At 58.4% G+C, this 56,705-nt stretch carries 52 protein-coding genes (2 of these 52 running past the window's edge); 27 read left to right on the forward strand and 25 right to left on the reverse strand.

All coding sequences use genetic code 11. From position 1 onward, the window contains the following. The 5 genes from MEB48_RS07385 to MEB48_RS07405 form a co-directional block, all read right to left on the reverse strand. Positions 1-3,077 carry the 5' portion of an efflux RND transporter permease subunit gene (locus MEB48_RS07385; protein ID WP_237883246.1) on the reverse strand. It extends 19 nt beyond the left edge of the window, so 3,077 of the gene's 3,096 nt are visible here — the first part of the coding sequence; its start codon is at positions 3,075-3,077; its stop codon lies beyond the left edge, outside the window. Next, on the reverse strand, positions 3,074-4,186 hold the full coding sequence (locus MEB48_RS07390) for an efflux RND transporter periplasmic adaptor subunit (RefSeq protein WP_237883248.1): 1,113 nt from the start codon (positions 4,184-4,186) through the stop codon (positions 3,074-3,076). Before MEB48_RS07390 ends, MEB48_RS07385 begins: the two co-directional genes overlap by 4 nt. 29 nt (positions 4,187-4,215) lie before the next feature. Continuing rightward, on the reverse strand, positions 4,216-5,730 hold the full coding sequence (locus MEB48_RS07395; RefSeq protein ID WP_237883485.1) for an efflux transporter outer membrane subunit: 1,515 nt from the start codon (positions 5,728-5,730) through the stop codon (positions 4,216-4,218). Positions 5,731-5,848: 118 nt separating this feature from the next. After that, entirely contained in the window at positions 5,849-6,064 is a 216-nt protein-coding gene (locus tag MEB48_RS07400; RefSeq protein WP_237883250.1) for a hypothetical protein, read from the reverse strand. Positions 6,065-6,186: 122 nt separating this feature from the next. Continuing rightward, complete coding sequence (locus MEB48_RS07405) at positions 6,187-9,084, reverse strand: AAA family ATPase (protein ID WP_237883252.1); 2,898 nt, start codon at positions 9,082-9,084, stop codon at positions 6,187-6,189. A gap of 323 nt (positions 9,085-9,407) precedes the next feature. Here MEB48_RS07405 and mhpA point away from each other — a divergent pair, with 323 nt between their 5' ends. Further along, complete coding sequence (mhpA, locus tag MEB48_RS07410) at positions 9,408-11,066, forward strand: bifunctional 3-(3-hydroxy-phenyl)propionate/3-hydroxycinnamic acid hydroxylase MhpA (RefSeq protein ID WP_237883254.1); 1,659 nt, start codon at positions 9,408-9,410, stop codon at positions 11,064-11,066. Positions 11,067-11,068: 2 nt separating this feature from the next. Continuing rightward, positions 11,069-11,713, forward strand: coding sequence for a TetR/AcrR family transcriptional regulator (locus MEB48_RS07415; RefSeq protein ID WP_237883256.1), 645 nt, complete (start codon positions 11,069-11,071; stop codon positions 11,711-11,713). Between the two features lie 22 nt (positions 11,714-11,735). Here the strand turns inward: MEB48_RS07415 and MEB48_RS07420 are convergent, their stop codons facing one another. Beyond that, the gene (locus MEB48_RS07420; protein WP_237883258.1) at positions 11,736-12,971 is read right to left on the reverse strand and encodes an NADH:flavin oxidoreductase/NADH oxidase family protein; all 1,236 of its coding nucleotides are present in this window, start codon (positions 12,969-12,971) and stop codon (positions 11,736-11,738) included. Positions 12,972-13,326: 355 nt separating this feature from the next. Between MEB48_RS07420 and MEB48_RS07425 the strand changes: the two genes are divergently transcribed. From MEB48_RS07425 to MEB48_RS07445, 5 genes are all read left to right on the forward strand, one after another. Then, on the forward strand, positions 13,327-13,941 hold the full coding sequence (locus tag MEB48_RS07425) for a TetR/AcrR family transcriptional regulator (RefSeq protein WP_237883260.1): 615 nt from the start codon (positions 13,327-13,329) through the stop codon (positions 13,939-13,941). A gap of 84 nt (positions 13,942-14,025) precedes the next feature. After that, positions 14,026-15,117, forward strand: coding sequence for a VOC family protein (locus MEB48_RS07430; protein WP_237883262.1), 1,092 nt, complete (start codon positions 14,026-14,028; stop codon positions 15,115-15,117). A 175-nt stretch (positions 15,118-15,292) separates the two neighbouring features. Then, a complete protein-coding gene (locus tag MEB48_RS07435) occupies positions 15,293-16,249 on the forward strand; it encodes a fumarylacetoacetate hydrolase family protein (RefSeq protein ID WP_237883264.1) in 957 nt (318 codons plus the stop codon). After that, the gene (locus MEB48_RS07440) at positions 16,249-18,150 is read left to right on the forward strand and encodes an acyl-CoA synthetase (RefSeq protein ID WP_237883266.1); all 1,902 of its coding nucleotides are present in this window, start codon (positions 16,249-16,251) and stop codon (positions 18,148-18,150) included. Before MEB48_RS07435 ends, MEB48_RS07440 begins: the two co-directional genes overlap by 1 nt. 162 nt (positions 18,151-18,312) lie before the next feature. After that, complete coding sequence (locus tag MEB48_RS07445; RefSeq protein WP_237883268.1) at positions 18,313-19,632, forward strand: outer membrane protein transport protein; 1,320 nt, start codon at positions 18,313-18,315, stop codon at positions 19,630-19,632. A gap of 459 nt (positions 19,633-20,091) precedes the next feature. On the opposite strand, the gene MEB48_RS07450 is transcribed toward MEB48_RS07445, so the two are convergent. Continuing rightward, positions 20,092-21,438, reverse strand: coding sequence for a hypothetical protein (locus MEB48_RS07450; RefSeq protein ID WP_237883270.1), 1,347 nt, complete (start codon positions 21,436-21,438; stop codon positions 20,092-20,094). Positions 21,439-21,837: 399 nt separating this feature from the next. Here MEB48_RS07450 and MEB48_RS07455 point away from each other — a divergent pair, with 399 nt between their 5' ends. The 5 genes from MEB48_RS07455 to MEB48_RS07475 all read left to right on the forward strand — a co-directional run bounded on the left by MEB48_RS07455 (position 21,838) and on the right by MEB48_RS07475 (position 25,459). Continuing rightward, positions 21,838-22,413: a TetR/AcrR family transcriptional regulator gene (locus tag MEB48_RS07455; protein WP_237883272.1), complete on the forward strand. Its 576-nt coding sequence runs from the start codon at positions 21,838-21,840 to the stop codon at positions 22,411-22,413. A 399-nt stretch (positions 22,414-22,812) separates the two neighbouring features. Continuing rightward, positions 22,813-23,367 (forward strand): OsmC family protein, encoded by a 555-nt coding sequence (locus MEB48_RS07460; protein WP_237883274.1) that lies wholly within the window; start codon positions 22,813-22,815, stop codon positions 23,365-23,367. A 94-nt stretch (positions 23,368-23,461) separates the two neighbouring features. Further along, positions 23,462-24,235, forward strand: a complete 774-nt coding sequence (locus MEB48_RS07465) for an SDR family NAD(P)-dependent oxidoreductase (RefSeq protein WP_237883276.1) — start codon at positions 23,462-23,464, stop codon at positions 24,233-24,235. A 132-nt stretch (positions 24,236-24,367) separates the two neighbouring features. Then, positions 24,368-25,066: a DsbA family oxidoreductase gene (locus MEB48_RS07470; protein ID WP_237883278.1), complete on the forward strand. Its 699-nt coding sequence runs from the start codon at positions 24,368-24,370 to the stop codon at positions 25,064-25,066. A gap of 63 nt (positions 25,067-25,129) precedes the next feature. Further along, a complete protein-coding gene (locus MEB48_RS07475) occupies positions 25,130-25,459 on the forward strand; it encodes a thioredoxin family protein (protein ID WP_237883280.1) in 330 nt (109 codons plus the stop codon). A gap of 132 nt (positions 25,460-25,591) precedes the next feature. Here the strand turns inward: MEB48_RS07475 and MEB48_RS07480 are convergent, their stop codons facing one another. Then, entirely contained in the window at positions 25,592-26,704 is a 1,113-nt protein-coding gene (locus tag MEB48_RS07480; protein WP_237883282.1) for an alkene reductase, read from the reverse strand. Between the two features lie 44 nt (positions 26,705-26,748). After that, a complete protein-coding gene (locus MEB48_RS07485; protein WP_237883284.1) occupies positions 26,749-27,081 on the reverse strand; it encodes a carboxymuconolactone decarboxylase family protein in 333 nt (110 codons plus the stop codon). Between the two features lie 245 nt (positions 27,082-27,326). Between MEB48_RS07485 and arsN2 the strand changes: the two genes are divergently transcribed. Further along, a complete protein-coding gene (gene arsN2, locus MEB48_RS07490; RefSeq protein WP_237883286.1) occupies positions 27,327-27,776 on the forward strand; it encodes an arsenic resistance N-acetyltransferase ArsN2 in 450 nt (149 codons plus the stop codon). Between the two features lie 284 nt (positions 27,777-28,060). Here arsN2 and phnE (MEB48_RS07495) read toward each other — a convergent pair whose 3' ends face one another. The 4 genes from phnE (MEB48_RS07495) to MEB48_RS07510 are packed head-to-tail and all read right to left on the reverse strand — an operon-like array spanning position 28,061 to position 31,291. Then, on the reverse strand, positions 28,061-28,828 hold the full coding sequence (gene phnE / locus MEB48_RS07495) for a phosphonate ABC transporter, permease protein PhnE (protein ID WP_237883288.1): 768 nt from the start codon (positions 28,826-28,828) through the stop codon (positions 28,061-28,063). Then, a complete protein-coding gene (phnE, locus tag MEB48_RS07500; protein ID WP_237883290.1) occupies positions 28,825-29,652 on the reverse strand; it encodes a phosphonate ABC transporter, permease protein PhnE in 828 nt (275 codons plus the stop codon). The genes phnE (MEB48_RS07495) and phnE (MEB48_RS07500) overlap by 4 nt, the downstream gene beginning before the upstream one ends. After that, on the reverse strand, positions 29,646-30,443 hold the full coding sequence (locus MEB48_RS07505; RefSeq protein ID WP_237883292.1) for a phosphonate ABC transporter ATP-binding protein: 798 nt from the start codon (positions 30,441-30,443) through the stop codon (positions 29,646-29,648). Before MEB48_RS07505 ends, phnE (MEB48_RS07500) begins: the two co-directional genes overlap by 7 nt. After that, complete coding sequence (locus tag MEB48_RS07510) at positions 30,440-31,291, reverse strand: putative selenate ABC transporter substrate-binding protein (protein ID WP_237883294.1); 852 nt, start codon at positions 31,289-31,291, stop codon at positions 30,440-30,442. The genes MEB48_RS07505 and MEB48_RS07510 overlap by 4 nt, the downstream gene beginning before the upstream one ends. A 256-nt stretch (positions 31,292-31,547) precedes the next feature. On the opposite strand from MEB48_RS07510, the gene MEB48_RS07515 reads away from it, so the two are divergent. Next, positions 31,548-32,429, forward strand: coding sequence for a helix-turn-helix transcriptional regulator (locus MEB48_RS07515; protein ID WP_237883296.1), 882 nt, complete (start codon positions 31,548-31,550; stop codon positions 32,427-32,429). Between the two features lie 61 nt (positions 32,430-32,490). On the opposite strand, the gene MEB48_RS07520 is transcribed toward MEB48_RS07515, so the two are convergent. Next, positions 32,491-32,997 carry a YkgB family protein gene (locus MEB48_RS07520; protein ID WP_237883298.1) on the reverse strand — a complete coding sequence of 169 codons (507 nt, stop codon included), beginning with the start codon at positions 32,995-32,997 and terminating at the stop codon, positions 32,491-32,493. Positions 32,998-33,172: 175 nt separating this feature from the next. Between MEB48_RS07520 and MEB48_RS07525 the strand changes: the two genes are divergently transcribed. Further along, positions 33,173-33,907: a hypothetical protein gene (locus tag MEB48_RS07525; RefSeq protein WP_237883300.1), complete on the forward strand. Its 735-nt coding sequence runs from the start codon at positions 33,173-33,175 to the stop codon at positions 33,905-33,907. A 99-nt stretch (positions 33,908-34,006) separates the two neighbouring features. Here MEB48_RS07525 and MEB48_RS07530 read toward each other — a convergent pair whose 3' ends face one another. Beyond that, positions 34,007-34,222: a hypothetical protein gene (locus MEB48_RS07530; protein WP_237883302.1), complete on the reverse strand. Its 216-nt coding sequence runs from the start codon at positions 34,220-34,222 to the stop codon at positions 34,007-34,009. A 193-nt stretch (positions 34,223-34,415) separates the two neighbouring features. Here MEB48_RS07530 and MEB48_RS07535 point away from each other — a divergent pair, with 193 nt between their 5' ends. After that, positions 34,416-35,429, forward strand: a complete 1,014-nt coding sequence (locus MEB48_RS07535) for a GlxA family transcriptional regulator (RefSeq protein WP_237883303.1) — start codon at positions 34,416-34,418, stop codon at positions 35,427-35,429. Positions 35,430-35,540: 111 nt separating this feature from the next. Here MEB48_RS07535 and MEB48_RS07540 read toward each other — a convergent pair whose 3' ends face one another. Both MEB48_RS07540 and MEB48_RS07545 read right to left on the reverse strand, forming a co-directional pair. Next, complete coding sequence (locus tag MEB48_RS07540; RefSeq protein ID WP_237883305.1) at positions 35,541-35,921, reverse strand: RidA family protein; 381 nt, start codon at positions 35,919-35,921, stop codon at positions 35,541-35,543. Between the two features lie 157 nt (positions 35,922-36,078). Further along, on the reverse strand, positions 36,079-36,492 hold the full coding sequence (locus MEB48_RS07545; RefSeq protein WP_237883307.1) for a tautomerase family protein: 414 nt from the start codon (positions 36,490-36,492) through the stop codon (positions 36,079-36,081). Between the two features lie 152 nt (positions 36,493-36,644). Between MEB48_RS07545 and MEB48_RS07550 the strand changes: the two genes are divergently transcribed. Continuing rightward, positions 36,645-37,532, forward strand: coding sequence for a LysR substrate-binding domain-containing protein (locus MEB48_RS07550; protein ID WP_237883309.1), 888 nt, complete (start codon positions 36,645-36,647; stop codon positions 37,530-37,532). 150 nt (positions 37,533-37,682) lie between these two features. On the opposite strand, the gene MEB48_RS07555 is transcribed toward MEB48_RS07550, so the two are convergent. After that, the gene (locus tag MEB48_RS07555; protein ID WP_237883311.1) at positions 37,683-38,324 is read right to left on the reverse strand and encodes an FMN-dependent NADH-azoreductase; all 642 of its coding nucleotides are present in this window, start codon (positions 38,322-38,324) and stop codon (positions 37,683-37,685) included. A 95-nt stretch (positions 38,325-38,419) separates the two neighbouring features. On the opposite strand from MEB48_RS07555, the gene MEB48_RS07560 reads away from it, so the two are divergent. The 5 genes from MEB48_RS07560 to MEB48_RS07580 all read left to right on the forward strand — a co-directional run bounded on the left by MEB48_RS07560 (position 38,420) and on the right by MEB48_RS07580 (position 45,499). Next, the gene (locus MEB48_RS07560) at positions 38,420-39,274 is read left to right on the forward strand and encodes a LysR substrate-binding domain-containing protein (RefSeq protein ID WP_237883314.1); all 855 of its coding nucleotides are present in this window, start codon (positions 38,420-38,422) and stop codon (positions 39,272-39,274) included. Positions 39,275-39,381: 107 nt separating this feature from the next. Beyond that, positions 39,382-40,602, forward strand: a complete 1,221-nt coding sequence (locus MEB48_RS07565; protein ID WP_237883316.1) for a helix-turn-helix domain-containing protein — start codon at positions 39,382-39,384, stop codon at positions 40,600-40,602. 37 nt (positions 40,603-40,639) lie between these two features. After that, a complete protein-coding gene (locus MEB48_RS07570) occupies positions 40,640-41,269 on the forward strand; it encodes a Vgb family protein (protein WP_237883318.1) in 630 nt (209 codons plus the stop codon). A gap of 102 nt (positions 41,270-41,371) precedes the next feature. After that, on the forward strand, positions 41,372-42,094 hold the full coding sequence (locus tag MEB48_RS07575; RefSeq protein WP_237883320.1) for a DUF2238 domain-containing protein: 723 nt from the start codon (positions 41,372-41,374) through the stop codon (positions 42,092-42,094). Between the two features lie 204 nt (positions 42,095-42,298). Beyond that, positions 42,299-45,499: a glycogen debranching N-terminal domain-containing protein gene (locus tag MEB48_RS07580; protein WP_237883323.1), complete on the forward strand. Its 3,201-nt coding sequence runs from the start codon at positions 42,299-42,301 to the stop codon at positions 45,497-45,499. Positions 45,500-45,506: 7 nt separating this feature from the next. Here the strand turns inward: MEB48_RS07580 and MEB48_RS07585 are convergent, their stop codons facing one another. After that, the gene (locus MEB48_RS07585) at positions 45,507-45,767 is read right to left on the reverse strand and encodes a hypothetical protein (protein ID WP_237883325.1); all 261 of its coding nucleotides are present in this window, start codon (positions 45,765-45,767) and stop codon (positions 45,507-45,509) included. Between the two features lie 456 nt (positions 45,768-46,223). Here MEB48_RS07585 and MEB48_RS07590 point away from each other — a divergent pair, with 456 nt between their 5' ends. Both MEB48_RS07590 and MEB48_RS07595 read left to right on the forward strand, forming a co-directional pair. Continuing rightward, positions 46,224-47,297 carry a hypothetical protein gene (locus MEB48_RS07590; RefSeq protein ID WP_237883327.1) on the forward strand — a complete coding sequence of 358 codons (1,074 nt, stop codon included), beginning with the start codon at positions 46,224-46,226 and terminating at the stop codon, positions 47,295-47,297. A 16-nt stretch (positions 47,298-47,313) separates the two neighbouring features. After that, on the forward strand, positions 47,314-47,667 hold the full coding sequence (locus tag MEB48_RS07595) for a DUF1428 domain-containing protein (protein WP_237883329.1): 354 nt from the start codon (positions 47,314-47,316) through the stop codon (positions 47,665-47,667). A 14-nt stretch (positions 47,668-47,681) separates the two neighbouring features. Here the strand turns inward: MEB48_RS07595 and MEB48_RS07600 are convergent, their stop codons facing one another. After that, positions 47,682-47,876, reverse strand: coding sequence for a hypothetical protein (locus MEB48_RS07600; protein ID WP_237883331.1), 195 nt, complete (start codon positions 47,874-47,876; stop codon positions 47,682-47,684). Between the two features lie 126 nt (positions 47,877-48,002). Here MEB48_RS07600 and thpR point away from each other — a divergent pair, with 126 nt between their 5' ends. Beyond that, positions 48,003-48,542 (forward strand): RNA 2',3'-cyclic phosphodiesterase, encoded by a 540-nt coding sequence (gene thpR, locus MEB48_RS07605; RefSeq protein WP_237883333.1) that lies wholly within the window; start codon positions 48,003-48,005, stop codon positions 48,540-48,542. 245 nt (positions 48,543-48,787) lie between these two features. On the opposite strand, the gene MEB48_RS07610 is transcribed toward thpR, so the two are convergent. The 5 genes from MEB48_RS07610 to MEB48_RS07630 all read right to left on the reverse strand — a co-directional run bounded on the left by MEB48_RS07610 (position 48,788) and on the right by MEB48_RS07630 (position 54,069). Beyond that, complete coding sequence (locus tag MEB48_RS07610; RefSeq protein WP_237883334.1) at positions 48,788-49,885, reverse strand: polyamine ABC transporter substrate-binding protein; 1,098 nt, start codon at positions 49,883-49,885, stop codon at positions 48,788-48,790. A 140-nt stretch (positions 49,886-50,025) separates the two neighbouring features. Next, entirely contained in the window at positions 50,026-50,910 is an 885-nt protein-coding gene (locus MEB48_RS07615) for an ABC transporter permease subunit (protein WP_237883336.1), read from the reverse strand. Further along, positions 50,907-51,788: an ABC transporter permease subunit gene (locus MEB48_RS07620; RefSeq protein ID WP_237883486.1), complete on the reverse strand. Its 882-nt coding sequence runs from the start codon at positions 51,786-51,788 to the stop codon at positions 50,907-50,909. Before MEB48_RS07620 ends, MEB48_RS07615 begins: the two co-directional genes overlap by 4 nt. Positions 51,789-51,817: 29 nt before the next feature. Next, entirely contained in the window at positions 51,818-52,960 is a 1,143-nt protein-coding gene (gene potA, locus MEB48_RS07625) for a polyamine ABC transporter ATP-binding protein (RefSeq protein WP_008068177.1), read from the reverse strand. A 347-nt stretch (positions 52,961-53,307) separates the two neighbouring features. Continuing rightward, positions 53,308-54,069, reverse strand: coding sequence for a gamma-glutamyl-gamma-aminobutyrate hydrolase family protein (locus tag MEB48_RS07630; RefSeq protein ID WP_237883338.1), 762 nt, complete (start codon positions 54,067-54,069; stop codon positions 53,308-53,310). A gap of 280 nt (positions 54,070-54,349) precedes the next feature. Here MEB48_RS07630 and MEB48_RS07635 point away from each other — a divergent pair, with 280 nt between their 5' ends. Together MEB48_RS07635 and MEB48_RS07640 are read left to right on the forward strand one after the other, a co-directional pair. Continuing rightward, on the forward strand, positions 54,350-55,726 hold the full coding sequence (locus MEB48_RS07635; RefSeq protein WP_237883340.1) for a glutamine synthetase family protein: 1,377 nt from the start codon (positions 54,350-54,352) through the stop codon (positions 55,724-55,726). A 240-nt stretch (positions 55,727-55,966) separates the two neighbouring features. Then, on the forward strand, positions 55,967-56,705 hold the 5' end (the start) of the coding sequence (locus MEB48_RS07640; protein ID WP_237883341.1) for an aldehyde dehydrogenase. 752 nt of this gene lie beyond the right edge of the window; only the first 739 of its 1,491 coding nucleotides appear in the window; its start codon is at positions 55,967-55,969; its stop codon lies off the right edge, out of view.

The raw sequence follows: 56,705 nt of genomic DNA on the forward strand, positions 1-56,705 counted from the left end.
GCGTCCCTCATCACCTGTTGGGTGTCGGCGGCAGGCTGGCGACCCACCTTGAACCATGCGGCGTACAACGCCGGGACGAAGAAGATCGTCAGTAGCGTCGCCACCGTAAGGCCGCCCATGATCGCAATTGCCATCGGCCCCCAAAACACACTGCGCGTTAGCGGGATCATTGCGAGCACGGTGGCCAGCGCCGTCAGCATCACCGGTCGGGCCCGGTGAATGGCGGCATCCAGTACAGCATTCCATGGGTCGCGTCCTTCGGTGATCTCGATCTGCACTTGATCGATCAGGATCACTGCGTTGCGCATGATCATGCCACCCAGCGCGATAATGCCCAGGATTGCAACGAAGCCCAACGGTGACTGGAACACCAGCAGTGCCGGCACCACACCGATCAGACCCAGCGGTGCGGTCAGCACTACCATCCACATGCGGGAGAAATTCTGCAGTTGCAGCATGAGCAACAGCAGGATGCTGATCATCATCAGCGGGGCCACCGCCAGCAGCGCCTTGTTGGCCTTGTCGCTTTCCTCCACCGCACCGCCCACGTCGATGCGGTAGCCCGACGGCAGCTTCGCTTCGATATCCTTAAGCAACGGCCGGATCTCCTGCGTCACCGATACACCTTGCTCGCCATCCTTCACGTCGGCACGCACCGTGATCGCCATGTCGCGGTTGCGGCGCCACAGCACGGGTTCTTCCAGCTGAGAGTGCACCTGTGCGACTTGTGACAGTGGCACCACAGTGCCCTGGCGCGTGTAGAGGTTGATGCCTTTGAGTGTGTCGAGGCTCAAACGCTCCTCGGGCACGGCACGGGCCACGATGTCGATCAGGTCCTCGCGCTCACGCAGCTGCGACAGGGTTGCGCCATTCATCACGGTCTGGGTCGCCAGCGACACGTCGGCCGGCGTGAGGCCAAGCGCGCTCGCCTTGTCCTGATCCAGTTCGACCTTCAGCGTGCGCACCGGGTCGTTCCAGTCGAGCTGGAGGTCGCGCACCTTCGGGTTGGACGCAACCACCTTCTCCACGTCGCGGGCGATTTGGCGTACCACCTGGGTATCGGGACCGACGACACGGAACTGCACCGGGTAGCCGACAGGCGGCCCCAACTCGAGCCGGGTCACGCGCACCCACGCCTGCGGGAATTGTTGGTCGGCCGAGGTCACCAGTCGCTCACGTACCCGCTCGCGTGCATCCAGGTCCTTGGTCATCACAACGAACTGGGCGAATCCCGGATTCGGCAACTCGGGGTTGAGCGAGAGATAGAAGCGCGGTGCGCCGGCGCCGGTATAGGCGGTATAGAAACGCACGTCCTCGTCCTTCGCCAGGATCTCCTCCATATGCTTGACCTGCTCGGTCGTCGCGGCGAATGAGGAGCCTTCCTTGACGCGCAGGTCAATGACCAGTTCAGGGCGCGAACTGTTGGGGAAGAATTGCTGCGGCACTAGCTTGATACAGGCCAGGGCAAGCACCAGAGCGCCAAACGTCGCACCGATGACCACCCAGCGGCGCTCAATGGCGGCGTCGATCAGGCGGCGCAGGTTGCGGTAGAACTTCGTGTCGTACATATCACCGTGCTGGTGCTTGCCCAAATCGTTGGGCAGCATCTTGACAGCCAGGTACGGCGTGAAGATGCCGGAACAGATCCACGAGAACAACACTGCGGCGCCGACGATCCAGAAGATGCCACCCGCGTATTCGCCGGTGGTGGACTGCGAGAGGCCGATCGGCAGGAAGCCCACGACGGTGATAAGTGCGCCGGTCAGGCGCGGCATGGCGGTGGACTGATAGGAGAAGGCGGCCGCCTTCACGCGGTCCATGCCGGTTTCCATCTTCGCCACCATCATCTCGATGGCGATGATGGCGTCATCCACCAGCAGTCCCAACGCGATAATCAGCGAGCCGAGCGAAATACGCTCGAGGTTCCAGCCCATCGCCAGCATCACCAGCGCCACGCCGCCCAGCACTAGCGGCACTGTGGTCGCAACCACGAGGCCGGCGCGCCAGCCCAGGCTGGCCAGGCTCACCGCGATCACGATGATCAGCGCCTCGGCCAGCGCGCGCCCGAAGTCCAGGATTGCATCCTTCACCGTGGTTGGCTGGTCGGCCACGAGCTCAAGCTCCACGCCATGTGGAAGCTCCGACTGGATGTTGGCGACTGCCGTGTCCATCGCCTTGCCAAGGTCCACGATGTTGCCGTCGCTGGTCATCGTGATGCCGAGCATCAGCACTGGCTGGCCGTTGTGGCGTACCGTGTAGGTGGGTGGATCCTCGAAGCCACGTGTAACGGTCGCAATGTCACCGAGCTTGATCTGCCGGCCGCCTGCGGCGATGGGCACGTTGCGGATAGCCTCTTCGCTGGAGAATTGGCCGCTCACTCGCACCATGACGCGGTCGCCGCGGGTGTCGATCTGGCCTGCGGGCAACATGGCGTTCTGGCTCTTGAGGCTTTCGGCGATGGCTAACGGTGTGATGCCCAGCGCTGCCAGGCGCTCATGCGAGAGCTCGACGTAGACACGCTTGGCCTGCTTGCCGATGAGATCGATCTTCTTGACCATCGGCACCTTCAGCATCTGGCGCTTGATGTCCTCGGCCGCGTCCGACAGGTCGGCGTGGCCGACGCCGTCGCCCTTGACCGCGTACATCAGGCCATACACGTCGCCGTACTCGTCGTTCAGGATCGGGCCGATCACGCCGTCAGGCATCTCGAGGCTCAGGTCGTTGAGTTTCTTGCGCGCCTGGTACCAGGCCTCGCGCTGGTCAGCCTTGGAGGTGCCGCCGCGCACGGTGAGCGTCATGCCGGCGTAGCCTTGCCGCGCGTAGGTGACCACTTTCTCGAAGTTGTCGATCTGCTCGAATTTCTTCTCCATGCGGTTGAGGACCTGGTCCTGCAACTGCTGGGCGGTGGCGCCTGGCCAGATGACCATGGCGGTCATAGAGGGTACGGAAAAGTTCGGATCCTCGAGCTGACCGAGCCTGGTAAAGCTGAAGGTGCCGGCCACTGCGACAATGAGGAGCATGAACAGGACGATGGCGCGATGACGCAGCGCCCAGTCGGTGAGGTTGAAGTTGTTCATCGGGCGGCCTGCTGCGTGGTGTTCGCGTCAACAATCGCCGCGCCGGGAAGCGCGACCTTCAGTCCGGAGGCCATCTTCTGCACCCCGGCGGTAACGACCAATGCGCCGGCCTGCGGCCCGGAGACGAGCACCTCGTCGTTGCCGTAGCCCAACACCGCCACCTGCACCAGTTCGACGACGCCTACCGGATCCTTGCCCACGGGCGTGACTACCCACAGCGCAGGCTGGCCACCGCTTTGCGTCAGTGCCGTGGCCGGTACCGCCGCCACTGAGACACTGGTCATCACGCGCTCGGCCGTGACCGTGGCAGTGGCGCCCAGCGGCAGCGCCTGCATCGGTTTGAGCCGCGCGCGATAGGTGCGCGTCTGCGCCGCGGCCTGCGGCGACAGCTCGCGCAGCGTGACATCGAAGATCTCGTTTGGCGCACTGGCCAGCGAGGCCTTGAAATGCGCCTCCTTGAAAAAGGACAGCTGATCCTCGGGCACATCGATGACGATCTCGGATTCATCCGGATTCGCGATTGATACAACCGGTTGGCCCTCCGGAACAACCTGGCCGGCCTCAAAGCGCACAGCCGTGACCACGCCGCTACGCGAGGCGCGCAGCACGGTGTACTTGAGCCGGTTGCGCGCGAGCTCGAGCTTTCGCGCCTCGGCTTCAGCGGTTGCATGCGCGGTCTGGGCATTGGTATGCGCGCGCTCGTCGTCGGCCGCACTGACCGAGCCGTCAGCCTTCAGCGCGGTCAGGCGCTGGCGGTCCGAGTCGGCCTGGCGCGTCTGTTCGACGGCAACCGTCCATTGTTGTCGCGACGCTTCTTCAGCAAGGCGATAGTCGCTGTCATCCAGCACAGCCAGTACGCTGCCTTCGCGCACAAACTGGCCTACATCGACATTGCGTTGGGCGACTTTGCCGCCCACGCGGAAGGCCTGGTCGACTTCATGTCGCGACTGTACGGTGCCCACGTAGCGACTAATGTCGCGGGCATTGTCGTAGCTGATTTCAACGGTGCGTACCGGTCGTGGTGCCTGAACGGTCGGCTGGTCCGGGCTGCACGCGGACAGCATGACGGCTACGGCCAAAGCGCCGGCCGCAGTAAGGGAGGTTTTCAAGGCGGTTCCTCTTTGAAAAAGGCAGTTTCTTAAGAAAGTGGTGGCCGGTCGGCTTGGGTGGCTGCGGTGGGAGTGGCGGGTTGTTCGAACACCTGCCAGCCCCCGCCCAGTGCCTTGTAGAGCTTCACGCTATCGAGCAGCAGCTGGGTGTTGCTTTCGTTGGAGTTCAGGCGTGCCGCCAGGCGCGCCCGCTGCGAATCCAGCAGCGGCAACAGGTCGATCTGCCCGCGGTTATAGAGCGACTGAGCGCGGTTCTGCGCAGCCTCGGCGGACGCAGCGGCCAATTGCAGCGACCCGGAGCGGCGGCGTTCCTGCGCCAGCGTGACGAGGGCGTTCTCCACATCCTCGAGTGCTCGTACGATGCCGTCTTCGGCGCGCAGTACCGCCTCTTGTTGAGCACTTTCGGCTGCGTCGTTGATCGCTTGCGTGCGCCCGGCGTTGAAGATCGGCATCGCCAGCAGTCCCGCCACGTTGGTGAAGCGCGCAGCGCCGAGATCGGCACCGTTCAGGCTCAGGCCCTGTTGGCCGAAGGATGCGCCGAGGAAGAGCCGCGGGAACCACTCGGCCGCTGCCTGCTGGCGGCGCGCATTGGCCGCGTCGAGCTGCGCCATCAGCGCCAGTACGTCAGGTCGGCGTTGCAGCAGCTCGGCGGGCTGGCCCGGCTTGGCCTCGGGCACCTGCGCATCACCATTCGAGGGCTGGATGTTCGCGGTATTGAACGACTGATCGGCGATCAACACCGCGATACGATGGCGCGATACAGCCGCCAGCGTTTCCAGCGGCGGAATCTGCGCCCGTGCCGACAAGGCGTCGGTCTGCGCGCGCTCGACGTCGAAGGCGGACGCCAGCCCCACCTGCTGGCGCGCGGTGACCAGACGCAGCGTCTCGTCCTGCATCGCCGAGATGGCACGCAGCGTCGCGGCCTGGCGCTGCGCGCCGACCAGTGTGAAGTAGTTGCTGACAACGTCACTCATCACCAGCAGGCGCACGCCACGCATGCTGTGCTCCGCGGCCAGCGCATCGGCGTCGGCTGCTGCTGCGCCGGCGCGCAGGCGGCCGCTCAGGTCGAGCTCCCACGAGACGTCCAGGCCCACACTGGTGGTCTTGGTATCCGGATAACCCTGTTTCGTGGCCGAGTTGTAGCCGCTGCTGCGATCGCTGCCGGAGGCAGATGCGCCGACGCTTGGGAGCAGCCAGGAACGGCTGACCGTTTCGCCGGCACGCGCGGCGCGCAGGCGCTCGGCGGCAATCTTGACGTCGCGGTTCTCGCGCGCTGCTCGGCGTACCAGATCCGTCAGCATCGGGTCGTGGTAGACCTCCCACCACGCGGCTTCGGGTTCCATCTCGGAGGCTGTGCTTGCGGCGAAGTTACTCGGCAGGTCTACCGACGGCTTGACGACCTCCGTGGAGCAACCGGTCAAGACAAAGGCGATAGACGCGGCAAGCGCCGCACCCACGACGACGCCGAGCAGGCGTTCGGCATGTTGCAGGGGCGTCTGCCCGGCGTAGCGGATCAGCGGATGGGAGGTTGGAAGTCGCGGCATCGGATTGGACTCGTGTAGATTCGAGATGGCATCAGCGTAGGGCCCGGTGTGCGCGAAATCGTCAGCGAAGCGTCGCCGTTCGGTCGCCATGTCGAGCACCTCATTCATGTTGGAGGCGTCACTCGCCGTCGGTATCTGCCGCGTGCTCGCTGGCCGCCGACGTGAGATCCGAGTCAATCGACTCCAACAACTCATCGGCGGATGAAAACTCGTGCTGACGCCCGGTGACCAGGTTTTCGAGGCGGCCCGCGAGGGCCCCGGGCGAGGCATCGCTACGCAGCTTCACAACGTACGAGCGGCGGTTCGGGTACTTGGATTCAGGGTTCAGGCTCATCGCAGACCAGGGGGTAAGAAAGTTCGACGACAGAGTAGGCCGTCCCCTGGGGCGAGTCGTAAGCGAAAGGTCAGACTTCGGTCGGGACAGCGCCGCTCCTACAGGTCTGTGTCCTTAACTTTTCAATCAGACTTTGCAACCTGAAGCAGCGAGCGCGCTCGTTTCACCAGTTCGGTTCCATGTGTTTCGGGCAACTGGTCAACCAGCGCCGCCAGGGCTTGACGGTCCTCGGTCGTGGCGTCGTATTGCTCACACAGCTCCACCAGCGCCTGCAGTTCCAGCCACGGTGCTTCCTGGACGCGAGCCTCCTCAACCGCACGCCGCACGGTGATGCTGCCGGCATCGAGCCGGCCCTGCATCCGCGCAATCGATGCCTCCAGCAGCAACAGTTGCGGCAGGTACACGCGCTCGCCCAGTTCTTCCCCCACCCGTAGGGCTTCCTGTAGCTCGACTTGCGCAGCGTCGCAATCACCCGCCAGCAGCAACGCCTCGGCGGCATAGCCGAGCACCTCGCTGGCACCGGAGCGCATGCCGAGTCCGGTGTGTTCGTCGTAGGCCTCGCGGATGCTGCGGTAGCCATCGTGCGGTGCGCCGTTGCGCGCGTTGGCCCAGCCGCGCCACCAGCGGCAAGCCGTGCGCCCCAGCGCGAGCGAATACTCATCGACTAATGTCTGCATGTCGTCAGCCAGCGCTGCCACCCGCAGCGGGTTTCCCATCCGCACCTCGATCAACACCTCCTGCCAGGTGGCGACCAGCCAGGTCATAGGCTGGCGAAGTGTTTGTGCGCGGGTCCGCGCCTGCTGCATGTGCGCGCGGCCTTGCTCAACCAGGCCAGAACGCACAAGTTCTATGGCCAGCATGCCGTGCAGCATGACCTGAGGATCGGCCGCAAAGATCTCGTTCGCCCCGATGTCTAGCGGCTCGGCGATTGCGAGTGCGCGCTCCAGCCATCGGCGGGTCGCCTGCGTGCGACCCTGGAGATGATGCACCTCGCCCTGCACGATGCACGCCACCAGCATGAGCGCTGGATCGTTCGCCTCCGACGAGAGGGCTTCGGCGCGTTCAGCTACCGCCAGCGCCTGCGTATAGTCGCCGCGCAGACCGAGCAGATAGCCGAACCCATGCAGCAGGCGGCCGCGCATCGGATGCTCGGGTACATCCGCTAGCAACGTGTAGGCGCGTTCGAACGCGCTCCTGGCTTCGCTGCCGACACCGAGCGTGTGGAAAGCCGACACGCCCTGCAGCGTGGCCAAGGTGATTTCGAGCGTATCGCGCTCTATCCCTTCTGGCGCTTGGCGCAGCAGGACCATCGCGCGCTCAGTGAGGCCGATGCACAAGGCCGGGCTGAAGTGCAGCAGCGCGGCTTCCGCTGCCTCGGCGTAGTAGCGCAACGCGGTCATCGGTTGCCGGGCCCGGTCGAAGTGCGTCGCCAACTCCGAAGCAGCAACCGGCACGCCGGCCGTGCGCTCGCGTTCGAGCGCAGCGCCAACCTGGCGATGAAAGTGGGTGCGCAATGAGCGCGGCGTGCGGTCGTACAGTACCTGGCGGAAGAGGGCATGCCGGAACGAGTAGGGTGGCTCCATCGTCTCTTCAAGTTCGGCGGCCCGTGACCGCGTCAGCCATACCTGCTCGCGCACCAGTTCCTCGCAGGTATCGGCCACAGAAGCGAGGTCGCGCTCGAGGGCCAGCGAAACCGTCTCGACCCGGAATTCGACTCCGCATACCGCTGCCGCCGAGAGCAGCGCACGCTGCTCCGGCCCGAGCTTGGTGATGTAGTGATCAATGATGGCCGCGAGGTTTTCGGGAACCGCCATTCCCGCCAGCCGGGCCTCGATGGTAGTGTCGTCGTCCGTGGTGTCCATCACCTCACTGATAACTGACGACACGAACAGCGGCACCCCGTCGGTGCGTTCGTGCAGGGCACGCACGAAGGCTTCATCGCGCGACAGCGAGGCCGAACGCAGCGCGACATAGTCAGCGACTTCGGTTTCCGAGAACGGATCGAGCACCACTTCCTCGCACAGACGTTGCTGGCGCAGTTCGTGGCGCAACGAGTTGAGCGGATGATCGAGCGCCACCACCTCGGCAACGCGAAAGCTCGCCAGCCACATAAGCCGCGTGCGGCCACGTCGCCGCGCCACATAGTCGATGAGCTGGACAGTCGCCCGATCGCTCCAATGCAGGTCTTCGGTTATCAGCAACAGCGGCCGTTGCTCGGTGTAGCGGTCCAGCAGTTCACCCATTTCCCGCAACATGCGATCCGGACCGATGCCGGCAAGTTCGCGTCGCAACGCGTCTCGCTCTTGCGCGGTGCTCAGCCACGGCAGTTGCAGCAGCCAGGTCGGCGCCACGGCGCGCATCAGCGTCGGCAGGGCGGGGTCGCTGCGGCACAGATCGGCCAACGCCTCCAACACCGGCAGGTATGGCTCGCCGGTGCCGTAGTGCTCCACGCAATGGCCGCGTGCGCAGGCGATGTCGCCAAGGCTGGCGAGGAAATGCTCGATCAACGTGGTCTTGCCAATCCCTGGCTCTCCGGCAAGCCAGACCACTGCGCGTTGCCCGCCGTAAGCTCGCTCCCATGCCCGATGCAGCCTTGAGAGCTTGTCGGTGCGACCAATGAATGGCGGTGATGGATGCGCGCCGACCGCCGGCACCGTCGCGGATTCAGGCGGCATCGAAGGTGCAGGGGAGGGCGCGGCGATGAAGCGATAGCCGCGCCGCGACACAGTCTCGATGAAACGAGGCTGCCTGGGGTCGTCGCCCAGCACCTTGCGCAGATCGCTGATGGCCGTCTTCAGCACTGAATCGCTGACGAACCGATGCCCCCACACGGCATCAAGCAAGGCATCCTTGGTCACCAGCGATCCTGGTTGGCGTGCAAGTGCGCAAAGCAGAGTGAAGGGCGTTGGTGCCAACGCCACGGCTTCTCCGTTACGTAACAAGCAGGCATTGGCTTCGTCGAGTTCGAACTCGACGAAGCAGAGCTGGACTGGGTTCGGATGAGGCTGCGGACGCGCCACGTTGGATTCCTGAAGGCAAAAACATGGTTTCTAGCACTGGGCCATTAATCCAATAACAACGCTGATCGGCTCATAAGCCAAGCCTCGCCGGTCGGAAATTGATGCAGACACACCCGCTGTCCATCGCGGAGCAATTCAATGAGGCATTGCGACCCTGACACCCTCGGCACAGCACAGATGGCCTCATTTCTGGGGCGGCAGTGCCCCAAAATTGTAATGACAAAAATTTCAATATTGAAATATATCTCAATTTTACATACCTTCACCTTGCCTGACGATGAGATCTGCGTATCTCACGACTTCAATCACAACAAGGGCTCGAGATGAACAACAACAAGAAAGGTACGGAACTGCCTCCCACCGCCGTCGATGTGCTGGTCGTCGGTAACGGTCCGGTAGGGGCGACAATCGCGGCGCTGCTCGGCCGCTATGGGGTGAAGACACTGGTATTGGACAAGACCCATGAGGTCTTGCTAATGCCCCGCGCCATCGCTCTGGACAACGAGGCGCTTCGCATCCTGCAACTCGCCGGATTGTCGGAAGATGCTTTCGAGAAGATCGTTATCCCTGAAGTGAAGATGCACTCCCCGGTCCTCGGGCAATTCAGTCGGGCCAACACCGCCGGGTGCATCGACGGTCATCCCAAGCTGGTGACTTTCTATCAACCCGACCTCGAACACGCGATGCGTAAACAGGTCTCTGGGCTGCAGTCAGTGACCAGTCTGGGTGGATTCGAGCTCGAGAATCTGGTCGAGGAATCGGATGGTGTCGTCGCCTCCGTGCGGGACCAGGACGGCCATCTGCACTTCATTCGCGCCCGATATCTGATCGGTGCGGATGGTGCAAGCTCCAGGGTCAGGGCCTTGATTGGCCAGGAATTCGAAGGGCAGACCTATGCAGAGGATTGGCTGATTGTCGATGCCAGGAACCGGCACAAATCAGCCATTGATCACGTTGAGTTTCTCTGCGATCCACAGCGCCCAACGCCGCACATGCCCGCGCCTGGCGGAAGGGAGCGTTGGGAGTTCATGCTGCACCCAGGCGAATCCCGGGAAGAGCTGGAAAGCCCGGAAAGCATCGCCCGGCTGATCGCGCCATGGGTCAATCCGCAGGAGCTGGAAATCGAGCGCAAGGCGGTGTATCGATTTCACGCGCGCTGCTGCAACAAATTCAGCCAGGGGCGAGTCTTCCTTGCAGGTGATGCCGCCCACATCACCCCTCCCTTTGTTGGGCAGGGTCTCGTAGCGGGACTTCGAGATGGCGCCAACCTTGCCTGGAAACTGGCCTGGGTCCTTCATGGCCAAGCCGCGCCTTCAATACTCGATACCTATGACGTAGAGCGCCGGCCCCATGCTCAGGCGATGATCAATCTGGCAAAACTCATGGGCCGTCTGGTGATGCCGAGAAACAAGGTCGCCGCTTTCTTCGTCCACGGCTTGATGCGCACGCTGGCGTTGACGCCCGCTACCAGAAGGTACTTCGAGCAACTGGACATCAAACCGAAGAACATCTTCAAAAACGGCCTGTTCGTGCAGCACCGTCGTGGCGAGAAGCTGGTGCGTGGCAGTCTGTTTCCCCAGGCCTGGGTTCGCAACACGCAACAGCAGATCCAGCTGAGCGACGATGCTCTTGGGCACAACCTGACCCTGGTTGGATTTGGTGTTGACCCATTGTCACTGCTGAGCACTGCTGAGGTCTTTTCCTGGACAAAAATGGGGGGTGACTTCTTGCAGATCGGACCCTGCGGTCAGCGCTCCGACGGCGCTTGCGACTTCATTGAAGACCTGAACCATGACATCCTGCCGCTGGCTGCCAAAGGCACGCTCGTCGCGATCCGTCCCGACCGTATTATCATGCACCACGCTCCCGGCATCGATGCAGGCAGTCTGGTTCGAGACTGCCTGATGCTGATGGGTAGCGCCGATTCCACTGCCGATAGCGTTTCCATTACCCTCAATGAACCTCCTCGATTAAGAGCCTGAAGATGCCTTCCCCCACTTTTCCTTCAGAAGCAACTGAGCAAGAGCCTCTCACTCGGGGCCACAAGAAGCGTGAACGCACCCGTCGCGGCCTGGTGGATGCGGCATTGCGTCTTGTCGCACGTAAGGAAGTGGGGGAGATTGCACTGCTTGATGTCGCCTCGGAGGCCGCAGTATCCAACGGCACCATCTACAACTATTTTCGAACGCGCGACGAAGTACTCGAGGCGGTTGGCATCGCCATGGCGAGCGAGTTCTCCGATGCCATTTCCACCCTGAGTTCGGACGTGCACTGTGGTGCACAGCGGCTTTCGATTGGCGTGCGCATGTTTGTATGCCGGGCTGCGTACGACCATCAATGGGCCAACGCACTGCTGCGCATCATCCATTCCGATCAGGCCATGCGTTCGCGCTTGGCTGCCCATGTGCTGGGCGACTTGCGTGATGGTCTGCGTGCGGGCACTTTCGCTTACGAGGACGAAGGGATCGCCCTGGACATGGTCGTATCGTGCACAACCGGCGCCATGCGCTCGGTTGTCGAAGGGCGCGTGGTGGCGGAGCACGACCAGCGGGTCGCCGAGATGATTCTCAAGGCTCTGGGCGTAACACCTGCCAAAGCCAAGAAAATCGCCGGTAAGCCGCTACCCTAGTCCTGATATCATCCTCGGCCGGCTAAACCCGGCCAATCCATTGCCGATAGTTCTTCGCTTGGCGATGAGACTTCAGCTGATTGCCGATCAATGCCATGAGTGGCGACGTCCTGGGTTGTGTCCGTTTGCCTTGGCTCAACAAGCCGAGTTGCTTCTTGATCACCGAGGCCACTGCAAGCGATGCCAGCGCCTTATTCTTCCAGCGGACGACGACGGGCTCCACTTCGGTGTCCTGACCTGCCATCCACTGGCTTGGCAGGGCCGGCTCGATTGCCAATGCAGTGGCAAGCCCCACCATCGACACCGAGCCGCTCACCACTCGCTCCGCAACCTCCTTTCGGCGCACACCGCCGGTGACCATCAGCGGCATGCGTGCTATTTCTCCTATTTTTTCCGCGAACTCAAGAAAATACGCTTCTCGAGCCAAGCGGCTGCCATCGCGGGTTTGCCCCTGCATCGCCGGGCTTTCATAGCTGCCACCGGATAATTCGACCAGGTCGACCGCCTTGGCGTTGAGCATTTCCACCACGCGAGCCGCATCCTCGGCATCGAAACCACCGCGCTGAAAGTCCGCGGAATTGAGCTTCACAGCGACGCAAAAGATCGGTGCCACTCGCTGACGTATTGCATCGATGGTTTGCAGGAGAATTTGCGCACGATTTTCCAGGCTGCCACCCCAGCGGTCGCTACGCCGGTTGGTCAAGGGCGAAAGGAATTGGCTGAACAGGTAACCATGCGCTGCATGAATTTCCACACCGGTGAATCCGGCACGCTCAGCCAGCACTGCCGCCTGGGTATAGCGCGCAATCAGCTCTTCGATCTCCTGCTCATTCAAGGCTTTGGGTGGCACAAAAGCTTTTGATAGTCCGGGAATGTCGACAGCCACCGCGGAGGGGCCCCGTGCCGATTGCCCCATGGAAGCCAATAGCTGCCGTCCGGGATGATTGATTTGCATCCAGGCTTGGGCTCCACGACTGCGGCAAGCATCGGCCCATAGCCTGAATTCATCCAGGTTACGATCGTCCTCAAGCACCACGCCAGCCGGTCCGGTCAAGGCATGGCGATCAACCATGACGTTGCCAGTGATGATCAGGCCGGCTCCACCGTCCGCCCAGCGCCGGTAGAGCTTAACCAGCGCTTCCCCTGGAGCGTGATCCTCATTGGCAAGATTCTCCTCCATGGCAGCCTTGGCGATTCGGTTTGGAATCACCGTGCCGTTAGGCAAACGAAGCGGTTTGAAGAGTTTTGAGCCGGTCATGTTCTGTCCTTCAGCTGATGAGAATTCGGCCAGCCATCGCTAAGGGTCATACCGTTCAAGCACCGTCTGCACAGTGCTTGCTCAGGTTGTTGAGGTCCTGGTTTGCATCGATGGTCCGGCTTGATGACCTGCCGGAACGGCGAGCCAAAAACACAATATAGCTGAACACGCGTGTTCAATTGTGTCAATGTGTCGAATCCTTCAAGGATCCTACAAAATCCAATATACCCACCCAGTTTTTAACGCCATAGAAAGGATCTCATGGAGAAAAATGTATTTAATTCAAAAAACGTGGTTGACGGCAAATGAACACAAGTGTTCAATCAGGCCATAAGGTAATCCTGGAGAGAGAACCGTGGAATCCCTAAATCCAACACAGCGCCGTATTCATCAAGCCGCCTTTCGCCTGTTCGCTGAAAGAGGCACCTCACAAGTGAACATTCTCGACCTCGCACAAGAGGCGGGCGTGGCGCGCGGAACGGTCTATAGCAACATCGACAGCATGGAAAGCCTGTTCGAGGCGGTCGCCAGCCATCTCGCGAAGGAGATGCATGAGCGCGTCAACAAGAGCTTCAATGCCCTCTCTGATCCGGCTCAGCGCCTGGCCAATGGCATTCGGTTGTTCATTCGTCGGGCTCACGAAGACTCCCAGTGGGGGGCGTTCATACATAAATTCGCCATGAGCAATGCCTCGTTACGCGAAATGTTCAGCAGCCAAGCGACGACGGATCTTCTGAGCGGACTCTCCAGTGGGCGGTACACGTTTGAAAAGGAGCAATTGCTCTCTGTACTGACGCTGATATCCAGCGGCGTTCTCGGCTCGATTTTCCTGGTGCTGGAAGGGCACAGAACGTGGCGCGAATCGGGCTCTGACACGGCCGAGCTGGTGCTGCGGGCATTGGGTGTATCACCAGAGGAGGCTCGTGCGCTGGCGACCACAGAGTTGCCGGCACTTCCTTCTCTCGACTGAGTTAGTTAACCGTTCCAGCCAGACACCCCTGTTTTTCAGGGGTGCGGGGACGGCTTTGCCCTAAAAACCCGGAAAACAAAAACAATGACCCACAAAAATGAAATGCCCCGGTTAGCGACACCACAACCTGCCCGGCATCCGCAACCGACGGTGAAGGCTCAGGATCTGACTCACCTGATCTTTCAACGGCCGGACTTGAACGAGGCAGCGCGGTTCCTGACGGACTTCGGCCTGACGGTCAGTCAGCAGGATGCCGATACACTTTACCTGCGCGCCACCGACGCCACTGCATACTGTTACCGTGTACATCGTGCGGAACATGCACGTTTTATCGGGTTCGGACTGGCAGTCCAATCGCTCAAGGATCTGGAAAAACTGACGCGCATCCCGGGCGCGTCAGCGGTCGAGAAATCGGAACATCCTGGTGGCGGGTATTACGTCAGGCTGACCGATCCCTCCGGTTTCATCGTGGAAGCCGTTTGCGACCAGACTCCTGATAAAGCTCTGGCACACAGAGCGCCTCTTTCCTGGAATCTGGCGCAGGAGCAACCGCGAATCAACGCCACGCAGCGTCCGCCGATTGCTCCGCCTGAAGTCCTCAAGCTGGGCCACATCGTCATCGAAGTGGCTGACTACCAGGCGACCTGTGCCTGGTACACGAAGCATTTCGGGTTTATTCCCAGCGATGTGCAGGTACTCCCCGACGGCACACCTATCGTCGCCTTCATGCGCCTTGACCTCGGTGACATTCCAGCACCGCACCATACGCTCGCGATAGCGCAAGGGTTCATGGCGACCTATAGCCATAGCGCCTATGAGGTCGTCGATGCAGACGCCGTGGGCATGGGGCAGCGCGTCCTGCGCGAGCGCGGTTGGGAGCACTCATGGGGCATCGGCCGACACATTCTGGGCAGTCAGATCTTCGATTACTGGCAAGACCCTTGGGGCGATAAGCACGAGCATTACTGCGACGGGGATATTTTCACGGCTGCACAGCCTACAGGCATTCATCCGGTGAGCCCCGAGGCAATGGCGCAGTGGGGGCAGCGCATGCCCAAGCGTTTTACCAAACCCAAGATGAGCCTGGCCAATCTGCGTGCGCTGTTCCGTAACCTGCGACGCAGTCCGGACTTGAGCATTCGCAAGTTGATAACACTCATGCGGATGTTCGGGTAGAGCTGCCGTCATGTCAGGCAATGCAATCAGGTATGGCCGTCGGGATGTGCTCAAAGCCGGCGCCTTGATCGTCGGTGGCTCGTTGGTCTACAGCGTTGCCAGCCCCCTCTCAGAACAACACCACAGTTCTCGCGCCGCCGAGCACGGGACAAACGCCGCTCCAGGAGTACCTTCAATGTCTGCTGTACACGTAGTCCGCTTCGAATTTCAGAACGGTATCCACTGGGGCGTGCTACGCCAAGGCCGTATCACGGTTGTCCCCGGTGCTTTTGAAACCACCGGTGATTTCATTCGCCAGAACAGTATCGACGACCTCGCTCAATTGAAAGGGACGGAGTTGGAAGAGGGCGAAGTGAAGCTGCTGTCACCGGTGACCCGTAACCAGCAGTTTGTCTGCCAGGGCGCCAATTATCGTCAGCATATGATCGAGTCGGGCATGGACCCGGATGCGAAGAAATTCAACATGATCTTCACCAAGGCAACGAGTTGCCTGGTGGCGGCTGACAGCGACCTGATCAAGCCGCGCACTGTGCGCTTCCTGGACTACGAGATTGAACTGGGGCTGGTGATGAAACGCGCGATCACCGGCTCTGTTTCTGTCACCGACGCCAATCTGCATGAGTTCATTGCGGGCGTCGTCATCGTCAATGACTACTCGGCTCGTGACATTCAGATTCCCCAAATGCAGTTCTACAAGGGCAAAAGCTTCCGCACTTTCGGTCCGGTCGGCCCGTACCTCTGCCTGCTGGATGCCACGAACATTCATTACCTGAAAGAACTGCAGCTGCGCCTGACGGTCAACGAACAGGTGCGACAGAACGACAGCACGGCCAACCTGGTTTACGGCCCCGCTGAAACCCTTACCGAACTCTCTTCCGTGCAAGATCTCGCCGTTGGCGACCTGATCGCCACCGGTACGCCTGCCGGCTGTGCACTAACGATACCTTCGCCTGCCAAACAGCGTATTGCGGCCCTGATGCCAGAAGCCACCAAATGGAAGCTTTTCCTCAAGGCGCAGGAAGGTCGGACGCAATATCTCAAGCCAGGTGACGTAGTCGAGGCGCGCATTCGCAGCGCCGATGGCGTGATCGACCTCGGTGTGCAACGCAACCGAGTCGTGGAGGAAGCCTGATGGTTGTGCAGACCCTGAGTGACATTGAAAGTCTCGAACAAGTCCCCCTGTCGGAGCGCGGCCTGGCTTGCAACACTTATGAAGCGCTGCGACAGGCGGCTCGGTGCTCCCCTCAGGCACCGGCGCTTAGCTTCTTCGCCGACGCCGCGGATTTCAGGCGCACCTATAAGTGGAACTACTCGCAGCTTTTCGCGGATATCACCCGCGCGGCGAATGCCTTCGATCACCTGGGTATAAAACCGGGCGAGGTGCTTGCCTTTATCTTGCCCAATCTGCCGGAAACCCATTTCACGATATGGGGCGGGGAGGCAGCGGGCATCGTCATGGCGATCAATCCGCTGCTCGAGGCCAAGCAGATAGCTGGCTTGCTGAATGCCGCGAAGGCATCCGTGGTAGTGACGCTTGCGCCGACGGCGGGCAGCGATCTGTGGCCCAAACTGGCTTCGCAGCTGGATCAGTTGCCTACGGTCAGGTCTGTCGTTTGGGTCAGCATGGAGCCCTATGTCGCCGAACCCGTGCGTGGGGCCCTGAAAGCAGCGGCATTGAAGGAGCGAGACTTACACCGCGATATCGCGATCCACGATTGGCAATCGCTGATGAGTACTCAGCCGCGCACACACCTGAAGAGTGGTCGGCAAATCCGCCAGGATGAGTGCTCCTCCTACATCTGTACGGGCGGTACCACCGGGCTCCCGAAGATAGCCGCGCGTACCCATGGCTCGGAAGTATTTAATGCATGGGCCATGGCTGCTCATATGCAGCCACGCAGCGGTGGCCAGGTTATCTTTTGTGGCCTGCCGCTGTTTCATGTCAATGGACAACTGGTGACGGGACTGATGCCTTGGACTCAAGGCGACCATGTGATTCTCGGGACGCCTCTTGGGTATCGTGGCGAGGGGGTGATCCCGCGATTCTGGGAGATGGTCGAGCACTTCGGTATCAACTTCTTTTCCGGTGTGCCAACGGTCTATGCCGCACTTTTGCAAAATGAATGCGAAGGCCGCGACCTGTCCAGCCTTCGCTATGCAATGTGTGGCGCCGCACCCATGCCGGCAGAGCTGTTCCGGGAGTTCGAGCGCCGGACCGGGCTAAAGATCCTTGAAGGTTACGGTCTTACCGAGGGCGCCTGCGTTTCCTCAGTCAATCCGCCTCATGGCGAGCGTCGTATCGGCTCCATCGGGATACGGATCGCCTACCAGAATATGCGCGCGGTCGTGCTCAATGATTCTGGAGAGTACCTGCGCGACGCCAACGTGGATGAGATCGGCCTCATCACGATCAGTGGTCCGAACCTCTTTAATGGCTATCTGGAGGAGCGGCATAACCAGGGCCTTTGGATCGATATCGACGGTCAGCGCTGGCTGAATACGGGCGATCTGGGTCGTCAGGATGCGCAGGGTTATTTCTGGCTGACCGGACGCAAGAAGGAGTTGATCATCCGCGGCGGTCACAATATCGATCCCAAGCAAATCGAGGAGGCTCTGCAGGCGCATCCCGCCGTCGCCTTGGCCGCTGCAATCGGCAGCCCCAATGCCTACTCGGGCGAGGTGCCAGTTGCCTACGTTCAACTGCGCCCCGGGCAAGTTTGCAACGCCGAAGAGCTTGAGGCATTCGCTCATCTCAATATCAGCGAGCGGGCAGCAGTTCCCAAGCGCATTGAAATCCTCGAGGCGTTGCCCCTGACTGCCGTGGGCAAGATATTCAAGCCCGCTTTGCAACAGCGGGAGATCGCCAAAGTAGTCCAGGAGGAAGTGGAGCGCCTGGGGCTTTTGGATATTGCGGTTGAGGTCGTGCAGGACAATCGCCGTGGGCATGTCGCGTGCATCCGGGCCGGAACGGGCCAGGAAATCCTGGCTCCGCTTTTGGGGCGTTATAGCTTTCAAGTCGAGTGGCTTAATTGAGTTTCTGATTCATATCTGTAAGTCCAGCAGTGGTGCCCTGGCGCTGTTCGGCCAGGGCGTTTAACACAACTTCGATCAACTCCAACCGGCACTGAAAAGTGCACAGGAAGGCGAAGCCTTGCCTGCGTGCAATCAACAAAAACAATAAACAAGAGGTGGAAAATGAAACTGAATAGCCGTGTGATCCCGTGTCTCTCTGCACAGCGAAAGTGCGCTGTCTGGATTAAGTTCACCAGTGCCATGGCACTACTCAGCGCCTCTTCTATTGCAGGTGCCAATGGCATTGCTCTAAACGAACAAAGTGCAAGCAGTGCGGGAACTGCTTATGCGGGAAGATCATCCTCCGCGCTGGATGCCAGCACGATCTTTGGAAATCCTGCAGGCTTGACCAAGTTGAAACGCAGTGAAATTTCCGGCGGGGCAGCGGTGGTCTCGGTTAGCGACGATATCAGTAATGCACAAAGCAGTGCCCCAGGAACGAATGAGGGGGACTCGGTACCTTTGGGGGCCATTCCTTTCGCCTATATGTCTACGCCGCTCGATGATCGTTTTTCGATTGGTCTGGGCCTCTATGCTCCGAGTGGTCTGATCAATGATTACGAGGGCTCTTTTCAGGGCCGCTACCATGGCTCCTACAGCACGACCAAGGAAATAACCCTGCAGCCCACCATTGCCTATCGAATCAATGATTACGTGTCCATTGGTGGCGGACCGACCATAAACCGTTTCAATGCAAAGCTTCAGAATTACCTGGCCACCGGTGCCCTGAACAACGGCCAAGACACACTGGTCACCATTAAAGGCGATGACACGGCACTTGGCTACAACATCGGCGTCTTGTTTGACTTGAGTGATGCGACCCGTTGGGGGATTAACTATCACTCGAAGGTGAGTTATGAACTCAAAGGGCATACTGAAGTTACCGGCTCCCCGAGCGTTATCCCGCTGGACGGAAAGTATGACGCCAAGCTAGATCTTACGATGCCCGAATCAGTGGATACGTCCATCACCCATCATTTCGATAGTCGCTGGACGGGATACCTGGGGACCACCTGGAAACGCTGGAGCCGGATCAAGAAGGTCGAGGCAGTCAACAGCGGTCTTTCCCCCCTGGGTCAGGCGGCTGGTCTGGGACGCGTGACCGAAGAAATGAACTGGCGCGACACTTGGTCCACCGCAATTGGCGCATCCTGGCAATTGAACCAACAATGGCTGCTGCGCGCAGGCTACGCCTATGATCCGTCGCCTATCAGAAATGCCGATCGCAGCGTGCGCGTTCCGGTCGGGAATCGCCAGGCCGTGACCTTGGGCGGCGCTTATTCGCCGAACCCCGACCTGACGATAGACTTTGCTTATGGTTATCTGTGGGATTCCAAAGTTTCCGTAAAGCACTCGAACAACTCCGGTCTTCAACCGGAATACAGTGCCAATTACGAAAATAGTGCGAATGGAATTGCAGTGCAGGCAACCTATCGGTACTGATCGCCGGTGACGATCGACCGAGGGTGTGTAAAAACGTTTTTTGAGCACGACCGGTACTCAAAACTGGACTGGAAATCGCACTTCCACGCGAAATCCACATCTGCTGACGTGCCGATAAATTTCAGTAGGCACGCACACTTCAATTTTGGCGAAGCGTTTTTACACACTCTGGACCTATCGCCGACGCTCGCAAACGTCTACGAAACTAGGGGCGATTCACACTATCGCGAAAGATATGCTGAAATCCTAATAAACATTACGCCCCCATAACATTAAAGGCAGCGGTGCGGAACGCGTCCGCTGCCTTTGTTTGTTGTGCGTTTTTAGTTCTTCTATGGATGTCGTAAACTGTTGTTGCGCAGCATGCGGTGACAGTTTGAATAGCCAGGTCTATGACTCCGATTTTCCGATCCGCACTCTTTGGCGTTGGCTGCGGAGTTTGCTTTATTGCCATTTTGTTCATTCATCCATTGCTTTTTCTTGCTCTGCCGATACCTTGTTTTGAGGTTGATAGAGTCGCGGTATGGTTGTGTGCCCGGTAGGTGAAATGGCATTACCAGTCGTTCCCTGTAACCTTGCCTTTTCCTCTTTCAGCCATTCGTCCATTGCTTTTTCTTGCTCTGCCGACACCTTGTTTTGAGGCTGATAGAGTCGCGGTATGGTTGTGTGCCCGGTAGGTGAAGCGGCATTGCCAGTCGCCCCCTGTAACTTTGCGTTTTCCTCCTTAATCCATGCGTCCATTGCTTTTTCTTGCTCTGCCGATACCTCGTCATGAGATTGATAGTGCCCCGGAGTGGCTATATGTCCACTGCCGTCATAAGTGGGCTCGTCGTTTTTAACGGTGCCATCCTTCAAGTGCTCCGATGAACCAGCAATGCCTCTTAAGCTTCTATCGTCATTTTTAGTTTCAGTCGCAGCCTGGCTTGAGTTGGGATTGACAGAGCTTTCACTCGATTTAACGGTGTCTGCGGTGGGTGTATCACTAGCTGTGAGGGTGGCGGGAGCGGAGGCGGTTTCTACTTTAACTTTTGATTTGTTTTTCTTTGCCAATTTATTACTGTTTTTTTGCATTTTCTTAATTGTTGGAACAGCAGAGTTCAGTTTCTGTTTGTTCTTGCGGATAAGATTGTCAATTGGAACGTAGCTAATGATTTGGTTGGGTTTTCTTTTGATGTTCGAGTTATAAAATTTCACTTGCTTCTGTGTTAGCTGAATATCAGCAATAGGCGGCAACCGAATGAGACCAATAATTGCCTCGCGAGCAATGGCATATGTAAGCTGGTCAAAGCTGTAAACGAAACTATTACTTGATTTTGGTACGGTAGGGGAGAGTGTCATTATTTCAATGGCACTATCATGCTTGGCGAGTGTTTTTCCTGCCACTAAATCCTTATAGGTGTAAACAACATTGCACTTCGATCGGATTCCACCCCAGGCGTTGCTTATAGACACTGAAGATACTTCTGCGCTTATTTCAATGCGGCCACTGTAATTTCCAAATTCGATAAAGCGATCACTGTTATGAATTTCCTTCTGGGTCGCATTCTTGATAGCATTCCCCCAGTTTGAAATCTGCAATTCACCTGAAAAACTATTGTCAATGGATACATTTTCTTTGTTTTTTATTTCTGCCGGAAGAACAATAACATCTACATTGTACGCAAAGTCATAATAGTCAATATCAGAAACGATACTCTTGTTTCTTTCGCTCGAGATTTCTGAGTAGTTTCTTATGTTGGCACAACTTGTCACTCCGAAAAAGCTAAAAGCCAGCACGAGTAAGGCAGTTCTTTTTTTTATCGACATGTTACTCTCCTATAATTATTGATTAAGGGCTTGCTTTGTCGCTGGCACATAACAGTGATTAAACCGAATTCGGCGATAACGAAATAATAGAGGTCTGTAGATAACTCTGCGCTGCCAATTCCGACTTTTTTTAAAATTCTATATAAATCATAGGTCTATTTTCACGCCCAACCCCTCAGCTGTAATCGCGCGACTTCTGTTTTTTTGACGCCAATACCACTAGCCGATGACAGACGACGATCAATAGGTGGTCGAGGAAACTGAGTGTAACCCTTGGCTTTGGGAGGCCGCTTTTGGTCTAGGCATTGTGAAAACGTGCATTGGTGGCTCAAATGTGAGCTACCTGAGCGCTGTCTTATGCAGATATGATACGGCATTGATAAATTTGGATACGGCATCATGAGTACACGTTCCGACCTTCTGACCACCGCTGAACTATTGTTGCGTACAAAGGGCTATGCAGCTTTCAGTTACGCGGATCTCGCGGCTGACATCGGCATCAAGAAGGCGAGTATTCACCATCATTTCCCGACCAAGGAAGGTCTGGCAATTGCCATTGTTGAGAGCTACCTGTTCCGGTACAAGAAGCAGCTGGAGGTTATCAATGATGAATATTCCGGCATTATTGAACGTCTCGATGCCTTCGCCCTGATGTTTGCGCAAAGCAGTGAAAACGGCATGTTGCCGCTCTGTGGCGCCTTGGCCGCGGAATTACTGGCATTGCCGCAAAGCTTAAAGGAAATGACGCGGGATTTTTTCGAAATCCATCTCGACTGGCTTCAGGCCAATATCGCTCTAGGCCAAGCGGCAGGGGAGCTCAAAGCTGAGCTGGACGGCGTGAAGATCGCCAGAGTCATCCTGAATACGCTGGAAGGTGGCAGCTTTGTATCCTGGGCGCTGAACGACCAATACGACCGTTCTTCTGGATTCGATTTCATTTTAGATGGACTTCGGGTGGCCGAACCGCGCCACTAATGCCCGACCCGCTTTTTTTGCTTCATGAGACGACCGATTCTGCCATCGCCAGCTCGGTCTGCTGTTCCTGCCAAGTAAGTGGCTCCAGCGGCTTATCGCTCACCTCCTGAATTTTATTCCCGCGTACTGGACTGACGAGAGCCTGTCTCGTCTCCCGGTTGTGCTGCGGATATCTGCCCATGCCTATGGCCTGAGGTGGAAAGGCTATAACCAATAAGATGGCAAACCCTATATTTTAATAATGATGTCTACGTATTCCAGGCAGGCCGGGTCGCGGGTGCGTTTGTTCGGCAGCTGGGGATAGGTTTAAAGATATCTTGAATGGCTGCCTACTAGTTGGTAGGGTTGTGTCTCTTTCGGGCGGTCAAACGCCTGGTCCATCCAAAGAGGATTGAATAAATGAGCAACAACCTGAACGGTATCGACGTAGCCGCACTCCAGCAATTTGCCCAAGGCGTTGCTGAGGATGTGACCAAGCGCAAGGCAAGTTTCAACGTCAAGACCCAATGGGAGCACCAGACTCGCTCAGTCGCGAAAGTCAGCCGTTACAGCCTGGCAGGTCAAACCTACTCACGCGATTTTGAAATCGTGGCCGATGAGCCAAATGAATTGCTGGGCCAGAACACCGCGCCTAACCCCCAGGAACTGTTGATGGCAGCACTCAATGCCTGCATGTCGGTCGGTTATGCCGCCAACGCCGCAATGATGGGTATCAAGATTCATAGCTTGGAAATCGAGACGGATGGCACCCTCGACTTGCGCGGTTTTCTGGGTATTGAAGAGAGTGTCAACCCAGGCTACGACGAGGTAAGTGTGGTTATTCGCCTGCACACCGACGCTTCCCGTGAGCGCGTTGAAGAACTGCACAAAGTGGTGCTCAAGACGTCGGTCAACTACGCAAACTTCTCGAAAGCCATCCGTATGGTGCCCACCCTCGAAGTTCGTGAAGGCTGATTTCGCCGATCCGTTGTTCAGACTCTCCACGCACCAGCAGGCGATGAGTCGTCCTGGTGCCAAGTTTTAAATCTTGATCAGAAGGACTGATGAAATGAGCAATTTCTTTAAAGGTCAAAAACTGTTAGTCGTCGGTGGCACCAGCGGAATGGGCCTGGAAACGGCCCGCATGGTTCTCAAGGCGGGCGGTAGCGTGGTGCTTACCGGAAGCAAGCAGGATAAGGCCGAGGCTGCACGCCGCGAATTGAGCCCGCTGGGTTCTGTGTCCGTGATCGTCGCCAACCTGATGACTGAAGAGGGCATGAATTCCGTTCGGCAGGAAATCAACACCCACCACAGCGATATCAGCCTGATGGTGAACGCTGCCGGGATTTTTATTCCCAAGCCGTTCACTGATCACGACGAAGCCGAGTACGACATGTACCTGTCGCTCAACCGGGCGACCTTTTTCATTACGCAAGCCGTGGTCAAGAACATGCTTGCCGCCAAGCGCGAAGGGGCGATAGTCAACGTCGGCTCCATTGGTGCACAGGCAGCATTGGCCGGTTCACCGGCATCGGCCTATTCCATGGCCAAAGCGGGGCTGCATGCATTGACCCGCAACTTGGCCATTGAATTGGCCCACTCCGGAATCCGGGTCAATGCAGTCTCGCCAGGGATCGTCCATACCTCGATCTACGAGGGTTTCATGGACAAAGAGGCGATCCCGGAGGCAATGAAGTCGCTTAACGCTTTCCACCCACTCGGGCGAGTCGGTGTTCCCGAAGATGTGGCTAACACCATCCTGTTCCTGCTTTCCGACAAGGCGTCCTGGGTGACCGGTGCTATCTGGGATGTGGACGCCGGCGTCATGGCGGTACGTGCCTGACCACATCGGCAAGCGCGGCCTGATGAAAGTCCCCGTTGGGGGGGCTTTCTGTCGTCACCCTTTGGCTGGATTCAACTATTTGCTTGAAACGCTGGCAACGCGGTCTCTATTAATTTTGGTGCAGGATGAATTATGCAAACCCCTTCAAAAAAATATGCAGTGGATATCTGGTCTGATTTTGTCTGCCCTTGGTGCTGGATTGCCAAGCGTCGCTTCGAGAAAGCGCTGGAGCGTTTTCCTGAAAAAGACAGTGTGCAGGTAAATGTCAGGGCCTATCGTCTGGCGGCGAATCAGGCACCAGAGCCTATGGTTGCGGCTCTTGGGCGCAAGCTTGGAAACCCGGACTTCGCTGCCGCGATGATGAGCACTGTCAGTGAATATGGCCAAGCTGATGAGCTGGATTACCGTTTTGACACCATGCTGTTTGGCGACACCGCTGATGCCCACGTATTGGTCAAGGCAGTTGAAGATCCGGCAGCGAAGAAGCGTCTGGTGGAGGCGCTGTATGAGCAGAGTACGACCCATGGTAAGTCATTGTTTGATCGCAGCAGCCTGAACACTATTGCCAAGGCAGCAGGTGTATCGGATGAGTCAATTCAACTGGCGTGGTCATCCGTTGAATTGCGCGCAGAGATGGAGGAGGACGAACAGATCGCCGCGCAACTGGGTTCGGGTGTTCCTTTGTTTGTATTCGACAATGCCTTCTCATTATCCGGTGCTCAGCCCGAGGCCGCGTTTCTTGAAGCGCTGAATAAGCTGCAAGCGAAGTCAAAGACTGAGGATGACGCGTTCATCGGCCAGATCTGCGGTATAGATGGCTGCAAGACTTGATCGGCGGAAGGTGTGCGGCACTGAGTAGTGCCGCTTTCCAGTAGCATAGAAAACGAGGCAAAAATGAGCCGTATCGTTGAGTTGAGTGCCCCACAGTTCGCCCGTTTTGTTGCCAAAGGCAGCAGCGTCGTGCTGTTTTCCGCGTCGTGGTGCAAGCCTTGTCAGGAGATGAAGTCGGTCTTTCATGCCTTGGAAGAAAAGCTCCACGCCTTGGCGGCTTTTGGAAAGATCGATGTGGCGGTGTCTCCGACGATCTCGCAGATGTACGGCATCCGTGCAGTGCCATCCTTGGCGGTGTTTCACGAGGGTCGGTTGCTCCGGGTCATGCCCGGGTCCCGTTCAGTTGCAGCGCTGAAAAAAGCGGTTCTTGCGGAGTTGGAAGAGGCCGTGTAACCAGATCCGCTGTTCAGCATTGAATGCCACTTTCTGGATAACCTCGGCTTTCTGCTGGTCGGTAAAAACGCCTTCAATGCCTTTGATGGTACCGCGTGGCAGGGTGTGCTCCTTAACGTTCGAAATGGGATATCAGGATGCGCCCGCGGCATATGCCGGATAGTCGGTGTAACCCTTGGCAATCGTGTCGCTCACCCCGTAATAGGTCGTGCGATCTCCCTCAGCCAATGGCCAGCCGTACTGCATGCGTTCCACCAGATCGGGGTTGGCGATATAGGCGGTGCCGAAGGCGATCAAATCGAGCTCGCCTTTAGTCAGTTCCAATTCAGCGAGGGCTTGGGTAAATCCGCCGGCCGCCATCAACGTGCCTTTGTAGGCTTCACGAAACGCGGCACCGAAACCAGGCGGCGTCTGGGCGGCGAGGATGGTCGGTTGATAGTTCAGGTGAACGTACGCCAACTCACGTTCGTTGAGCGCTGCCGCCATGCTCATCCAGGTCTCTTCTTCGCCTTCGTACACACCAAAATCATAAAGGCGACCAAATGGCGAAAAGCGCACGGCAACGTTCGAGCTGCCGATTTCATCAGCAATCGCGTCAATGGTTTCGAGCAGGAAACGCTGGCGATTGACGATTGAGCCACCGTATTGGTCAGTGCGGGTATTCAGGGCGCTGCTGAGGAACTGGTCGAACAGAAAGCCGTTGGCCGCCATGATTTCGATGCCGTCAAAACCTGCTTCCATCGCCAGGCGCGCAGACTTCACAAAGTCGGCGGTAACGCGTTTTACTTCGTTCGTCTCCAATGCACGTGGCACGCTGGGTTGCACATGGCCGGACTTGCCCGGTTCGATCCATGCGTAAACCGTGGTGTCGACCGCCGGCTGCGTACCCGAAGAAACCGGGACCGCGTTATCCGGGTGTACCGATACATGGGACATACGGCCGACGTGCCACAACTGCGCGAAAATCTTCCCTCCCTTGGCATGCACCGCATCGGTGACCTGACGCCAGCCTGGCAAGTGTTCATCGGCGTAAATACCCGGGGTGTACAGATAGCCGCGGGCTTCTTCGGAAATCGGCAGGCCTTCGGTGATGATCAGGCCGGCGGTTGCGCGCTGAGCGTAATACAGCGCGGTGAATTCATTTGGGATGTTTTCCAGAGTCCGAGTGCGGGTCATCGGAGCCATGACAACACGGTTGGCCAAGGCGGTACCGGACAGATCGTAAGGGGTGAACAACTTATTCATGATTAAACTCGACGTCGTTGACAGGTTGAAAGCCAGCGTTTGATTTATGACTTATCGAATGCGTCCAGCACGTGTGTGCTGTAGACCAGCGCGGCGCCTGCGTTCATGTTGATGGCTACGCCAAGCGCTTCACCGATTTCCTCACTGGTAATACCGATTTTCTTTGCTTCGGCGGCGTGGAAGGCGATGCAACCGTCGCAGCGGGTGGTCACGGCCACGGCCAGGGAAATCAACTCGCGAGTCTTCGCATCCAGATGATTGGTCTTGGCGCCTGCAGCGCCGAGTGACGCCATGCCTTTCATTGTTTCCGGAGAAAGGCCGTTGAGATCTACCAGACGAGTGTTGATGTCTTTACGAGTTTGCTTCCAATCTTGCATGGGATTCTCACAGGGATGTGGATGGTGGTTGTTACAGTGATGTTTAAAACTTGCCAACAAGCTACCATCCAGTTGGTAGGCTAACAACGTGTTCGTGCTGATTGTTACTATCAACACAATCGAAGATTGGATAGTCTCTCTTTGGCAACAGAACGCGGCAACTACTGCATCGTCGACAGGCGTCAAGTCTGCAGCGGCCAAGTCTGCTAGCCTTGAGGGTTTTGGGGGCTGTAGAAGGACTGATAATGCAGATGTTTAAAATCGAGGCGAACGGATTGATTCAGCTCCGTGAGGCTCTGAGTCAAGCAGCATTGCCCTTTGATGATGTAAGCGACCCGGGTCGGCAGTTTTTCCGTTTTGAGATGGACGGAAAATGGATCGCGTACGGCGGACTGGAGGGGGCTGGTCAAGACATACTGCTTCGCTCACTGGTCGTTTGTGAGTTGTATCGTGGGAAAGGGCTGGGCAAAGCTGTGCTGTCTGAGCTGGAACGATATGCTGCTTCCCAGGGTGCGCTTCGGTTGCACTTGCTAACTCAAAGCGCTACTGGATTTTTTACAACCAATGGGTATGAAATTTTCGATAAGGATGAAGCGCCGCTCGCCATTCGCCAAACCGCCCAGTTCAAGCATTTGTGTCCTGCGTCGGCAGCCTATTTACGAAAGTCGTTAGGCACCGCGGTGGTTTCGAAGTAGCCCGTTCAGGGAAAACGAATCCGTCGCCCTTTGCCCTGGCGTCAAACCAAGGTTTCGGCGAGAGCGGGGCCTCTGTCTGTTCCGAATGGAATTGCGCGCAAAGGTGCAGTACCTTGTATTTGTAGCACCCTCGTATCGCAGTCCTGTCCAGGTTGAGAGGTGGCCTTCATGAACAACATCATCTACATCGTTGGGGTCGTTGTGATCGTCGTGGTTATCCTGTCGTTCCTCGGGTTCGCATAGCTTCGAAGACCCACTGAACGATTGCCGGGCGCCGAAAGCAGTCAAGCCTTGACCCAGCGTTGACGGCTCCAACTGCTCAATGTATCGACGGCGAATACCAGTAGCAGCATGGCCAGAATAACCGTGCTGGCTTGAGCTTCCTGGAACAGGCTGAGGCTGACATAGAGCATTTGCCCCAAACCACCGGCACCGACGAAGCCGAGCACACTGGCCATGCGGATATTGTTTTCCCAGCGGTACAGGACGTAGGCCAGTAGCTGCGGCAACAGGTTGGGCAGTGTGCCGTAACAGAAAGCCCATACGGCGTTGCCGCCCTGCAAGCGGATGGCGTCGGCGGGTTCTGGTGGGGTGTTTTCCAGCGCTTCGGCGAACAACCGGCCGAGCACGCCCGTAGTGTGCAGGGCTAATGCCAGGGTACCGGCATTGGGGCCGAGACCGGCGGCAAGGACCATCAGCGCGGCCCACACCAGTTCCGGAACCGCGCGCAAGGCGTTGAGCACCAGGCGCGACGCGCTCTGCAATGGCCAGCCGAAGCGCCCGGCCGCGGGCAATGCCAATAGCAGACCGAATACCGCCGCGAGCAGGGTGCCCAGGGCGGACATGGCAATGGTTTCCAGGGCGCCGTGGCCGATGGCTTGCAGATGGCCGGCGCTCAGGTCCGGGCTGAGAAAACGCTGCGCATAAGCACCCATCTGCTTCAGATTGCCGGTGCCGCCGAGTTCACCGAGGTCGATGCCCAGGTAGCTGAACGAGGCGATCACCGCTGCGACGATGCAGAGCAGCAGTGCCAGGTTGATCAGGCGATTCATGTCAGCCTCCAGCGCAGCAGTCGGCTGAGTTGATCGGCGAGCAGTACCAATACGAGAAACGTCAGTAACAAACTGGCCACTTCACCGCCGGCGAACATGCGCAACGACAGATCCATTTGCTGGCCCAGACCGCCGGCACCGACGAAGCCCATCACCACCGAGGCGCGGATGGCGCATTCCCAGCGGTACACCGTATACGACAGCAGCTCTGCAGCGACATTGGGCAGGATCCCGTAGAAAAAGGCTGCGAGCCGACCGCTGCCCGATTGCAATAGCGCATGGACCGGGCGCTGGTCGACCGACTCGAAAATTTCCGCGTAGACCTTGCCCAGCATGCCGCTGTAGGTAATGGCAATGGCCAGTACCCCGGCGGTCGGACCGAGGCCGACGGCGCGCACGAACAGCAGGGCCCAGACGATTTCCGGCACGCTGCGCAGGAAGATCAGTAAACCACGTACAGGCCAACGCAGTAGCTGACCCCAATAGCTCGGATGGCCGGCGCGAGAGGCGGCAGACAGCGACAGAGCACGGCTGGCCAGCAGGCTGGCGGGGACTGCCAACAATAACGCCAGGGCCATGCCGACCGTGGCGATGGCCAGGGTCTGCAGGGTGGCTTGCAACAACAGCTCAATGAATTCCTCGCCATGGGCCGGTGGCCAGAAGGCTGAGACAAACCGGCCCATCTCACTCTGACTATCACTCGCCACCAGCACACTGAGGTCCAACTCGCTGAACTGGATGCCCGGCCACAGCAAGGCAAGGGCCAGCAAGGTGAACAGCAGGCGGGGCAGGGCGGCAGGATCTCGGGTATCACGGGTCAGCATCGCGGAATCTGCACACTCAAGGGCACCGGAGCAATCGGTGGGGATTGCAGTTGTTCGTTGGCGTAGAGCTTGTCGAGCAACTCTCCATCAACTTCGCTGGCCGCAAGGTCGAACAGGATCTGTCCATCACGCAAGCCGATGATGCGGGAAAAGTGCGCCAAGGCCAGTTCCACCGCATGCAGGCTGGCGACCAGGGTGACGTTGTGCTGCCGGGCATGGCGACAGAGCACCGAAAGCGTGTGCTGGGCCAACACCGGGTCCATGGCCGATACCGGCTCATCGGCCAGCAACACCTCGGGTGCTTGATACAGCACGCGGGCAATACCCACGCGCTGTAGCTGTCCACCGGACAGTTGCTGGCATTGCGCGAACAATTTGTCACTCAGGTCTAGCCTGGCCAATGCCGCGCGTGCGCCCGGAATATCCAGTGGATGCAACAGGTTCAACAGGCTCTTGCCCAGCCCCCATTGTCCCAGCTTTCCGGCCAGAACCGCGGTGACCACGCGCTGGCGCGGTGGCAGAGGAGGCGACTGATGGATCAGGCCGATGCGCGCCCGCAAACGCTGACGCTGACGGGCAGAAAGCTGCCAGGCTCGCTCGCCGAGCACTTGCAGCTCGCCGCTGCCCGGTCGCAGGGCGGTGGCCAGTAGATTGAGCAGGCTCGACTTACCCGCGCCGGACGGGCCGATGATGGCCACCTGTTCGCTTGCACCGATGTGCAGGTCCACGCCACGCAGCGCATGGACGCCGTTGGCGTGGGTAAGGCTGACCTGGGTCAGACGCAATGTCATTTGAGCAGTTCGGCGGCGAGGGCGGCTTCCTCGATGCCCTTGTAGTTCTCAGGCTTGGTTTCGATGAATCGGCTGGCGGCCTGCAGATCCAGAATCTCCTTGTCCGCAGGCTTCGCCGGATCGAGAGCCAGGAAGGCAGCCTTAATCTTGGCCGCGAGTGCTGGGTCGAGGGTCCCGCGCACCGTCCAGTTGTAGTCGAAGTAGGCCGGGGTGGTTGCAAACACTCTGACTTTGGTGGTGTCGACCTTGCCGGCAGCGACCAGTTTTTCCCACACGCTGGCGTTCAGTACCCCGGCGTCCACCTTGCCGGCCTGGACCCAGGCGACAGTGGCGTCATGGGCGCCGGAGTAGCCGACTCGGCTGAAGTAAGTTTCAGGCTTGATACCGTCCTTGAGCATAAAGTAGCGCGGCATAAGACTGCCCGACGTGGAGGACACCGAGCCGAATGCAAAGGTCTTGCCCTTGAGATCGGCGAGGGACTTGACGGCAGGGTCGGCGGTGATGAATTTGCTGGTGAATTGGGCGTCCTGTTCGCGCTGTACCAGCGGAATGGCATTGCCGGTTTTCAGGCGTGCCTGCACGAACGTGAAGCCACCCAGCCAGGCCAGGTCGATTCGGTCGGTGGCCAGCGCCTCGACCACGGCCGGATAGTCGCTCACAGGCACGAATTCGACCTTCATGCCCAACTGTTGTTCCAGATAGGCGCCAAGCGGCTTGAACTTGCGCAGCAGTTCGGTAGGGGCTTCATCGGGAATCGCGCTGACTTTCAGCGTATCGGCGGCCTGCGTCAGCAGGGTGCAAAAAGACAAGGTCAAGCCGATGGCCAATGCCAGGGTGCGCTTGAGCATGGAAAATCTCCGGTGTATTAACGAAAGAATGTCGAGACGCCAAGCACACGCTGATGGCTGCCTGGCGCTTTGTGAGGGTAGACGAAAGGAGCGATATTGACCGGTTTTGGCCCAATTGCAACCTGTAGCGAAGGGTACAAAACGATCTACGGCACATCAGCCCGGACACTAGAGTTAAGTTTCGGATTGGATGAGCCGTCCAGTGTTTTATCGATGATAAGATATTGATCGTCTATATCTTGCCATGAGTTTCCCTATGGATCGCTTGTCTACTTTGTTGTCACAGTTCGGCGTCCGCGCCAACCTGTTTCACAGTGGCAAGCTTTGCGGTGTGGCGTCATACGATGGCGCTGACCAGCGCGGCCATATTCACCTGCTGCAGGCAGGTCACATCACTTTACGCGGCCCCGATGGCAGCGACTTGCTACTTACCCGTCCCAGTCTGATTTTTCTGCCACGCCCAAGCCGGCATCAACTAATCCCGAGTGAGCCCGTGGGGGCTCGACTAGTGTGTGCGTCAATGGAGTTTGATGGTGGTGTCGGTAACCCATTGTCTGCTTCGTTACCCGAACTTTTGGTGCTGTCCCTGGATGAGCTGCCGCTGCTGGCCGATACATTGAGATGGTTGTTCAGTGAGGCGGCATCCGGACATTGTGGCAGGGAAGCAATGCTTGATCGCTTATTCGAGCTACTGATCATCTTGCTGCTGCGACATCTGCTCGACCACCAGGCGTTAAGTACCGGAATGATGGCGGGATTGGCCGATTCGCGGCTGGTGCGTTCTCTGGTGCAGTTGCACAACGCACCCCATCGTGCCTGGTCAGTTGCAGAGCTGGCGAGTGAGTCGAACATGTCGCGCGCCGCCTATGCCGCGCATTTTCGATCCGTTATCGGGCAGACACCCGCGGATTATCTTCTGAGCTGGCGGATCAGCCTCGCGCAGAAACGCCTGCGTGAAGGCCGACCGATCACGCTAATCGCTGACGAAGTCGGTTATGAAAGTCCTTCAGCGCTTGCTCGTGCGTTTCGCCGCAAGACGGGCAGCAGCCCCCGGGACTGGATGAAATCGCTGACGGGAGAGGGGCGGAGCGCTCTTGATATCCCCCTGAGCCTGGATCGTGATCATGACAGTATCTGACAAGGAAATGGCCTGAAAGCATCGGACTGCTTCAGGCCACCCCTGGAGGGAAGTTATCAGTTCAACGGGTTTCCAACTTGGTCAGAGAATGGCCTGCCACGAATATGGAAGCGGCAAGCAACCCTATGTCTTTGAGGAGAAATTGGCCCGGAGCAACCGTGATGGCTGGAAAACCGAGGCCGGGTTCAACCACTCCGGGTGTCGAGAACATAAAGGTCAACGTCGTGAAAAACAGTCCGGCAGACAACGCTCCACCCACCAAAGAAAGCTTGGGTGATAGCAGGTGACCCGCAATAAGAGCACCGATCGAGATCTCCAGGACGCCGAGTAAGCGAGAAAAGATATCTACACTGAAAATGTCATAAGTCCATCCTAATAGAGGGCTGTTGCTCACAAGCGGAACCAACCCCTGCGCCTCGTAATGGGTGAATTTCATGCCGCCGAACCAGAAATAGATAATGGCGAGTGCAAAGTAAGCACCGTAGGTGCCAATCGCCATGGTTTTAACCCCGAGCGATAATCTGTTGGATAGGCTGTTGCTAGGATTGTTAATGTTCAAGACGTTCATGGTGTGGGCTTCCAGAGGTTTGGCCAAGGGGTTTCAAAGCCCACGCGATAGACGTTGGGCGTGGGGATATTGTTGCCTCAGCCTTCGCTCTCTTGGGTTCTGAACGTACAGCGTTCAGTGCAGATCGTCTAAACCACGCGGGTGGGCCGACTCAGAAACGAAGAGGGTTATCGCCATGAACGAACAGAGCTGCGAGCTACTGGAACGGGTTTTGATAGCCCATGGCGGGCAAGAACGCTGGAACAGGTTCAACACGGTGAGCGCCAGCATTGTGACCGGCGGTTCACTGTGGGGCATGAAGGGGCTGACCCAGGATAGCGACTCGCGTCAGATGACTGTCTGGCTGCATGAGCAGAGAGCGTCGGTGATGCCTTTCGGAGCCCCGAACCAGCGTACGGCGTACACGCCCGATCGAATCGCGATTGAAACCACGGATGGCCAGGTGGTGGCGGAGCGCTCGGATCCGCGGGAGTCTTTCCGTGATCACGGAGAAACGACACCTTGGGATCCGCTTCACCGGGCGTACTTCAACGGTTACGCGCTGTGGTCTTACATGACGATGCCATTTCTGTTCATCTTGCCGGGTGTCAGGGTTGAAGAGATCGAGCCTTGGGAGGAGGACGACCAACGTTGGCGTCGTTTGCGGGTGCATTTTGCGCAGAGCGTGGTCACGCACTGTCCGGTACAGGATTTCTACTTTGGTGAAGACTTTCTGCTGCGCCGGCACGACTATAGCGTCGACGTAAGTGGCGGATTTCCCGCTGCCCAGTACGTTCACGACTATGTCCAAGCCCAGGGGCTCCATATGCCCAGCAAGCGCAGGGCCTATCGCCGTGACGCGAATAATCGTGCGATCGCGTCGCAGCTGCTGGTGGCTATCGATATCAGTGACATTCGTTATGATCAATAAACCAACAACAGCACCGCGATAATGACCATTACTCCTCCCGAGAGGCGACTGACCACTTGTCGACAGGCAATTTGAGGATCTCGCCCCTCCGGCATTTTGCTAATTACCGTCCGCCACCTTACGTTCTATCTCCGCTATTTTTTGCCTGAGCTCTTCAGCCTCCCGCTCCTGGTTTCGTGCTTCATCCAAACTTTCGGCGTCGCTGTCCTCAAGTTCTCTTTCGACCACATCGACGGGTTTGCCGGACGTCTCGGCAGGCGGGGCGTTCGAGGTCGTTTCTGATTCGTCGTCATTAACACGGTCATCATTGTTCATATCGCACCTCCATTGGCCTATACATTGGATACAGCGGTATGGATGGAGTTCGGGTTTTTCAACGTCTCGTCCCCGGCAAACCGCCTGATCGTTGCATAATGGCGCTAGGGTTTTTCGAGTTTCTGCAGGTAGCATGACGCTTTATCAGCGCACCAAATGACAGGTTGGTTAACGTAACCGAGTGGGTCGAACATTGATCGAACGACGTCAATTCAGCGGAGGCATGAAGGGCAAAAACCTCCGCTATCTGAATGAAAACACTGGTGAGCCTGCTCGAATGACTCGGGCGGGCTTTTTGCTGCTCGAGCATTTCTCGCTGCCTGCCTTCACCCAGGCACTGGATACGATTGTTACCGCGAATCTGCTGCGCCCCGGGTTGTTCTCTTCCCGAACGTTCGGCTTGAATGAGGGGGAGGTCATCAGCGATCTGGGCCTGGTCATTCGGCCGGATGCGCGCATCGATTCTTCAGCCATTCACAACCTGGACCTGCTGGTCATTTGCGGTGGCTACAGGACAGAACTGAAGGCGGCTGATGAGTTCATCAGCCTGATGCGAATGGCAGCAGACCACGGTGTCAGTCTGGCCGGGTTGTGGAATGGCGCATGGTTCCTGGGCAGCGCAGGTTTGCTCGATGGATACCGTTGCGCGATTCACCCCGAACATCGTCCCGCACTTGCGGAAATCTCCAAGGCGACGCATGTCACCAGTGAGCCTTATGTCATCGATCGAGACCGGCTCACCGCTTCCAGCCCCTCTGGGGCATTTCATATGGCGTTGGACTGGATCAAAGAACTACACGATAAAGCTTTGGTCGAGGGTATCGAGGACATTCTTGCTTTCGAAGAGTCTCGCTATCGACGCATCAAACCGGCTGAAAATATCTGTGTAAGCGCGCCGTTGCGAGAGGTGGTCAAGCTGATGGATGCCAACCTCGAAGAGCCGCTGGAACTGGAGCAACTGGCGGTCTACGCGGGCCGTTCCCGGCGACAACTCGAACGCTTGTTCAAGGAACAACTCGGAACAACCCCGCAGCGATATTACATGGAGCTGCGCATCACCGAAGCGCGTCGACTGCTTCAGCACACAGAGCTGTCACAGGTCGACGTGCTGGTTGCCTGTGGCTTTGTGTCGCCCAGTCATTTCAGCAAGTGCTATAGCTCGTATTTCGGCTACCGGCCTTCCAAGGAAAAACGACTAGTCAAATAAAAGCCGCTTTTTGAGTACCGGCGAGGATTCCCGATGGCAAAAAACTTGCTGCCGGGAATGGCCCGGTGGCCGCCGCTCGCTGGAGCTCGGTCACCGGACACGTCCGCAGACTCAGCCCTTGGCCGCCATCGCGGTCACTTCCACGCGCATCCCTTCAACCGCCAGGGACGCCACGCCAACGGCGGCGCGAACCGGCCACGGTTTGGCGAAGAAGCGCTGGTAAACTTCGTTGAAAGCGGCGCGGTCGGCCATGTCAGTGAGATAGATGGTCAGATGCAGAACCCGGTCCATGGAACTGCCGGCTAGTTCCAGCGCAACCTTGAGCGCTTGCAGGGTGCATTCACTCTGCAGGGTGATGCTCCCCAGCTCCAGGCTGCCGTCGGCACGGGTGGGGATTTGAGTGGAGACCAGCAGGCCGCCGAAACCGGCGACGTCGGATGAGATGGATTCCGGGTCTGGGTCGGGCAGGAAGATGAGGTCGCGGTTTGCCATGGGAGATCTCTTGCTTGAGGGGTTAGAGGGCGGTTGTGTATGGGGCAGCTGGCAGCGGGCTGAATCAGCCAAGCGGCCAGTTTACAGCCCCATCGTCGGACCGTTGGTGAATCAGTGTCGAAAACCCTCAAGGCAAGCAGATTTGTCGCGTTGGCCTCTACACGGCAGAGGCATCACCGGCTTGTTGCACTAACGCCATTGCAAACGCGCCAAAACCCACCGACCAATCCGAATAGTCATTCTCATGCATGAAGATGAAAAGGTCTTGCGGACGAACCTGTGCCTGAGCGCCGAGATTGTCGGCAATTTTTTTATAGAGCTCGCGCTTCATGGCATCACTTCGACCTCTACGCATCGTAATTTCAATCACGATCAGATTGTCTGAACGAGCGACGCCATTGAAGGTGCGGCTGTAAAAAAATTGTTCCCGGTCATAGTCCGCTACCAGGTTGAACAGTTCATCCGGGGGCATACCAATGCTGTCTATCAGCGCTTGGTGAATGCCGTCGACGATGCGCTGACGTTGCTGCTGGCTGGTGCCTTTGATGACGGCTGTTCGAACGAATGGCATGTGAGATTCTCTCAATTGATCTGGGATACACCCCTGCAATTCTGGCGACCGGGACAGGCAACCAGGCAAGAGTGCATTGGGCAATCTTCCAAAACCGGGACACGATTGGAAATCGATTTATGCGCCCGAAGTAATTGAGTTAAAGTCACTTGATGAAACGACGCCTCCCTCCTTTAAATGCACTCCGCTCTTTCGAGGCCGCTGCCCGATTGGGGAAAATGACATCTGCTGCCGATGAGCTTTCTGTCACGCCAGGCGCCGTGAGTCGTCAGGTGCGCCAGTTAGAGCTGAGCCTTGGGGTGGACCTGTTCGAGGGTACAAAAAATAAACCACGGCTCACCGCTGCCGGGAAGGAACTGCTGCCGGATTTGACGGCAGCGCTGGATCAGATCGAGGCCGCCGTAAGCAGAATCAGAAACACCGCGACGGGTGTTCTGGACGTGTCTTGCTTCAGTACGTTTACAGTCAAGTGGCTGATTCCGCGTCTTTTCGATTTCAATGCGAAGTACCCTGAGATCAAGATTTGCCTGAATTCCTTTGTCCACGCGACCGATCCGGGCCGAGACCGCTATGACGTGATGATCACTGCTGAGCAGGGCGTCCTTGAAGGTCAAAAAAATACCCTCCTGCTGTTTCCTGAAAGATTGGGCATCGTTCTGTCACCCGCGTTATCTGCGCGTATCCACCTCACTGAATTGAGTTCTATTTTCTTGCATCCGCTACTGCACACAAAAACTCGCCCGAATGCCTGGGCCAGTTGGAGTGACGCGATTGGATATAAGGCGACCGCGCCGGCCGGGGTGGAGTTTGAGCACTACTATTTCACATTGGAGGCGGCGATTTCCGGCTTGGGGATTTGTGTCGCCCCCTGGCATTTGGTGGCCGACGACATTCGTCTTGGACGTTTAGTGGCACCGTTCGGTTTTCACCAAAGTGACTACGCCTATATTGCGAAGCGAAGTCCGGACCCCAACAAGAAACTCGATCTGTTTTGCATCTGGCTGGCTTCTCAGGCCGAACAGGACAGCTTTGCGGGTTGAAGATCGCAAACGCAGATTCAACCGTCGCAGTTAAGCGAGCAAACCGCTTTTCGTAGGAGCCAGGCTTGCCGGCGAAAGCGCACTTAAGAACGCCTTCGCCGGCAAGCCTGGCTCCTACAGATCCGACTTATCCTTAACTGGCACTTGAAGTCAGCTAACGAGACTATCTGCAAGCCTCATGGCCTGCTGGATCGCGGCCTTGCGCGCACCAAGGTCAATGTCTTCCCCCAGGATGGTTTTCTCGACAATCACCGAGTGCACATCGCTCACGCCGATAAATTGCAGCCAGGCTTCCACGTAGGGCTTCTGAAAATCGAAGCGCTCCGCTGGTGTGATTGACTGCGCCGAAAAATCCAGGCCGCGGGCGTACATCACCACGGCGGTTTTGTTGTGCAGCATGCCTTGCAGACCGTGTTCCGGGTCGAAGCTGAACAGGATGTCTTTCTGCGACACCAGGTCGATGAAGTGTTTGAGTTTGTACGGGATGCTGAAATTCCACAGCGGGACGGACATCACCAGCACGTCCGCGCGATGCAGGTGCGCGGCCAGATCTTTCAAGGTGTTCCAGGCGTCTTGCTGCGCCGGGGTCAAGGGCGTGCCATTGAGCCCGGCGTATTTGGCGTCCATTGCCAGCGCGTCGAATTCCGGCAAATCCATGTTCCAAAGATCGAGGGTGATGATTTCGGTGTCCGGGGTGTTTTCTTGATAACGCCCAATGAAGCTGCGGGCGACTTCAAGGGAGGCCGACCGCTGTTTGCGCGGGGAACATTCGATATGCAGGAGGGTGGTCATGGAATGCCTCGGATGGGTGAGATAGACGCATTGCAACATAGTTGTATCTGGAATATAAATCGTGAATAAATTAGCCATTGATCACGTATAGAACTATGTTCGATGCTCTGCTGCTCAAAACATTTGTCACGGTCGTCGATGAAGAAGGTTTCAGTCGTGCAGCCGAAAAACTGCACCTGACCCAGTCTGCGGTCAGCGGTCACTTACGGCGACTTGAGGAACAGGTCGGTAAACCACTGTTGAAGCGTACGACCCGCTCCCAGCATTTGACGCCCGATGGCGAGCGCCTGATCGCTTATGCGCGGACGATCCTTGCGCTGAACCGTGATGCCTGGGCGCAACTGACGCGCACGCCGTTTCACGGGCGGGTGCGGATCGGGGTGTCAGAGGATTTTGTCGAAGCGCGGTTGCTGCGGGCTTTTCAGGATTTCGCGGCGCAGTACCCGGGCATGGAAATCGATGTGCAGGTGGGTATTCCTGGCACGTTGCTGAACCTGATGAAGCAAGGCGATCTTGAGCTGGTCATCGGTTCTCTGTGTGAAACCAGCGGAGCGGGGTTGCTACTGTGGCAAGAACCGCTGGTGTGGGCCTGGTCGGCGCAACCCGTCACCCGGTTACCGACACCGTTGCCGTTGGCGCTGTTTCCTGAGCCCTGTCCCTATCGTGAGATAGCGTTGAGGCGGCTGGCTCAGGCGGGGATCGCCCAACGTACGGCGATGTCCTGCACCAGCACCGCCGGGTTGCGGGCGGCGGCGTTGGCTGGTTTCGCGGTGGCGCCGATGACGGTCAGTCAATTGGGGCAGGGACTGGCGGCGCTGGGTGCGGAGCAAGGGTTGCCGGATTTGCCGGATGCGCAGTTTCGGTTGTTTACCGCTGCTGAAGCGGATCAGGCGATCGTGGCAGCGCTCTCTCAGCTCATTGTGGAGTATTGCTCTGCGCGAAGGGCTTGAGCATTTTGAGGCTGCGCTCGATAGCTGCTACAGATCGCATGACGGCTTCGTGAGATAGACTGATCAGCGGGCATCGGACGGTGGGGGTGACAGGTGGCGCGCTTCAGATGGATTCGCTGATCACGGCGGCGGCCCGTGCGCTCGCGGCGGGTGATCCCCTCGGCGCGCTGAACCGCATCGCCTTGCGCGACGATGCGCCAGCCCTCGCGCTTCGCGGCATCGCGATGGCGCAGCTGGGCGACCTTGTGCGCGCAAAGGCGCTGGTACGCAGCGCCGTACGTGCCTTCGGGCCGAAGGAGGCCTTGGCTCGCGCGCGATGTGTCGTCGCCGAGGCCGAGATCGCGCTCGCCTCCCGGGACCTGACTTGGCCGACCAAGGCACTCGACGCCGCACGGACGACGCTTCAGGCGCACGGCGATTGGGTCAACGCCGCCCATGCGCGGTACCTCGAGATCCGCCGCTTGCTGCTGATCGGCCACCTCGACGAAGCCGAACACCGGCTCGCCGAACTCGATCCGACGCCATTACCGCCCGCATCGAGGGCGACCTATGAACTGGTCGTGGCGGGCATCGCAATGCGCCGCCTGCAAACAAAGATGGCGCGCGCTGCACTTGAACGTGCCGAGCGTGCTGCACAACACGCCGGTATCCCCGCGTTGACGGCAGAGATCGAAAGCGCCTCCCGCATCCTCGACACACCGGCGGCGCGGCTGATTGTCGGTGGCCAGGAACGGCCGCTGCTGTTCGATGAAATTGAAGCGTTATTGGCATCACCCATGCTGGTCGTGGACGCGTGCCGGTATGTCGTGCGCGACGCAGGCTCGTCGGTTTCACTCGCCCGGCGTCCGGTGCTGTTCGCACTCGCCCGGGCGTTGGGCGAAGCGTGGCCCGCCGACGTGCCGAGAGAGACGCTGATTGCGCGAGCCTTTCGGATGAAAGTCGTGGATGACTCCCATCGCGCGCGGTTGCGCGTCGAACTCGGACGGCTTCGCGTGGCGCTGCACTTGATCGCCGATGTAGTCGCAACCCCGCGAGGGTTTGCGCTGGTGCCGCACGTTGCGCGTGACGTCGTGGTGCTGGCGCGGCCTGTCGAAGAGCCGCATGCAACGCTGCTCGCCTTCCTCGCTGACGGCGAGTCGTGGTCGAGTTCGGCCCTGGCGTTAGCACTCGGCGCCAGTCAGCGCACCGTGCAACGGGCTCTCGACACGCTGGCGGCTGCCGGCAAGGCGCAGTCGTTCGGTCATGGCCGGGCGCGTCGCTGGATGACCCCGCAGGTTCCGGAATTCGCGACGGTATTGTTACTCACGGGATTGCTGCCGGGTGACTAGCATCGACTTCACCACCCTAGTGAATGAGGAGCAAGACATGAAACATTCAACGGCCGAAATCATCCGCGAATACGGACCCTTTCCAGGCGTCGACAGCGTGCACGGCGTCACCCATGACGGCCAGCAGGTCTGGTTTGCCTCCGGCGACAAACTCAACGCACTCGATCCCGCGAGCGGCAAGACGCTGCGCTCGATCGATGTCGCCGCCCATGCCGGCACAGCCTTCGACGGCCAGCACCTGTTTCAGATCGCCGAGGATCGCATCCAGAAAATCGACCCACAGAGCGGGCGTGTGCTCTCCACCATCCCCGCGCCCGGCGGCGGTGGCGACTCGGGGCTGGCCTGGGCCGAAGGGACGCTCTGGGTCGGTGAATATCGCGAGCGCAAGATTCATCAGGTCGATCCCCAGACCGGGGCTGTGCTGCGTACCCTTGAGTCCAACCGCTTCGTCACCGGGGTGACCTGGGTCGAGGGCGATCTGTGGCACGGCACCTGGGAAGGGGACGAGAGCGAGTTGCGGCGAGTCGATCCGGCAACGGGCGAGGTGTTGGAGAGCATCCAGATGCCGGTTGGCGTCGGGGTCTCGGGACTTGAGTTCGATGGCCACGACCGGTTTTTCTGTGGTGGCGGCAACAGCGGGAAGGTGAGGGCGGTGCGCCGGCCTTAATAAGCGTGGGGGGGCGGGTATCGGGCCGCAACCCGCCCAGAAAAAACGAACTTGCGAAACGGCCGTGTCTCGAATTTAAAAGACTCGAGAAGAAGGCGCCCAATGAGCAAGTCGCCAGGCGCAAAAGACCTGAGTACTCACAGCAGACCTCTGCCGGTCATGACGCCCAAGGAGCATCCGCGATACGACCTGGCGCTGTTGATTGCATTTCTTCTCATCGTCGCAGCGCTGGGGATTTCACCCCATAGTCGAGTGGATTGGGTCCTGGAAAATCTGCTGGCCCTGCTGCTGGTAATGGTCCTGGTGGGCGTTTACCGACGGTTCCGTCTGTCTGCCGTTTCCATCAGCCTGGTGTTCGTTTTTCTGTGTATCCATGAGCTGGGTTCGCACTACACCTATGCGCTGGTGCCCTACGACCGCTGGTGCTCAGCCTTGACCGGGATCAGCCTGAACAAAACCTTTGGGTTTGAACGCAATCATTACGATCGGCTGGTCCATCTGACGTATGGACTCTTGCTGGTGTATCCGATTCGGGAAGTGCTTGTTCGAATCACGCCGCTGCGCGGTTTCTGGGTTGGTTTTGTCGCGCTGAACATCGTGCTGTCGACCTCGGCTGTCTATGAAATCGTGGAATGGATAGGTGGGCAGTACTTGGGGAAAGACACGGCGAAAGCTTTTGTCGCTGCACAAAATGACCCATGGGACTCTCAGGCCGACATGGCGCTGGCAGTGGCAGGTGCCTTCTTCACGCTATTGGTTGTCTGGTTCAGGCGACGGTTGTTTCATCGAAATGCTCAATTGAATGTCTTCGAAAAAAATTCATAAGTTCTCATTGAATGATGTCGATAAGCCGCCAATTGCTCAGAAGTCTGGAGAGCGGCGACCGGTGAGCCCCAAGGCCTATAACCGGATGGAACTGTTGCAGCAGGCGTACCGTCAATCGAGGACAGGGCCGCCAGATCCGAGTGAGAGGAAACGCCGAGGTGCTGGAGGCCATTATCCTTCGACCCCATGACGGAGGGCCTCTCCATGAGGATCGCTCAGATCGCGCCGCTCACCGAACGTTGTCCGCCCCGTTTGTACGGTGGCACTGAGCGGATCGTGTCTTATCTGACCGAAGAGCTGGTGCGCCAGGGACATGATGTCACGCTCTTCGCCAGCGGCGATTCGCAAACCTCGGCACGCCTGGAGCCAGGCGCGCAGCAGGCCCTGCGGTTCGATCCACGCGTCAAGGACGGGTTACCTCATCACATCTTGATGCTCGATCATGTCCTGCATCAGGCGGATCAATTCGACGTGCTGCATTTTCATGTCGATACCTACCATCTTCCCTTGATTCGACACTTGGCCGGACGCAGCGTCACCACGCTTCATGGACGTCTGGACATTGCGGACTACCAATCCTTTTACCATCACTTTCCCGAAGTGCCGCTGGTTTCGATTTCCAAGGCGCAACGCACCCCGGTGAAGGGCGACGTCAATTGGGTGGGCAATGTCTATCATGGCATTCCAGGCGATCTGCTGGCCTTCAATCCTGAACCGAGCGGCGATTATCTGGTGTTTCTGGGGCGCATCTCTCCCGAAAAACGCCCGGACCGGGCCATCGAGATTGCCTCGAAGGCCGGGCTGTCATTGAAGATCGCGGCCAAGGTCGACAAGGCTGATCAGGTTTATTGGGAGGAAATCATCGCACCGATGATCGCCACTCATCCGAATGTCGAATTTCTCGGCGAGATCGATGAATTCCAAAAGGCAGACTTGCTGGGCAATGCCCGCGCATTGATCTTTCCCATCGACTGGCCCGAGCCGTTCGGTCTGGTCATGATCGAAGCCATGGCTTGCGGCACGCCGGTGATTGCATTTGGTCAGGGCTCGGTGCCGGAAGTGATCGACGAGGGCGTGTCCGGTTATATCGTCGATGGCATCCCAGGGGCGGTAGCAGCGGTGCAACGTTTGGCAGAGCTGGATCGTCGCAAGGTGCGGGCCAGGTTCGACGAACGGTTCACGGTCGAGTGTATGACCCATCACTATCTGGAGTTATATCGTCATCTGACGGCGGGCAACACCTATGGCCATCCCTCCACACCCTTCGATATTCCGGCCACCGCGTCGCTGCAAGAGTTGCGCTTGCGCAACCTGAAAAACAACGACACCTTCGCGGTATTCGATCCCAACGGCGACGTGCTGTTTGCGGACGACAGCCCGCAAGGGATTTTTCATACCGATACCCGACACCTGTCCGGGCTCTATCTGACACTTAACGGCGCGCGGCCCTTGTTGCTCAGTTCCACGCTGCGTGATGACAACGCGATGCTGACCTGCGACCTGACCAACCCGGACCTGTTCGATGTTCATGGTGAAAAAATCCTGCACCACGATTTGATCCATCTGCGCCGCTCACGGTTCTTGTGGAAGGGCTCCTGCTACGAACGCCTCACCCTGCGCAATTTCGACGATTCGCCCCAGCATCTGCAACTGAGGATCCAGTTCGCGGCCGACTTCAAAGACCTGTTCGAAGTTCGCGGTGCCCGGCGTCCGCAACGCGGAGAAGGGCATCGGGCAGAGATTACCGATGAAGAAGTAGTACTTTCCTACACCGGCCTGGACCACAAACGGCGCATTACCCGCCTGCGTTTCGCCCCGGTGCCCGCCAACCTGACCTGCGATTCGGCGTTGTTCGAGGTCCGTCTGGCCCCAGGGGAAAGCCAGTCGCTGTTCATGGACATCAATTGCGGGGTGCAGAACCCGCCGTTTTCGGTACGCCACGGGTTCTTTATTTCATTGCGCGATTCCCGGCGCGAGTTGCGCACATTCTCTTCGCGGGCGGCCTCTGTGGTGACCTCCCACGATGTGTTCAACGAGGCGGTCAGCCGCAGCGTTTCCGACCTCTACATGCTCATGACCAAAACCCCCGAGGGGCTATATCCCTATGCCGGCATTCCATGGTTCAGCACCGTTTTCGGACGAGATGCGCTGATCACGGCATGGGAGATGCTGTGGTTCGATCCCGGTATCGCCAAAGGCGTGCTCGGGCATCTGGCCGCCAATCAGGCAACCATCGTCGACCCTCACGCTGATTCCGAGCCCGGTAAAATCCTGCACGAAATAAGGCTGGGGGAAATGGCCGAGTTGGGCGAGGTGCCGTTCAGACGCTACTACGGCAGCATCGACTCCACACCACTGTTCGTCATGCTCGCCGCCGCCTACCTGGAACGCACCAATGACTTGGGCACGCTGCGTCTGCTTTGGCCCAATATCGAAGCGGCGCTGAACTGGATCGAGGCGTACGGCGACCGGGATGGCGATGGTTTTGTCGAATATGGCCGGCAATCCGCCGAGGGGCTGATTAACCAGGGTTGGAAAGACAGCCACGATTCGGTTTTCCATGCCGATGGGCAGATGGCTGTGGGCCCGATTGCGATTGTCGAAGTTCAGGCCTACGTATACGGCGCCTGGACCGGCGCTGCTAAAATCGCCCGTCGGCTGGGTGATCCGGACCGGGCCCAACACTTGAAATACAAAGCTCAACGCTTGCGCGAAGAATTCGATAACCGTTTTTTCGACGAAGAACTGGGCACGTATGTATTGGCGCTGGACGGCAATAAAAAGCCCTGTCGAATCCGTACCTCCAATGCCGGCCACGCCCTGTTCGCGGGCATCGCTTACCCGGAACGGGCGGCATCGGTCGTCGACGCCCTGATGGACCGCTCATCCTTTTCCGGCTGGGGTGTGCGCACCGTCGCATCTTCCCAGGCTCGCTATAACCCGATGAGTTATCACAATGGCTCCGTCTGGCCTCAGGACAATGCGCTGATCGCTGCCGGCTTCGCCCGCTATGGTTACCGTCGGGACGCGGCGCGGATTTTCGAAGGCCTGTTCGCCGCGTCGACCTACATCGATCTGCGGCGCCTGCCCGAACTGTTCTGCGGCTTTGCCCGGCAACGCACCCAAGGGCCGACGTTCTATCCAGTGGCCTGCATGCCCCAGGCCTGGGCCGCTGCTGCGCCGTTGTCGATGATTCAGTCGTGCCTGGGGATGAGCTTCAGACCGAGGAAACTCAACATCCTGTTCGACGAACCGGTGCTCCCGGCGTTTCTGGACACCATCGCCTTGCGGCGTTTGGCAGTGGGTGCTGAATGTGTGGACTTGATGCTCAGGCGTTCGGGGGAAAACGTCATGATCGAAGTGCTAAATCGGCAGGGCCCGGTGCGGATCCTGAGTACCAGTTAGCAGCGTGTCAGAAAGTGAACGCTTGTGATGGACGCTGAGCCATTTCAGTCTCCAGCAGATGCTCGACCAGCACATCATTCAAAAAGCGGAACTGATCGTTGAACCCGACCACTTCGTTACTGAAGTGATTGGCCGCTGCCGGCATCAGCAAGGCCTCGAAGTGCTCGTCGAACACCAACGCGACTGCTTTGCGAGACACGACCTGCTGCGAATAGTAGTTGCTGCCGAACACCGGAAAACTCACGGCGAGGCTGACGGAATGAATCATGATTTCGGCTCCTCGGTTTGACCGATATCCAGCACAAAGCGGGAAAACAGGGTCAGGGTGACGGCCGTCAGGGCCAGGCAGGTCAGGAGATGGGTCAACATGATTTGCCCCTCCGGTGCGGGGTTCAAATGGGGATGAAGTTGATCCTGCGCCTGAGGTTTTTTTTGCGGAAGGCATTCGTGGCGATGGTGAATATTGATGTGAATGATGGTGGCGATCTTCAGTGGTCTTGAGGGCCTATTCGCGAGCAAGCCCGCTCCCACATTGGATCACTGTTGGACACAAGATTTGTGTACGCAGGCGATCCAATGTGGGAGCGGGCTTGCTCGCGAAGGCGTCCTTAAGGGCGCCCTCCATTCATCTGACGGACGGAGCCCGCCCCCGATCTATACTCAAATGAGCATGTTCTTTAGCGCCGCACACCCCGTTCGGCGAAAACTGTAGGACACCGCAATCTTGAACCTGCGTGCGCTGATCGTCGCTGTGTTGGTGATACTGGCGGGATGCGCCACGCCCACGCCTGCGCCGGTAATCGTGGTGCCGGTGGTGGTGTCCCAGAGCACCTGGCAGCAGGTGGACCGGGAGATTGTCGCCGCTTCGCAACAGGCCACCGAACAGGCCAGGGTCTACGCCCGCGGGTCCATGGAGCATTGGCGCACGCGGGTTTATCAACAAACCGAAGAAGTCTTCATTCCGTGGTTCAGCAGCTACTGGACCCAGGAATGGCTGTCGATGAAAGTCAGTTGGTACGCCATCAATGCCGGGGATGAGCAGGATGCGACGACCAAACGCCTGTCGGCTTATCTGCTGGAGCAGTATCACCAGCGCGTGTTGAAGCCGGTGGCGGTGGAAATCGATCCCGACGCGATCCTCGGGCAGGCGACGGAGTTTTATGTGCAGCTGATGGGTCAGCAACTCGAAGTTATCTCCAAGCGTCATGGCGTGCCGATGGCACAGCTCAACCAGCGCATCCAGAAAGTCCCGGCCATCTCACTGGGCCCGCCGCCCGCCCGTGACGCTTCGTTGTATCAGGTGGTGCATGCCGAGCTGAGCACGTTGCCGGCCTACCTGGCGCTGATCGAGAGGATCCACACGGCAGGAGGCGAGAAGGGCATTGCTTCGACGGACGCCGGCATGGGGCCCGTGGCCAAGCGTGCCAGCCGACGAATAGAAGCCGAAATGGCCCCGCGAGGGGCGGCCAGCGCGGTGGCGGCCGTGGCGGGAAAGGCGGCCGGGGCGTTGATTTCCGTGGGAGTGGCGGGGGTGCGCGCGATTATTCAGGCCAACGACCGGCCTGACAGCGAGGCACTGATCCGCAGCAGCCTGGGCAACTCGTTCGACAAGGCATGGGTGAAGCTGGTGGATAACCCCGCCACCGGCGTCATGGCCGGAACGTTGTACATGGCCAGGCAGATTGAGGGCAGCCTGGCGCTCACCCTCGAACAGCCAGCCGAGCCATCGGTCGGCCTGGAAGCAGCAACTGTCGATTGGAGCCACGCTGATTCGACTACCCAGCGGATCAACCCATAACCTGAGGAAAACGATCATGGCTTACGTCGATGGCTTCGTCGCAGCAGTACCCACCGCCAACCGCGAAAAATTCAAGCAACATGCGCAAACCGCCGCAGAGATATTCAAAGAAAGCGGCGCCCTGAGCCTCGCTGAATGCTGGGGCGATGACGTGCCCGATGGCAAAGTGACCTCATTTCCCATGGCGGTAAAACTCAAGGAAGACGAAACCGTGGTGTTTTCCTGGATCGTCTGGCCCGACAAGGCCACCCGTGACGCCGGGATGGCGAAACTCATGAGCGATCCGCGGATGCAACCCGACGTCAATCCAATGCCGTTTGACGGTCAGCGCATGATTTTTGGCGGTTTCGATATGATCGTCAAAGCTTGAAGCGAGCGGCAGGATCACTCCGGCGTCGGGGCGGTCCTGCAACTCTTGCGGTTACGAATCTCGCTGTCCGTTGGTCGCTCCTTGATGAACTCGAAGCGCGGCTCGCCTTCGTTGTAGTGAACCAGCCAGCCCCATTCCAGCTCGGACTCATCCTGGCCAGGCTTCGGTGGCACGGCCCACCATGGCTCTTTGCTGATGATCTGACGCATGGCGCCCTCCCGTCGATTCGGTTGCTTCAACTATAACGCGCATGCCGGCACGTGCCAGAAATGCACTTGCTGGGGTGGTATCTCTTTGTAAAATCAAAGGGTCCCCAAAGCCTTGAGGTGCCAGACATGAGCGATGAAACCCGTGAGCCGTTCAAACGGCTGTTCTTCGCCCTGAACTGCGCGCCCGAACAACGCCGGGCCATCGCCCAATGGCGCAGCGCGCTGGGGCTCAACGTCGGACGCCCGGTGCCGGCGGAAAACTTTCATCTGACGCTGCTGTTCCTCGGCACGGTGGGGATGGCGCAGATAGCGGGCGTCTGCGAGGCCGCCGCCAATGTGCGGATGCCCGGCGTGCCGTTGATGGTTGTGCTTGATCGTCTGGACGTCTGGCGCCGCTCCGGGGTTTTGTTGCTGGCGCCGGCGCAAGCAGAACCTGAGTTGCTGCAGTTGGTGTATGCGCTGGAGCAGGCCATGTTGCCGTTTGGCTTTGAAGACACCCGTCGAGAATTTCGTCCGCATTTGACCCTGATGCGCGACTACCGGGCGCCGGTTCCTGAATCTGCTACGCCGCCAGAGTTTTTCCTGCGTGCGGATCGCTTCTCGCTGTTCGAATCCCATAAAGGCCGGTATCGGGCGCTGGCCGAATGGCCGCTGGTTTGTGCATAAAAAAGGCGCCCGAGAGCGCCTGAAATTCACCCTGACCGAGGAAGCCAGGTGAAGCCGTTCTTCTACAGAGGAGTGCAACGGTGGTAAGGCGCTGCGGGGACGGGTTCTACATGATCGTTCCCACGCTCTGCGTGGGAATGCAGCGCGGGACGCTCCGCGTCCCTTCCAGAGCCGAACGCGGAGCGTCCGTGGAGGCATTCCCACGCAGAGCGTGGGAACGATCAGATCTGATGTGTGTGGCGCATTTACTTACCGAGCTTCACTCGCGTCCAGCCCCGGGTCATCACCCGCTGAATACCGATCGGCATATCTGGAATCGCATACAGCGTCGCCATCACCGCTTGCGGCGGGTAGGAACCCGGGTCGTTTCGAATCGCTTCATCCACCAGTGGCGTGGCCGCCGCGTTGGCGTTGCTGTAGCCAATGTTGTTGGTGACCTCGGCGATGATGTCCGGGCGCATCAGGAAGTTCATGAACAGGTAGGCGTTGTCGACGTTAGCCGCGTCCCGTGGGATGGCGACCATGTCATAAAAGCTGCCGGCGCCTTCTTTCGGGATGCTGTATTCGATCTTCACCTTGTCGCCGGCTTCCTTGGCGCGGGCCTTGGCTTGCAGCACGTCACCGGAGTAACCGACGGCGACGCAGATATTGCCGTTGGCCAGGTCGGAGATGTATTTCGATGAGTGGAAGTAAGCCACCGACGGCCGAATTTTCATGAACAGCGCTTCGGCTTCGGCGATCTGCGCCTTGTCCTGTGAGTTCACCGGGTAACCCAGATAGTGCAGCGCGGCGGGGAGCATTTCTGTCGGCGAATCAAGGAAACTGATGCCGCAGGCTTTGAGCTTCGCGGCGTTTTCCGGTTTGAACAGCAGGTCCCAGGAGTTCACCGGCGCATCAGTGCCCAGCACTTCCTTGACCTTGGCCGGGTTGTAACCGATGCCGATCGAACCCCACATGTACGGGAAAGCATGGCCATTGTCAGGATCGCTGGCAGAGGCGTTTTTCAGCAGCACCGGGTTAAGGTTTTTCCAGTTCGGCAGCTTCGATTTATCCAGCGGCTGATAGACACCAGCCTTGATCTGCTTGGCCAGGAAACTGTTGGACGGCACCACAATGTCGTAGCCGGATTTACCGGCCAGCAAGCGTGCCTCAAGGGTTTCATTACTGTCGAACACATCGTAAGTCACGCGGATGCCAGTCTCGTCTTCGAACTTCTTGACGGTGTCCGGGGCGATGTAATCCGACCAGTTGTAGACGCGCAATACCTTGTCATTGGCCTGGGCACCGGTAACCATCGCGCCCAATAAGGACAGTGTCAGCAGAGTCCTGCCAAACATTTTCATCGGTACAACTCCATTTTCTTTTTATAGAACACAAAACCGATTGTAGGAGCGAGGCTTGCCCGCGAAGAATGCACCGCGGTTTTTCAGGCATTATGCGTCATCGTTTTTCGCGGGCAAGCCTCGCTCCTACAGGTAAGGCGCTAAGCAGTCGCTTCGACTCGCTGATTTTTCGGTTGCTGCCACGACTCGCTGGCGGTCTGGTCCATGGCTTCCTGGATCGCCCGTTTGCGCGTGGCTTCGGCCTTGCGGCTGAAGTACCAGACCAGGAACGTCACCAGCGACACCGCCAACAGAATCAGACTGGCCACGGCATTGATCTCAGGCTTCACACCCAGGCGCACTGCCGAGAACACTTCCATCGGCAACGTCGTCGAGCCCGGCCCAGAGACGAAACTCGCCAACACCAGGTCATCCAGCGACAAGGCAAACGACATCATGCCGCCCGCCGCCAGTGATGGCGCGATCATCGGAATGGTGATCAGAAAGAACACCTTGAACGGCCGGGCACCCAAGTCCATGGCCGCTTCTTCGATCGACAGGTCCAGCTCACGCAAACGCGCCGACACCACCACCGCCACATACGCCGCACAGAATGTAGTGTGCGCGATCCAGATCGTCACCAAACCGCGCTCCTGTGGCCAGCCGATCAACTGCGCCATGGCCACGAACAGCAGCAACAGCGACAGACCGGTGATCACTTCCGGCATCACCAACGGCGCCGTCACCAGGCCACCAAACAGCGTACGTCCCTTGAAACGCGTCACTCGGGTGAGCACGAAAGCGGCGAGGGTGCCCAACGCCACGGCGGCAATTGCTGTGTAGCAGGCGATTTCCAGTGAGCGCATCACCGAGCCCATCAGTTGCGTGTTGTCGAGCAGGCCGACGTACCACTTCACCGACCAGCCGCCCCACACCGTCACCAGTTTCGAGGCGTTGAACGAATAGATCACCAGAATCAGCATCGGCAGGTAGATAAACGACAGGCCGAAAATCAGCATGAACTTTGAAAATCCGAAGCGTTTCATCCCCGTCCCTCCATCTCTTTGGCCTGGCTGCGGTTGAACAGCAGAATCGGCACAATCAGAATCGCCAGCATCACCACCGCCAGGGCGGATGCCACCGGCCAGTCGCGGTTGTTGAAGAACTCCTGCCACAGCACGCGGCCGATCATCAGGGTTTCCGGGCCGCCCAACAGTTCCGGAATCACAAACTCACCGACCACCGGGATGAACACCAGCATGCAACCGGCAATGATCCCGTTCCTGGCCAGCGGCACAGTGATTTTCCAGAAGTTGTTGAAGTTGCTCGAGCCCAGGTCCGACGCGGCTTCCAGCAAGCTGTGATCGTGCTTCACCAGGTTGGCGTACAGCGGCAACACCATGAACGGCAAGTACGCGTAAACCACCCCGATATAGACCGCCGTGTTGGTGTTGAGGATCTCGATCGGCTGCGACGTGAGCCCGGTCCACATCAGGAATGCATTGAATAAACCGTTGTTGCTGAGAATGCCCATCCACGCATAGACGCGGATCAGGATCGCGGTCCAGGTCGGCATCATGATCAACAGCAGCAGAACGTTCTGCGTTTCCCTGTTGGCCTTGGTGATCGCATAGGCCATCGGAAAGCCGATCACCAGGCACATCAGCGTGCTTAAAAATGCGACCTTCAACGAGCCGAAGTAGGCCGAGATGTACAACTCATCTTCGGTCAGCAGCGAGTAGTTGCCGATGTTCAGCAGCAGCTGAAATTTCTGCTCGGCGAAGGTGTAAATCTCGGAGTAGGGTGGAATGGCCAGGGCCGCTTCCGAGAAGCTGATCTTCATCACCAGGAAGAACGGCAACAGGAAAAACAGGCACAGCCACAGAAACGGAATGCCGATGACCAGTTTGCGGCCACTGGGCACCAGGCGCAGGAACTGCTGATTGAAGGTTCTCATGAGCGCAGTACCACGCCGCTGTCGTCTTCCCACCACACGTAGACCTGATCGTCCCAGGTCGGGCGCGCGCCACGGCGTTCGGCGTTTGCCATGAACGACTGGACGATCTTGCCGCCGGGCAGTTCCACGTAAAACACCGAGTGACCGCCGAGATAGGCGATGTCATGCACCTTGCCCTCGGACCAGTTGTAGCGAGTCTCGGGCTTGAGGGTGCTGACCAGCATTTTTTCCGGGCGGATGGCGTAGGTGATCGACTTGTCCTGCACCGACGTGCTCACGCCGTGGCCGACATAGATCTTCTGCGCAAGGTCCGGGCTGTGAATGATCGCGTGACCTTCCAGGTCCTCGACCACGGTGCCGTCGAAGGCGTTCACATTGCCGATGAACTCACAGACCATGCGGCTGACCGGCGCTTCGTAAATATCCACCGGACTGCCGATCTGGGCGATCCAGCCCAGGTGCATGATGGCGATGCGTTCGGCCATGGTCATGGCCTCTTCCTGATCGTGGGTCACCATCACGCAGGTCACGCCGACCCGCTCGATGATTTCCACCAGCTCCAGTTGCATCTGCGAGCGCAGCTTTTTATCCAGCGCGCCCATCGGTTCATCGAGCAACAACAGTTTCGGACGCTTGGCCAAGGAACGCGCCAGTGCCACACGCTGACGCTGGCCGCCGGACAACTGATGCGGCTTGCGTTTGGCGTACTGGGTCATGTGCACCAGCCGCAGCATTTCTTCGACACGGGCGTCGATTTCGCTGGCGGGCAAACGGTCCTGCTTGAGGCCGAAGGCGATGTTCTGTGCCACCGTCATGTGCGGGAACAGCGCGTAGGACTGGAACATCATGTTGATTGGCCGCTCGTACGGCGGCATGTCGGTGATGTCGACACCGTCAAGCAGAATCCGCCCTTCGGTCGGGCGCTCGAAGCCGGCGAGCATGCGCAGCAGCGTCGATTTACCCGAGCCGGAACCACCGAGCAGGGCGAAGATTTCCCCTTGATGAATCTCCAGAGACACATCGTCCACAGCGGTGGTTTCGTCGAATTTCTTGGTGACGCGGTCGACTTTCACCAACACCTTTTTCGGTGCCTGGTGACCTTCAAGAGCCTTCCTGTAGATGCTGGAGGCGTTTGCCATATGAAACTCCCAACAGGTTTCAGTCGTCGGGCCAACGCGGCCTGACTTAAGAGTGGATTGCAATCCGATGCCAGTCATAACGCCGCCCCCCGTAGGAGCGAGGTTTGCCCGCGAAGGCGGTGTATCAAACAACGATGATGTCGACTGACACACCGCCTTCGCGGGCAAGCCTCGCTCCTACAGGGATTTGCGTTTACCCGTACCGGAGGGCTTATTCGGCACCGTCGTCCTGGCTGCCTGGTCGTGCTTGTTGTTATTACGGTTCATCTATTACGTGAGCGACCGGCGCGCAAAGGCACGCCCGCCTGACTCACGGGGGCAGTTAAATCGTTGAAAGCTTTTTGACGTCAGCGCGTATTACGCAGTGTCGCCCTTAGCCGGCACGCGTCGCCAAACGCCTGGAAAATACTCAAATAGAGGGGGTTCGAAAGCACCTGCCATTCCGGGTGCCATTGCACGCCGACGGCGAAGGCCTTGCTGTGCTCGACGGAGATCGCCTCGATCAAACCATCCGGTGCGACAGCCTCGGCGCGCAGGCCGGGAGCGAGTCGATCAATGCCCTGGCTGTGAATCGAATTGACCTGGAACACCTCCGGCAAATCCAGTGCTTCGAACACACCACCCGATTGCACATTCACCGCATGAGCTGGTGCGTATTGCACGGCCAAATCCGGATGATCCGCTTCCCGGTGATCAAGCATGCCGGGCAGTTCATGCACCTTCTGATGCAGGCTGCCACCGAACGCCACGTTCATTTCCTGAAAGCCCCGGCAGATGCCAAGTACCGGCACACCGGCGGCAATGGCTGCGCGCAATAAGGGCAGGGTGGTGGCGTCTCGTTGCGGATCGTGATCCGTACCGGGGGCACTGGCCGGGCCTTGATAGTGGAAGGGTTCCACATTCGATGGCGAGCCGGTCAGCAACAGACCGTCGAGCTGCGCGAGCAGGTCATCGATTTCGGTCAGATCGCCTAAGGAAGGAATGACCACTGGCAACCCCAAAGCCGCGACGCTGACAGCACGCAAATACTTGTCGCCGCTGACGTGGTAGGGGTGCAGGCCAATCTGTTTGACGCACGCAGTAACGCCGATCAATGGCTTGAATGCCATTTTTATCACCTCGAAGTTTCACACTTGGACGAGCTTTTCCGGAGCTTAGCCTTGTTGATTTTAATTAACAACTCTCCTGTAAAAAATTCTAAACGCCACGCGTCCGATCTTCAGGAATTACGCGGTACGCAAGATTGATCTGGCACTCTTGTGCCCAAAAAAGGCCAGAAAATAAAGGTTGAAAGGCCAAGTGTTCGCTATTGACTTCACTTTGCCTTTCGGATTGACTGAGCTCGTGAAAGGGTAGTGAACATAATAATTAACAGCTAATAGGTGCATCATGTCGGTCCCTCTGCGTGCCGTTCAACTCAACGAAGCAAACGCATTCCTTAAGAAATATCCTGAGGTTTTGTACGTCGACCTTCTGATTGCGGATATGAACGGTGTGGTGCGCGGCAAGCGCATCGAACGCACCAGTCTTCATAAGGTTTACGAAAAAGGCATTAATCTCCCGGCGTCACTGTTTGCCCTGGACATCAACGGCTCTACGGTGGAAAGCACCGGCCTGGGTCTGGACATTGGCGACTCGGATCGAATCTGCTTCCCCATCCCCAATACCCTCAGCATCGAACCCTGGCAGAAGCGCCCGACCGCGCAGCTGTTAATGACCATGCACGAACTCGAGGGCCAGCCGTTCTTCGCTGACCCGCGTGAAGTGCTGCGTCAAGTGGTGAGCAAGTTCGATGACATGGGCCTGACCATTTGCGCGGCGTTCGAACTCGAGTTCTACCTGATCGACCAGGACAACGTGAACGGTCGTCCGCAGTCGCCACGTTCGCCGGTTTCGGGCAAACGTCCGATGTCGACTCAGGTGTACCTGATCGACGATCTGGACGAGTACGTCGACTGCCTGCAAGACATCCTCGAAGGCGCGAAAGAGCAGGGCATTCCTGCCGACGCCATCGTCAAGGAAAGCGCCCCGGCGCAATTCGAAGTGAACCTGCATCACGTCTCCGACCCTATAAAGGCCTGCGACTACGCGGTGTTGCTCAAGCGTCTGGTGAAGAACATCGCCTACGACCACGAGATGGACACCACCTTCATGGCCAAGCCGTATCCGGGCCAGGCGGGCAATGGTTTGCACGTGCACATTTCGATTCTCGACAAAGAAGGCAACAACATCTTTGCCAGCGAGGATCCCGAGCAGAACGCCGCACTGCGTCACGCGATCGGCGGTGTGCTCGAGACCCTGCCGGCGCAGATGGCGTTCCTCTGCCCGAACGTCAACTCGTACCGCCGTTTCGGCGCGCAGTTCTACGTACCGAACTCGCCAAGCTGGGGCATCGACAACCGTACCGTAGCGGTGCGTGTGCCCACTGGTTCGGCGGATGCCGTGCGCATCGAACACCGTGTTGCCGGCGCCGATGCCAACCCGTACCTGTTGATGGCTTCTGTTTTGGCCGGTATTCACCATGGCCTGACCAACGAAATCGAACCGGGCGCCCCGGTGGAAGGCAACAGCTACGAGCAGAACGAACAGAGCCTGCCAAACAACCTGCGCGATGCCTTGCGTGAGCTGGACGACAGCGAAGTCATGGCGCGCTACATCGACCCGCTGTACATCGACGTGTTCGTCGCGTGCAAGGAAAGCGAACTGGCCGAGTTCGAAAACTCCATTTCGGACCTTGAGTACAACTGGTACTTGCATACGGTTTGATGGACCAAACACCGTCAGTCAAGGATTGAAAGGTAGGCGTACACAGGTTTTGCGAGCAACACCGCAATCCACTGTGGGAGCGGGCTTGCTCGCGAAAGCGGTGGGTCAGTCGCCATCAATGTTGAATGTGATGGCCTCTTCGCGAGCAAGCCCGCTCCCACAGTGGATTGCGGTGTTCTGATACTTAACTGGTTGGCATCAATCCAACGATCAACTATTCCTCTGCGTAGAGTCACAACCATGACAAACACTCGCAGCGATTGGGAGCAACGCTTCCAGTCCCTCACACTAGAAGGCCGCGCATTCATCGACGGCCAATACCGCCCGGCACTCAGCGGCGATACCTTCGAATGCATCAGCCCGGTCGACGGCCGCTTCCTGGCGAACATCGCCAGCACCGACGAAGCCGACGCCAATGCCGCCGTGCAGGTTGCGCGCCGCACATTCGAATCCGGCATCTGGGCGCGGTTGGCACCCGCAGAGCGCAAGCGCATTTTGATTCGCTTCGCAGACTTGATCCTGGCTAACCAGGAAGAACTGGCGCTGCTCGAAACCCTCGACATGGGCAAGCCGATCAGCGATTCCATGAGCATCGACATTCCAGCGACCGCCAACGCGATCCGCTGGAGCGCCGAAGCCATCGACAAGATCTACGACGAAGTTGCCGCCACACCGCACGACCAACTCGGCCTCATCACCCGTGAACCGACAGGCGTGGTCGCCGCCATCGTGCCGTGGAATTTCCCGCTGATCATGGCCAGCTGGAAGTTCGCCCCAGCCCTGGCGGCGGGCAACTCGTTCATTCTCAAGCCTTCGGAAAAGTCACCACTGACCGCGATTCGCATCGCGCAATTGGCCCTCGACGCTGGCATCCCCCAAGGCGTGTTCAACGTCCTGCCAGGCTTCGGTCACACCGTCGGCAAAGCGCTGGCGTTGCACATGGACGTCGACGTGCTGGCCTTCACCGGCTCGACCGCAA

The organism is Pseudomonas sp. PGPR40 (assembly GCF_022014505.1).
Classification (GTDB): domain Bacteria; phylum Pseudomonadota; class Gammaproteobacteria; order Pseudomonadales; family Pseudomonadaceae; genus Aquipseudomonas.

What these genes read in the sequence shown, in the direction of transcription:
- MEB48_RS07395 (WP_237883485.1), bottom strand. Translation starts at nt 5,730, where the DNA reads ATGCCGCGACTTCCAACCTCCCATCCGCTGATCCGCTACGCCGGGCAG.
- MEB48_RS07400 (WP_237883250.1), bottom strand. Translation starts at nt 6,064, where the DNA reads ATGAGCCTGAACCCTGAATCCAAGTACCCGAACCGCCGCTCGTACGTT.
- mhpA (WP_237883254.1), top strand. Translation starts at nt 9,408, where the DNA reads ATGAACAACAACAAGAAAGGTACGGAACTGCCTCCCACCGCCGTCGAT.
- MEB48_RS07415 (WP_237883256.1), top strand. Translation starts at nt 11,069, where the DNA reads ATGCCTTCCCCCACTTTTCCTTCAGAAGCAACTGAGCAAGAGCCTCTC.
- MEB48_RS07420 (WP_237883258.1), bottom strand. Translation starts at nt 12,971, where the DNA reads ATGACCGGCTCAAAACTCTTCAAACCGCTTCGTTTGCCTAACGGCACG.
- MEB48_RS07430 (WP_237883262.1), top strand. Translation starts at nt 14,026, where the DNA reads ATGACCCACAAAAATGAAATGCCCCGGTTAGCGACACCACAACCTGCC.
- MEB48_RS07435 (WP_237883264.1), top strand. Translation starts at nt 15,293, where the DNA reads ATGTCTGCTGTACACGTAGTCCGCTTCGAATTTCAGAACGGTATCCAC.
- MEB48_RS07440 (WP_237883266.1), top strand. Translation starts at nt 16,249, where the DNA reads ATGGTTGTGCAGACCCTGAGTGACATTGAAAGTCTCGAACAAGTCCCC.
- MEB48_RS07445 (WP_237883268.1), top strand. Translation starts at nt 18,313, where the DNA reads ATGAAACTGAATAGCCGTGTGATCCCGTGTCTCTCTGCACAGCGAAAG.
- MEB48_RS07450 (WP_237883270.1), bottom strand. Translation starts at nt 21,438, where the DNA reads ATGTCGATAAAAAAAAGAACTGCCTTACTCGTGCTGGCTTTTAGCTTT.
- MEB48_RS07455 (WP_237883272.1), top strand. Translation starts at nt 21,838, where the DNA reads ATGAGTACACGTTCCGACCTTCTGACCACCGCTGAACTATTGTTGCGT.
- MEB48_RS07460 (WP_237883274.1), top strand. Translation starts at nt 22,813, where the DNA reads ATGAGCAACAACCTGAACGGTATCGACGTAGCCGCACTCCAGCAATTT.
- MEB48_RS07465 (WP_237883276.1), top strand. Translation starts at nt 23,462, where the DNA reads ATGAGCAATTTCTTTAAAGGTCAAAAACTGTTAGTCGTCGGTGGCACC.
- MEB48_RS07470 (WP_237883278.1), top strand. Translation starts at nt 24,368, where the DNA reads ATGCAAACCCCTTCAAAAAAATATGCAGTGGATATCTGGTCTGATTTT.
- MEB48_RS07475 (WP_237883280.1), top strand. Translation starts at nt 25,130, where the DNA reads ATGAGCCGTATCGTTGAGTTGAGTGCCCCACAGTTCGCCCGTTTTGTT.
- MEB48_RS07480 (WP_237883282.1), bottom strand. Translation starts at nt 26,704, where the DNA reads ATGAATAAGTTGTTCACCCCTTACGATCTGTCCGGTACCGCCTTGGCC.
- MEB48_RS07485 (WP_237883284.1), bottom strand. Translation starts at nt 27,081, where the DNA reads ATGCAAGATTGGAAGCAAACTCGTAAAGACATCAACACTCGTCTGGTA.
- arsN2 (WP_237883286.1), top strand. Translation starts at nt 27,327, where the DNA reads ATGCAGATGTTTAAAATCGAGGCGAACGGATTGATTCAGCTCCGTGAG.
- phnE (WP_237883288.1), bottom strand. Translation starts at nt 28,828, where the DNA reads ATGAATCGCCTGATCAACCTGGCACTGCTGCTCTGCATCGTCGCAGCG.
- phnE (WP_237883290.1), bottom strand. Translation starts at nt 29,652, where the DNA reads ATGCTGACCCGTGATACCCGAGATCCTGCCGCCCTGCCCCGCCTGCTG.
- MEB48_RS07505 (WP_237883292.1), bottom strand. Translation starts at nt 30,443, where the DNA reads ATGACATTGCGTCTGACCCAGGTCAGCCTTACCCACGCCAACGGCGTC.
- MEB48_RS07510 (WP_237883294.1), bottom strand. Translation starts at nt 31,291, where the DNA reads ATGCTCAAGCGCACCCTGGCATTGGCCATCGGCTTGACCTTGTCTTTT.
- MEB48_RS07515 (WP_237883296.1), top strand. Translation starts at nt 31,548, where the DNA reads ATGGATCGCTTGTCTACTTTGTTGTCACAGTTCGGCGTCCGCGCCAAC.
- MEB48_RS07520 (WP_237883298.1), bottom strand. Translation starts at nt 32,997, where the DNA reads ATGAACGTCTTGAACATTAACAATCCTAGCAACAGCCTATCCAACAGA.
- MEB48_RS07525 (WP_237883300.1), top strand. Translation starts at nt 33,173, where the DNA reads ATGAACGAACAGAGCTGCGAGCTACTGGAACGGGTTTTGATAGCCCAT.
- MEB48_RS07530 (WP_237883302.1), bottom strand. Translation starts at nt 34,222, where the DNA reads ATGAACAATGATGACCGTGTTAATGACGACGAATCAGAAACGACCTCG.
- MEB48_RS07540 (WP_237883305.1), bottom strand. Translation starts at nt 35,921, where the DNA reads ATGGCAAACCGCGACCTCATCTTCCTGCCCGACCCAGACCCGGAATCC.
- MEB48_RS07545 (WP_237883307.1), bottom strand. Translation starts at nt 36,492, where the DNA reads ATGCCATTCGTTCGAACAGCCGTCATCAAAGGCACCAGCCAGCAGCAA.
- MEB48_RS07550 (WP_237883309.1), top strand. Translation starts at nt 36,645, where the DNA reads ATGAAACGACGCCTCCCTCCTTTAAATGCACTCCGCTCTTTCGAGGCC.
- MEB48_RS07555 (WP_237883311.1), bottom strand. Translation starts at nt 38,324, where the DNA reads ATGACCACCCTCCTGCATATCGAATGTTCCCCGCGCAAACAGCGGTCG.
- MEB48_RS07560 (WP_237883314.1), top strand. Translation starts at nt 38,420, where the DNA reads ATGTTCGATGCTCTGCTGCTCAAAACATTTGTCACGGTCGTCGATGAA.
- MEB48_RS07565 (WP_237883316.1), top strand. Translation starts at nt 39,382, where the DNA reads ATGGATTCGCTGATCACGGCGGCGGCCCGTGCGCTCGCGGCGGGTGAT.
- MEB48_RS07570 (WP_237883318.1), top strand. Translation starts at nt 40,640, where the DNA reads ATGAAACATTCAACGGCCGAAATCATCCGCGAATACGGACCCTTTCCA.
- MEB48_RS07575 (WP_237883320.1), top strand. Translation starts at nt 41,372, where the DNA reads ATGAGCAAGTCGCCAGGCGCAAAAGACCTGAGTACTCACAGCAGACCT.
- MEB48_RS07580 (WP_237883323.1), top strand. Translation starts at nt 42,299, where the DNA reads ATGAGGATCGCTCAGATCGCGCCGCTCACCGAACGTTGTCCGCCCCGT.
- MEB48_RS07585 (WP_237883325.1), bottom strand. Translation starts at nt 45,767, where the DNA reads ATGATTCATTCCGTCAGCCTCGCCGTGAGTTTTCCGGTGTTCGGCAGC.
- MEB48_RS07595 (WP_237883329.1), top strand. Translation starts at nt 47,314, where the DNA reads ATGGCTTACGTCGATGGCTTCGTCGCAGCAGTACCCACCGCCAACCGC.
- MEB48_RS07600 (WP_237883331.1), bottom strand. Translation starts at nt 47,876, where the DNA reads ATGCGTCAGATCATCAGCAAAGAGCCATGGTGGGCCGTGCCACCGAAG.
- thpR (WP_237883333.1), top strand. Translation starts at nt 48,003, where the DNA reads ATGAGCGATGAAACCCGTGAGCCGTTCAAACGGCTGTTCTTCGCCCTG.
- MEB48_RS07610 (WP_237883334.1), bottom strand. Translation starts at nt 49,885, where the DNA reads ATGAAAATGTTTGGCAGGACTCTGCTGACACTGTCCTTATTGGGCGCG.
- MEB48_RS07615 (WP_237883336.1), bottom strand. Translation starts at nt 50,910, where the DNA reads ATGAAACGCTTCGGATTTTCAAAGTTCATGCTGATTTTCGGCCTGTCG.
- potA (WP_008068177.1), bottom strand. Translation starts at nt 52,960, where the DNA reads ATGGCAAACGCCTCCAGCATCTACAGGAAGGCTCTTGAAGGTCACCAG.
- MEB48_RS07630 (WP_237883338.1), bottom strand. Translation starts at nt 54,069, where the DNA reads ATGGCATTCAAGCCATTGATCGGCGTTACTGCGTGCGTCAAACAGATT.
- MEB48_RS07635 (WP_237883340.1), top strand. Translation starts at nt 54,350, where the DNA reads ATGTCGGTCCCTCTGCGTGCCGTTCAACTCAACGAAGCAAACGCATTC.